The organism is Saccharothrix sp. ALI-22-I (assembly GCF_001984175.1).
Classification (GTDB): Bacteria; Actinomycetota; Actinomycetes; order Mycobacteriales; family Pseudonocardiaceae; genus Actinosynnema.
On sequence record NZ_MTQP01000062.1, the window covers coordinates 56,696 to 112,745 of the forward strand.

Sequence of the window (56,050 nt, forward strand, 5' to 3'; positions counted from 1 at the left end):
TCAGCACTTTCTGCCGGTACTCGTGTGGTACCGCGAACCTGCCCATGATCAGCACGAACACGAACAGGTTGTCCACGCTGAGCGAGTACTCGGTGATCCACCCGGCGAAGAACTCGCCGCCGTAGCGAGGACCGGCGAACACGAGCACGCCGAGGCCGAACAGGATGGCGAGCCCGACGTACACCGACACCGACACCAGCGATTCCCGGAACGACGGGTCACGCGGGTTGCGCGCCACGAGGTAGAAGTCGAACGCGATCACCGCGGCGATCCCGCTCATCGTGGCGATCCAGACCCAGGTGGGGATGGCCATGTGTGGGAGCCCCCTTCGCTAGCCGGTCACTTCGTCGTGGCCGCACGCCTCCGTCGCGCGCGGGCCGACGCTTCCCGCACCACGCGGGCGTGCGTCACGTAGCGCTCGTACCAGTGCTGCGCCAACACGTTCCCCGAACGCACTTTGTCGAGCCAGTGTGGCGCGATCCGCTCGTGCAGCCACAGGAAGCCGATGGACCACCCGAAGCTGACGATCCCCTGGTAGGCCAGGAAACCCGGCATATCGGCGGGTGGCGTGAACCCGCCGCCGAGCAGGAACCCCGTCGACGTCTCGGCCACCAGCCGGGCTGACGGGAAACCCACCAGCCAGTACAGGGCCGCCGGCGCGAACACGCCGAGCCGGAACCGCCCGGTGCCGACCAGCAGGCCGAAACCGCCGCCGAGCAGACCCAGCGGCACCGCCATGGCGAGCGCCGTCGCCGCCGCCCACCCGTAGGGCTGGCCGACGAACGCCGCCAGCACGCCCGCGACCAACCCGCCGACCGCGCCGACCACCGCGCCGGGCACGGTGAGCTGCAACCGATCCTTCATCAGCCCACCACCACACCGAAGCGGAGCAGGCTGTAGAGCAGCATGCCGAGGTAGAACACCGCGCCGAAACCGATGATCAGGTTGGTGAGCAGCTTGGGCCGGATGGGTCTGGGCAGCATCCGGTTGTTCACCAGCAGCAGGACCACGCAGTAGGCGCCCATGGCGAACGTGGACAGGAACGCGAGGATGTCGAGGATCGCGCCGGGTCCTTCGGCGGGTCCGAACAGCAGGATGACGATGCCGAACGCGATGACGCCCCACAGGAACCCGGCGTAGAGGTGGGACATGCGGAACCGCTTCGCACCGGGCACGAAGTGGTAGGTCATGTCCGCCTGGCCGCGGGAGAACGAGTCGAACAGGCCGAGCGTGGCGTTGAGGCCGATGAGCGCGATGAACCCGAGGAACAGCCCTCCGAGCACGGGACCGCCGGCCGCGGCGAACGACTCGGACATGGCGTTGAGCGCGGCTTCCCGTTCCCCCGCCTGCAACAGCGCCTTGACGTCCGGGCTGGTCCGGCTGGCCGCCTGCGCCAGCACGGTGAACGACACGGTGACGAGCATCGTGACTCCCCAGAACAGCAGCAGCGCGTCGAACGTGACCCACCGCCGCCAGCCGCGCCACTTGGCCATCTCGTCCGGGTCCTGGGTGTCGAACATGAACCCGCGGGAGGGCATCGCCTCCTCCTCCCCCGCGTGCCGCAGACCGCGGATGCGGGGGATGTGGGCGCCCATGCCGGCGCCGCTGTCGCGCAGGTGCAGCGTGTACCACATCTGCTGCATGCCGGACGGTCCGGCGAACGCGATGGAGCCGACGATGATCGGGAACCAGGCGGCGCTGAGCGCTTCGGCCGGCAGGTAGCCGAAGTGGAACATGCCGGTGATGGTGGACACGACGTCGGTCCAGGTGCCCACCATCGACGCGACCACCGCCGTGCCGACCACGAGCAGTCCGATGAGGAGGGACAGCACGTTCTCCAGCAGGTTGTAGATCACCTTGGCGAGGCTGAACACGACGCCGACGAGGATCAGGCCGACGCACGCCGACACCGTCCACGGTATGCCGGTCAGCTCCTCCAGCGCGGCCGCGCCCGCGGAGAGGTGTCCGGGCCAGATGTAGACCAGGATCGCGACGGTGAAGAAGAACCACATGATCGGTTTGAACACGCGGGCCGCGCCGAAGAAGATGCTCTCACCGGTGGCCATCGCGTAGCGGGCCATCTCCAGCATGACGACGGCCTGCAGCGTCACGCCGATGAGGAACAGCCATCGGATCTCCGGGCCGAACAGCAGCACCAGCCGCGGCCACATGTAGGACTCGCCCATGCCCACACCGAGGGCGACGAGGAACACCGTCGGGCCCAGGATGTGGATGGACGGCGGGGCGTCGGGCAGTTTCCTGATGGGCATCGCTTCCAGCCGCCCCGCCCGCCACACGCGTTCCTCCGGCGGAGGCGTGGTGACGTCCGCGCCCGACCGCGGTTCGGCGGGTGAGTTGGGTATATCCACAACGGACCTCCCGGTGAGTTACTGCTTCTTCGGGCGTTACTCCCCCTTCACAGCAGCCCGGCGGACCGGGCCCAGCGGTACTTGGCGCCCAGCACGTCGACCGGCTTCTCCGTGGTGTACGGGTAGGCCACGATGCCGTGCCGGTACAGGTGTTCACTGGCTTCTTCGACTTCGACGTCGCCGGAGAGCGAGGCGACGACGGGCTTGTGGATGCCCTTGTCCCGGTAGTGCTGCACGACTTCGACGACGAGTTCGGCGAACACCATGGGCGGTGTGACGATGGTGTGCCAGTAACCGAGGATCAGCGCGTGCACGCGCTCGTCCTGCAGGCCGAGGGCGATGGTGTTGCGGTAGGTGGACGGCGGTTCGCCGCCGGTGATGTCGACCGGGTTGCCCGCCGCGCCGAACGGCGGGATGAACTCGCGGAACGCCGCGTCGAGGTCGGCCGGGATCTCCATCAGGGTGAGGTCGTTGTCCACGCAGGCGTCGGACAGCAGCACGCCGGAGCCGCCCGCGCCGGTGATGATGACGACGTTCTCGCCCTGGGGTGCGGGCAGCAGGGGCACGCCGCGCGCGTACTCCAGCATGTCGTTGAGACCGGGCGCCCGGATGACGCCGCTCTGCCGCAGGATGTCGTCGTAGACCTTGTCGTTGCCGGCGAGCGCGCCGGTGTGGGAGCTCGCGGCTTTCGCGCCTTGGGCGGTGCGGCCAGCTTTGAGCACCACGACCGGCTTCTGCCGGGACACCCGTTTGGCGGTTTCTGCGAACGCGCGACCGTCCTTGAGGTCTTCCAGGTGCATGGCGATGAGTTGGGTGTTGTCGTCCTGTTCGAAGAACGTGAGCAGGTCGTCCTCGTCGATATCGGCCTTGTTGCCCACGCCGACGATGGCGGACACGCCCATCCGGGCGGAGCGGCTGAACCCGAGGATCGCCATGCCGATGCCCCCGCTCTGCGAGGACAGGGCGACCCCGCCCTTCACGTCGTACGGGGTGCAGAACGTAGCCGAAAGGTTTTCAGGTGTGTAGTAGTAGCCGTAGATGTTCGGCCCCAGGATGCGCACGCCGTGCTTGCGAGCGATGGCCACGACCTCGTCCTGCAACTCGTGGTTGCCGGTCTCGCCGAAACCGGACGGGATGAGGATCGCGCCCGCCACGCCTTTCGCGCCGACCTCCTCCAACGCGGCCGGCACGAACTTGGCCGGGATGGCGAACACCGCCACGTCCACATCGCCGGGCACGTCGGCGATGCTGCGGAACGCCTTGCGGTCCATGATCTCGTCCGCTTTGGGGTTGATCGGGTGGATCTCGCCCCGGTAGCCGCCGTTGACCAGGTTGCGCATCACCGAGTTGCCGATCTTGCCGGTCTCGTTGGACGCCCCGATCACCGCCACCGCGGCCGGTTTCATGATCCGGTTCATCGAGGCCAGGATCTCCTCCTGGCTGAACCGGACCGGCTCGCGCGCGGCCTCCTGGTCGACCAGGATGCGCACGTCGACGGCGGTCGCGCCGTCCGGTGTGGCCAGCACCGGGTTGAGGTCCACCTCGGCGAGTTCCGGGAAGTCCGTGACCAGGTCGCCGACCCGCCGGATCAAGTCGGCGAGGGCGTCCCGGTCGGCCGGTGGGGCGCCGCGCACCCCGCGCAGCACCTCGGCCGCGGCGATGCCGTCCACCATGGACATCGCCTCGTCCGCGGTGGTCGGCGCGAGGCGGAACGTGACGTCCTTGAGCACCTCGACCAGGATGCCGCCCAACCCGAACGCGACGATCTTGCCGAACGTCTCGTCCGTGGTCGCGCCGATGATCACCTCCTGGCCGGAGGTCATCAGCTGCTGCACCTGGACGCCCACGATGTCCGCGTCGGCGTTGTAGGCCACGGCGTTGGCGATGATCGTGTCGAAACCCGCCGCCACCTCCTCGGCGGTGCGCAGGCCGACCAGCACACCGCCCGCCTCGGTCTTGTGCAGGATGTCCGGCGAGACGATCTTGAGCACCACCGGCAGGCCGATGTCCCCGGCCAGCGCGACCGCCTCGTCCCGTGACGCGGCCAGGCCCTCGGCCGGGGTCGCGATCCCGTAGGCCTGGCAGACCAGCCTGCCCTCGGGCGCGGTCAGCGAGTCGCGCCCCTCGGCGGTGACCGCCGCGATGATCCGTTCGACCGCTGCCCGGTCGTAGTCCGGCATGACGTCTCCTTGAAGATTCGAGGGGTGTCAGATGGCGCCGATGGCTTTGAGTCGCTCCAACTGCTCGGGCGGGTAGCCGAGTTCGGCCAGCACCTCGCCGTTGTGCTCGCCCAGCAACGGCGACCGCCGCACGTCCACCGGGGAGTCGGAGAGCTTCAACGGGCTGCCCACGGTCTTGTAGGCGCCGCGCTCGGGGTGCTCGACCTCGACGACCGTGCCGAGTTCGGCCAGCGTCTCGTCCTCGATCAGCTCCCGGGTGGACAGGATCGGCCCGCACGGGATGTCGTGGGCGTTGAGCGCGTCCAGGACCTCCCACTTGGTGTGCCGCTCGGTCCACTCCTCGATCAGCGCGAACGCCTTGTCCAGCTTGTCCAGCCGGGCTTCGGGTGTGGCCCACGCCGGGTCGTCGGCCAGCTCCGGCTTGCCGATCAGGTCCGTGATCGGCTTCCAGCCGACCGGCTGGATGATCACGTAGATGTAGTCGTTGGGTCCGCCGGGCGCGCAGCGCACCGCCCAGCCGGGCTGCCCGCCGCCGGACGCGTTGCCCGAGCGCGGCACCTCGTTGCCGAAGTTCTCGTTCGGGTACTCGACCAGCGGGCCGTGCGCCAGCCGCTGCTGGTCGCGCAGCTTCACCCGGCACAGGTTGAGCACCGCGTCCTGCATGGCCACCTGCACGCGCTGGCCGCGGCCGGTGGACGTGCGCTGGAACAACGCCGCGAGGATGCCCGCCACCAGGTGGATGCCGGTGCCCGAGTCGCCGATCTGGGCGCCGGTCGCCAGCGGCGGGCCCTCCTCGAAACCGGTGGTGCTCATCGAGCCGCCCATGGCCTGCGCGATGACCTCGTAGGCCTTGAAATCGGCGTACCGGCCGGGGCCGAAGCCCTTGATGGACGCGTACACCAGGCCGGGGTTGAGCTCCTGGAGCCGCTCCCAGGTGAAGCCGAACCGGTCCACCACGCCCGGCCCGAAGTTCTCCACCAGCACGTCGGCCGACGTGACGAGCCGGCCGAAGACCGCCTTGCCCTCGTCGCTCTTCATGTTGAGCGTGATGCTGCGCTTGTTCGCGTTCAGCATGGTGAAGTAGAGGCTGTCCACCCCGGGCAGGTCGCGCAGCTGCCCGCGGGTGATGTCGCCCCGGCCCGGCGCCTCCACCTTGATCACGTCGGCGCCCAGCCACGCCAGGATCTGCGTCGCCGACGGTCCGGATTGGACATGCGTCAGGTCCAGGACCCGGACGCCATCGAGAGCCTTGCCCATTGCACGTCCTCCTTCTTGCTCGCTGGGATCGAGGAAACTCCTTGTCGCATAACCAGAGCGTTACTTGTACATGGTCTGGTTCATGGTTCCCGGCGCGTACGCGTCGGGGTCCACCCAGACGTTGATCAACGACGGCAGACCGGATTCGCGCGCACGCCGGAGAGCGGGCGCGATGTCCTTGGGGTCGCGCACCTCTTCGCCGTAGCCGCCGAGCATCCGGGCGAACTCGTCGTAGCGGACGTCGCCCAGCGTGTTGCCGACTCGTTCCCGCGCCACGCCGTACTTCTGCGCCTGGCCGTAGCGGATCTGGTTCATCGACGAGTTGTTGCCGACGATGCCGACGAACGGCAGGTTGTAGCGCACCAGGGTCTCGAAGTCCCAGCCGGTGAGGCTGAACGCGCCGTCGCCGAACAGGGCCACGACCTCCTTGTCCGGCCGGGCCAGCTTGGTCGCCAGCACGAACGGCACGCCGACGCCGAGCGTGCCCAGCGGACCGGGGTCCATCCAGTGGCCGGGCGACTTCGGCTGCACCACCTGGCCGGAGAAGGTGACGATGTCGCCGCCGTCGCCGATGTAGATCGAGTCCTCGGTCAGGAACTCGTTGATCTCGTGCACCAGCCGGTACGGGTGGATCGGGGTGGCGTCGGAGTGCAGCTGCGGCAACCGCTTGGCGCGCGCCTTCTCCTCCACCCCTTGCAGTTCCTCCAGCCACGGCTTGCGCGCCACCGCGCCGGTGTCCGTGCGGCCCGACGCCGCCTGGGTCACCGCGCTCAACACCAGGTCGGCGTCACCGACGATGCCCAGGTCGACGTCCCGGTTCTTGCCGACGGTGCGGTAGTCCAGGTCGATCTGCACCACCGTGGCCTGCGCGGAAAGCCTGCGGCCGTAGCCCATCCGGAAGTCGAACGGGGTGCCGACGATGACGATCACGTCGGCGTTGTCGAACGCGTAGCGCCGGGACAGCTGGAAGTGGTGCGGGTCGCCGGGCGGCAGCGTGCCGCGGCCCGCGCCGTTCATGTACGCGGGGATGTTCAGCGCCCGCACGAGTTCGACCGCCGAGTCGGTGGCGCGCGTGGTCCACACCTGGCTGCCGAACAGCACGACCGGCTTCTTCGCGTGCACCAACAGGTCGGCGAGCCGTTCGACCGCGTTGGGGTCGCCCGCGTTGCGGGTGGAGGCGCGGTAGCGGCCGGCCTCCGGGATGCGCGCCTGGTCCAGTCGCACCGACGCGTCGAGCACGTCACGCGGGATCTCCAGGAACGACGGGCCGGGCGCGCCGTTGTAGGCCTCGCGGAACGCCATGGACACCAGGTCGGCGATCCGCGCGGTGGACGGCACGGTCGCGGCGAACTTGGTGATCGGGGTCATCATGTCCACGTGCGGCAGGTCCTGCAGTGAACCCATCTTGTGCTGGCTCAGCGCTCCCTGGCCGCCGATCAGGAGCATCGGGCTCTCCGCCCGGAACGCGTTGGCCACGCCGGTGACCGCGTCGGTGGTGCCCGGCCCGGCGGTCACCACGGCGCAGCCCGGTTTGCCGGTGACGCGGGCGTAGGCGTCCGCCGCGTGCGCGGCCACCTGCTCGTGCCGCACGTCGATCACGGCGATGCCCTCGTCCACGCAGCCGTCGTAGATGTCGATGATGTGGCCGCCGCAGAGGGTGAAGATCGTGTCGATGCCCTCGGCCTTGAGTGCCTTGGCCACCAGGTGCCCGCCGGAGATCAGTTCCGGGCCCGCATCGGGAACGCCTGCCGGCCCCGCGCTGTCGCCCGTCGCCGGCCTGGTCGTCGCAGCCTCGGTCGTCGCAGCCTCGGTCGCTGTCCGCGCCATGTGCTGGTCAACTCCTTCGATCGCGGCCGGCTCCGCTCCTGAGGAGTCGGTTCCGACCCTGGAACTGGCCCGGTTGTAGATTGCATACCGTATGGGGTAGCCATATAGTTACGCCTTGTTCGCGCCGATGTCCAGAGCCTGGAACCCCGGAAGTTCCGCGGGACTCCCCGCCGCTCGCCGTCGGCGCCCCACCGCGCGGAGAGGACCTTCTGCCGTGGATCTGCACGAACACCAGGCCAGGGATCTGTTCGCGGCGCACGCCGTCCCGGTGCCCCACGGCGTGCTCGCCGTGACACCGGACGAGGCGCGCGCCGCGGCGACGTCGATCGGCGGGACCGTTGTGGTGAAGGCGCAGGTGAAGACCGGCGGCCGGGGCAAGGCGGGCGGTGTGAAACTCGCGCACACGCCGGCGGGGGCACGGGAGGCCGCCTCCGACATCCTCGGGTTGGACATCAAGGGCCACGTGGTCCGCAAGGTGCTCGTGGTCGAGGCCAGCGAGATCGTTTCGGAATACTACTTCTCGTTCCTGCTGGACCGGGCGAACCGGACGTTCCTCGCGATGGCGTCCGTCGAGGGCGGCATGGACATCGAGGAGGTGGCGGCTCATCGGCCTCACGCGCTGGCCCGCGTGCCGGTGTCGTCGGTGGATCTCGCTCGGGCGCACGAGATCGTCACGGCGGCGAAGTTCCCGCCCGCGGTGGCCGACCGGGTGGCGGACGTGATCGTCCGACTGTGGGAGACGTTCGTGGCGGAGGACGCCACGCTGGTCGAGGTGAACCCGTTGGCGCTCACGCGGTCCGGCGACGTGATCGCGTTGGACGGCAAGATCACGCTGGACGGGAACGCGGCGTTCCGGCACCCGTCGCACGCCGCGCTGGCGGACGAGTCGGCCGAGGACCCGCTGGAGGCGGCGGCTCGTGCCCGCGGTCTCAACTACGTGAAGCTGGACGGCCAGGTCGGCGTGATCGGCAACGGCGCCGGGCTGGTGATGTCCACGTTGGACGTGGTCGCGTACGCGGGTGAGCGGCACGGCGGCGTGCGGCCCGCGAACTTCCTCGACATCGGCGGCGGCGCGTCCGCCCGGGTGATGGCCGACGGACTGGACATCATCCTCAACGACCCGGACGTGCGGTCGGTGTTCGTCAACGTCTTCGGCGGCATCACCACGTGCGACGCGGTGGCCGACGGGATCGTGGCGGCGCTGACCCTGCTCGGCGACGCGGCCACCAAACCGCTGGTGGTGCGGTTGGACGGCAACAACGTGGAGGAGGGCCGCCGCATCCTGCACGAGGCGGCGCACCCGTTGGTGACCGTGGTCGACACGATGGACAACGCGGCCGACAAGGCCGCCGAACTCGCAGCCGTGGGGGTTTGAGATGGCCGTCTTCATCACTTCGCACAGCCGGGTGATCGTCCAGGGCATGACCGGCGCGGAGGGCGCCAAGCACACCAAGCGGATGCTCAAATCCGGGACCCGGATCGTCGGCGGCGTGAACCCGCGCAAGGCCGGGGAGATGGTCGACTTCGACGGTCACGTGCTGCCGGTGTTCGGGAGTGTCTCGGACGCCATGGCGGCCACGAGCGCCGACGTGACCGTGGTCTTCGTGCCGCCCGCGTTCACGAAGGACGCCGTGGTCGAGGCGATCGACGCGGGGATCGGGTTGGCCGTGGTGATCACCGAGGGCGTGCCCGTGCACGACACGGCGGCGTTCTGGGCGCACGCGGTCGCCGCCGGTGGGCGGACGCGGATCATCGGCCCCAACTGCCCCGGCGTGATCAGTCCTGGTCGGTCGAATGCGGGGATCATCCCGGACGACATCTGCGGGCCGGGCCCGATCGGGTTGGTGTCGAAATCGGGGACGTTGACCTATCAGCTGATGTACGAGCTTCGGGACATCGGTTTCACGACCGCGATCGGGATCGGTGGCGATCCGATCATCGGCACGACGCACATCGACGCGCTGGCCGCGTTCGAGGCCGATCCGGAAACCGAGGCGATCGTGATGATCGGTGAGATCGGCGGTGACGCGGAGGAACGCGCGGCATCGTATATTCGCTCGCACGTGACCAAACCGGTCGTCGGATATGTCGCGGGTTTCACCGCGCCCGAGGGCAAGACCATGGGGCACGCGGGTGCGATCGTATCCGGTTCGACGGGGACGGCGCAGGCGAAAAAGGAAGCTTTGGAAGCGGCGGGCGTGCGAGTCGGGAAAACGCCCAGTGAGACGGCGCGATTGCTCCGCGAAATACACCTGACCGAGTGATGCTCCACGAATGCCCGTTCTAATAGAATAAGAGGCATGGAATCCGTGCCCGCCCTGTTGTCCGACGACGGCTTGTTCGCCGCCGTCGTCGGACATCGAGGCGTCCGTGCGCGAATTCCACCTGCGCCGCCTCCAGGTATTGGCGGAAGTGTTGCGGCGCGGCCTGGACATGGACACCTACCAGCGGTTGACGAGGGCGAACCCGGCGGACGCGAAGCAGTGGACCGCGCAGGTCAGCCTGTTCATGCCGTCATCACCCCGACCGGACAACCGCTGGGACCGCTGCACTCGGCGACCGGCTCGGCGCTGGCCGAGCACGACCTGTCGGACGGTCACCTGCGTGAACTGACGCGAGCGATCACGAAGTTGCGCCTCCCCGACGACTCGGAACCGATCCTGGTCGACGCGGCGCTCTCACTGGAGCCGAAATCGGTCAGGCAATCGGCCGACCGCATCCGCGACCGAATCGACCAGGACGGGATCGACGAGCTGGACGAGCCGGCCGCCGAACCCGCGGACGTGTTGTACGTCCGCGACCTGCCCGGCGGCCGGGTCGAATTCTGGGGCGAATTGTCGGCGGAAACCGGAGCGCGGTTCACGGCGATGCTTGAGCCGTTGTCACAACCGCGTCCCGACGGTCCGAAAGATCGCGCGCACCGGTTGAGGGAGGCCTTCGGCGATCTCGTCGGCTTGGCCTCGCGGTATGAACGCCTGCCGTCGGAGGCGGGGGAACGGCCGCACATCAGTGTGACGGTGGATTTCGAGACGTTGCGGCGGGGCGTGGGGCACGCGGTGCTCGACGGCGACCACTACCTGAGCGAGGCACAGGCCCGGCGGATCGCCTGCAACGCCAAAATCATCCCCGTGGTGATGGGCGGGGACTCCGAAGTCCTGGATCCGGGGCGGACCAAACGGACCGTGAATGTGGCGCAACGCAAGGCGTTGCACGCCCGGGACCGGGGTTGTGCCTTTCCGGGGTGTTCTCGGCCGCCGAAATGGACTGACGCGCATCACGTGCGGCATTGGGCCGACGGGGGCGATACCGACCTGGGCAACCTCGTGTTGCTGTGCCGCGCGCATCACAGCCTGGTCCACCACTCGCAATGGTCGATCACGATGACCGGCGGAGTGCCGGTGTTCATTCCACCTCGCCACGTCGACCCGGCCCAGTTGCCCCGGCAGAACCTCCTCCACCGGCCACCGGTAGCCATCGCGGCCTGACGGGCTCAGCGTTCGATCAGGCGGTGGCGGCCTGCGTAGACGTTCATCGTGGTGCCGCGCAGGAAGCCGACCAGGGTCATGCCGACCTCGGCGGCCAGGTCGACCGCCAAGGATGACGGCGCGGATACCGCCGCAAGGAACGGGATTCCGGCCATCGCCGCCTTCTGCACCAACTCGAACGACGCCCGCCCGCTCACCATCAGCACGGTGGAGGTGAGCGGCAGGCCGCGTTCCCGCATGCCCCAGCCGACGACCTTGTCCACGGCGTTGTGCCTGCCGACGTCCTCCCTCAGGCACAGCAGACGGCCTTCCGCGTCGAACAGGCCGGCCGCGTGCAGGCCGCCCGTGCGGTCGAAGACGCGTTGCGCGGCACGGAGTTCGTCCGGCAGCAAGGCCAGCGTGTCGGCGTCGATGGTGAGCGGGTCGTCGGCTACCGGCCACGTCGCGCTCGTGCGCACCGCGTCGAGGCTCGCCTTGCCGCACAACCCGCACGACGACGTCATGTAGAAATTCCGCTCGATCGACGGATCGGGCAGCGGCACGCCTTCCGCCAAGCCGACGTCCAGCACGTTGAACGTGTTGCCGCCGTCGGCGGTCGCGCCCGCGCAGTACCGGATCGTGCTGACGTGGTCGGCATCGCGCACCACGCCCTCGCTCACCAGGAACCCCGCCGCCAGGTCGAAATCGTCACCCGGCGTGCGCATGGTCACGGACAACGCCTTGCCGGCGACCCGGATCTCCAGCGGCTCTTCGACGGTGAGCGTGTCCGCGCGGGCGTCGGCGACGCCGTCCACGACCCGCACGACCCGCCGCCTGCTCGTCACCCGTCCCATGTGGACACTCCTTCGTCTCGCACAACGCGATGCACTCGGCCAGGAGCCGGCGCAGTCCCTCGTCCCCCGCTCGATCCGCCACCGTCCTGGTCGCCCGGTGGACCGCCGACGTCGGCCACCACGGCGTCCGCCACGTCGGTTCCCGGCCGGCTGCTTTCAGACAGTGCTGGACGATCGCCTGGGTACAGCGCGCTCCGGAGGTTCCTAACAGCGGCACGGCGAACGGGAGCAGCGCGCGTCGGCCTGCGGCGGTGCACGAGTCGTTCACACACCGGGCCACCGCCGCCAGCACCGGGTGCACGGTCGCGGGTCGGTCCGTCCACTCCTCGTCCGCCAACGTGGACACCAACTCCAGCAGGCAGCAGCCGTGCGCGGGCGTGACGTGCCGTCCCGGTGCCAACCGGGGCAGCCGGGTGGTCACGACGCCTCACGTGGGAGCGGCAGCAGTCGGCGGGGACGTCCGGGGTGGCCGAACCGCCCGCCCAACGCCGCGCCCGCCACACCGAGGACGGCGGCGGCGAGGAACGCGCCCGGGTAGCCGTGCGCCACGACGACCAGTGACGCCAGGCCGACGCCCACGACGCCGCCGAGTGCCTTGGCGCTGTAGATGATCGCGAAGTTCAGCGGCGCGGTGTCCTCGCCGAAGTACTCGCGCACCAGGCCGACCAGCAGCGAGTAGCAGCAGCTCGTGCCCAGACCGGCGACGCCCGCGCCGATCAGCAACGCCACGGCGTCCTGCCGTTGCCCGCCGAACAGCAGCACCAGTTGGGCCAGGCCGCCGGTCGCCATCGCCAGCCGCAGCGTGAGCCGGCGGCCGATGGCCTCGGAGATCCGCCCGGCGAGCAGCCGACCCGCGCCCGCCGACGCGGCCGGCACCGCCAACGCCACCGCCGCGAACACCGTGCCGTCCGGCACTGTGTCGACTACCAGGGCGGCGAGGAACACCAGGTCGAACAACGACACGGCCGCCGCGAACGCCACCGTCACGTACATCGGCACGAGAACACCGCTGCGCAGCGCCTCCCCCGGCTTGAAGTGGCGGATCGCGGGCCGGTTGCTGCGGTGCGTGCGGGTTTCGCGCCGACGCGGGTCGATGTCGGCGGGCCACCAGTTGCGGGGCGGATCGCGCAACGGCAGCCCGCACGCGGTCACGACCACCAGCACCACCAGCGCCGCCACCGAAAGGAACACGGCCCGGTTGCCCAGGTCGAACCACACGCCGGCGGCCAGCGCGAACGGCACGCCGCCGAGCGCGAACACACCGGTGATCAGGGATATCCGGCCGGTGACCCGGTCCGGGAACCAGCGGATGACGGTGCCGACGCACGTCGCGTAGACCAGGCCCGTGCCGACGCCGCCGATCAGCGAGTAGCCGAGGTGGACGACGAGCAGGTGGTCGGCGAACCCGAGGGTGAGCAGTCCGATCGCGCTGAGCGCCGCGCCGAGCACGACGGCGGTGCGCGGTGGCAGCAGACCGCGTTCGCGCAGCCACGCGGCGGGGAAGGCGATCCCGGCCTGGCACGCCGTCCAGAGCGCGAACGCCCAGCACAGCTCGACCAGGCTCCACCGCTGTTCGAGGGTGGGCACCAGGGCGCCGAACCCGTACTGGCCGGTGCCGGTGACGAGCATGGCGATACCGCTCAGCCAGGCGATCCGGCCTCGTGGACGGCCCAGCAGCTCGTGGTCCGACTCGCCGATGCGGTAGCGGCGGCCGTAGACGTCGAGGACTTCACGCACCTGCATGAGGGCTACCTCCTTGCAGATTGTATACAGTATTGAGTAGCCTACTACCTTGTATGCATTCCTGAACACCCTTCAGGCGGGCGGAGGCCACATGACCGTGGTGGAACGGGTACTCGCCGTGATCGAGGCGCACCGCGGCGACCGGGGCGCGTTGCTCCCGATCCTGCACGGCATCCAGGCCGAATTCGGCTACGTCGACCAGTCGGTGATCCCGCTGGTGGCCAAGGAGCTGAACCTGTCCCGGGCCGACGTGCACGGCGTCGTCACCTTCTACAGCGACTTCCGCAGCGAGCCCGCGGGCCGCGTCACCGTGCAGCTGTGCCGCGCGGAGGCGTGCCAGGCGGTCGGGTCGGAGCGCCTGGTCGAGCACGCCGAGGCCGCGTACGGCGTGAAAGTGGGACAGACCAGCGCGGACGGCGCGGTCACCCTGGCGCAGGTGTTCTGCCTGGGCAACTGCGCCCTCGGACCCGCCGCCCAGGTCAACGGGCGGCTGCACGGACGGCTCGACCCGGCCCGGCTGGACGGCGTGATCAACGCGGAATTCACAGTGTCATCCCCCTCTGGAAGGACGTCATGACCACCACCGTGTACGTCCCACGTGACGCCGCCGCCCTCTCGGTCGGCGCGGACGCCGTGGCCGCCGCGATCACCCGGGAAGCCGCGCTCACGGGTCGGGCCGTCCGGGTCGTCCGCAACGGTTCGCGCGGCATGTTGTGGCTGGAGACGCTGGTCGAGGTGGTCACCGAGGCCGGGCGGATCGGGTACGGGCCGGTGACCTCCGACGCGGTGCCCGCGTTGATCGCGGACGGGATGCTGGACGGCGCACCGCATGAGCTGCGGGTCGGCGTGGTCGAGGAGCTGCCGTGGTTCCGGGCGCAGAACCGGCTGTGCTTCGCGCGCGTCGGCGTCACCGATCCGTTGTCACCCGAGGACTACCTCGCGCACGGCGGGTTGACGGGACTGCGCCGGGCGTTGGAGATCGGGTCGGCCGCGACCGTGGCCGAGGTGACCGATTCCGGGTTGCGCGGGCGGGGTGGAGCCGGGTTCCCGGCCGGCATCAAGTGGAAGACCGTCGCGGACACACCAGGTGAGCTGAAGTTCGTGTGCTGCAACGCCGACGAGGGCGACAGCGGCACGTTCGCGGACCGGATGCTCATCGAAGGTGATCCGTTCTGCCTGATCGAGGGAATGACCATCGCGGGTTTCGCGGTGGGCGCCACCGAGGGCTACATCTACATACGGTCGGAGTACCCCGAAGCGGTGCGGACGTTCCGCCGGGCGATCGACATCGCCTACGCGCAGGGTTGGCTCGGGGACGACGTGCTCGGGTCCGGGCTGAAGTTCGACCTGATGGTGCGAGTCGGCGCGGGCGCGTACATCTGCGGTGAGGAAACCTCCATGCTGGAGAGCCTGGAGGGCAAGCGGGGCGTGGTGCGGGCGAAGCCGCCGATCCCCGCGATCACCGGCCTGTTCGGCAAGCCGACCGTGGTGAACAACGTGCTGACGTTGGCCTCGGTGCCCGCGATCCTGGCCGACGGCGGCGCGGCCTACCAGGCGCTGGGCGTGCAGCGCTCGCGTGGCACGCAGGTGTTCCAGCTCGCGGGCAACATCGCGCGCGGCGGGGTGTTCGAGACCGCGTTCGGCATCTCGCTGCGGGACCTGGTCGAGGAGCACGGCGGTGGCACGTTGTCCGGCCGGCCGGTGCGGGCGGTGCAGGTCGGCGGGCCGCTGGGGGCGTACCTGCCGGCGTCCGGGCTGGACCTGGCGATGGACTACGAGGCGTTCGCCGAGGCGGGCGCGATGCTCGGCCACGGCGGGATCGTGGTGTTCGACGACACCGTGAACATGGCTTCGATGGCGCGGTTCGCGTTCTCGTTCTGCGCGGAGGAGTCCTGCGGCAAGTGCACGCCGTGCCGGGTCGGGGCGGTGCGCGGGGTCGAGGTGATCGATCGGATCGTCGGCGGCGAGGACGTGGACGACAACCTGGCCCTGTTGGGCGATCTCTGCGAACTGATGACCGACGGGTCGTTGTGCGCGATGGGCGGGCTGACGCCCAACCCGGTGCGGAGCGCGCTCCAGCACTTCGCCGACGACTTCACGCCAAGGAGGGTCACCCCGTGACGATCTTGAAGGAACCGGACTTCGGCACACCGGCGTCGACGTCCTCGACTTCGGTGACCGTGGAGGTCGACGGCATCCCCGTGACCGTGCCGGAGGGCACGTCGGTCATGCGCGCCGCCGCGACCAGCGGGATCGACATCCCCAAGCTGTGCGCGACGGACAGCCTGGAGCCGTTCGGGTCGTGCCGGCTGTGCCTGGTGGAAATCGACGGCCGGCGCGGTACGCCCGCGTCGTGCACCACGCCGGTGGCCGACGGGATGAAGGTGCGCACGCAGACGCCGAGGCTGGAGAAGCTGCGGCAGGGCGTGATGGAGCTCTACATCTCCGACCACCCGTTGGACTGCCTGACCTGTTCGGCCAACGGCGACTGCGAGTTGCAGGACATGTCCGGCGCGGTCGGGCTGCGGCAGGTGCGGTACGGGTACGAGGGCGAGAACCACCTGTCGTTGGAGAAGGACACCAGCAACCCGTACTTCGACTTCGAGCCGTCCAAGTGCATCTCGTGCTCGCGGTGCGTGCGGGCGTGCGGGGAGACGCAGGGGACGTTCGCGTTGACCATCGAGGGGCGCGGGTTCGAGTCGAAGGTGTCCCCCGGCGGGCTGTCGTTCATGGCGTCCGAGTGCGTGTCGTGCGGCGCGTGCGTGCAGGCGTGCCCGACGGCGACGTTGCAGGAGAAGTCCGTGGTGCAGCTGGGGATGCCCAGCCGGACGGTGCTGACCACGTGCGCGTACTGCGGTGTCGGTTGCTCCTTCAAGGCCGAGCTGCGCGGTGACGAACTGGTGCGGATGGTGCCGTACAAGGACGGTGGGGCGAACGAGGGCCACTCGTGCGTGAAGGGGCGGTTCGCGTTCGGTTACGCCACGCACCCGGATCGGGTGTTGGGCCCGATGATCCGGGAGAAGATCACCGATCCGTGGCGTGAAGTGTCGTGGGAGGAGGCGATCACCTACACGGCGTCACGGATGCGGGAGATCCAGTCTTCGTACGGGATCGGCTCGATCGGCGGGATCACGTCGTCGCGGTGCACCAACGAAGAGGTGTACGTGGTGCAGAAGTTGGTGCGGGCGGCGTTCGGGAACAACAACGTCGACACGTGCGCGCGGGTGTGCCACTCCCCCACCGGGTACGGGCTGAAGCAGACGTTCGGCGAGTCGGCGGGCACGCAGGACTTCCGTTCGGTGGCGGCAGCCGACGTGATCGTGGTGATCGGGGCGAACCCGACCGACGGCCACCCGGTGTTCGCGTCGCGGATGAAGCGGCGGCTGCGGGAGGGCGCGAAGCTCGTCGTGATCGACCCGCGCCGGATCGACCTGGTGCGCTCGCCGCACATCGAGGCCACCCACCACCTCCAGTTGCAGCCCGGCACGAACGTGGCCGTGGTGAACGCGTTCGCGCACGTCGTGGTGACCGAAGGGCTGGTGGACGCGGAGTTCGTGGCGGCGCGCTGCGAGGGGTACGAGGAGTGGGCGTCGTTCATCGCGCAGCCGGAGAACAGCCCCGAGGTGGTCGAGTCGATCACCGGGGTGCCGGCGGCGGAGATCCGTGCGGCGGCCCGGCTCTACGCCTCCGCCGGCAACGCCGCGATCTACTACGGGCTGGGCGTGACCGAGCACAGCCAGGGTTCGACGATGGTGATGGGCATGGCGAACCTGGCCATGGCCACCGGCAACGTCGGCCGTGACGGTGTCGGGGTGAACCCGCTGCGCGGGCAGAACAACGTGCAGGGGTCGTGCGACATGGGCTCGTTCCCGCACGAACTGCCGGGCTACCGGCACGTGTCGGACGACGCGGTGCGCACGGTGTTCGAAGGGGTGTGGGGGCGGAGCATCCTGCCGACGCCCGGCCTGCGCATCCCGAACATGTTCGACTCGGCGATCGCGGGCACGTTCCGCGGCCTGTTCGTGCAGGGTGAGGACATCGCCCAGTCCGACCCGAACACCGCGCACGTGACGGCGGCGTTGACGGCGATGGACCTGGTGGTGGTGCAGGACCTGTTCCTGAACGAGACGTCGAAGTTCGCGCACGTGTTCCTGCCGGGCACGTCGTTCCTGGAGAAGGACGGCACGTTCACCAACGCCGAGCGCCGGATCAACCGGGTGCGGCCGGTGATGGCGCCGAAGACGGGCAAGCACGAGTGGAAGATCGTGTGCGAGCTGGCGGCGGCGCTGGGCTACGACATGCCGTACAAGCACCCGCGCGAGATCATGGACGAGATCGCGGCGTTGACGCCGACGTTCGCGGGGGTGTCGTTCGCCGCGCTCGACCGGTTGGGCAGCATCCAGTGGCCGTGCAACGAGAACGCGCCGACCGGCACGCCGACCATGCACGTGGACTCGTTCGTGCGCGGCAAGGGCAAGTTCGTGCCGACGTCGTTCGTGCCGACCAGCGAGCGCACAACCCGCAAATTCCCGCTCATCCTGACCACCGGGCGGATTCTGAGCCAGTACAACGTGGGCGCGCAGACCCGGCGGACGGCCAACATCGCCTGGCACCCGGAGGACGTGCTGGAGATCCACCCGCACGACGCGGACGTGCGCGGAATCGGCGACGGCGATTCGGTGACGTTGGCCAGCCGGGTCGGCGCCACCTCACTGCGCGCGGTCCTGTCGGACCGGATGCCGGTCGGTGTCGTCTACACGACCTTCCACCACCCGGTGACCGGCGCGAACGTGGTGACCACGGAAAACTCCGACTGGGCGACCAACTGCCCGGAGTACAAGGTGACAGCGGTCCAGGTAGCCCTCCGCTCCCAGCCGCCCGATCCAGCGGAGGCCGCCGACGAACTCACCGCAGCCCGCGAACGGGCGGTGATCGACTGACCATGAGCGGCACAACCCCACCCACCGTCCGACTGGCCAACGAAATCGCCCGCCAGTTCCACCACCAACCCCCCGACACCGCCGCAACCGCCATCGCCACCCACATCGAACGCTTCTGGGACCCCAGAATGCGAACCGACCTCCAACACCACGCCACCACCGCCCCCGAGTCCCTGGACCCGGTAGCCCTGGCCGCAGCCAAACTGGTCGGCTCCTGACCGTTATCCGGGGTGACCGGCTTGGTGCACCGGTCACCCCATCAGCGCGGCCAGCTTCTGCCGGGTCTTGACGGTGTTCGGATGCTCCTCACCGAGCGTGCGCGTCTCCGCCTCCAACACCACCCGGTACTCCGCCTCGGCCTCGTCCCGCCGGCCGAGGTCGGCCAGCACGCCCGCGAGGTGGTAGTGGGTGACCAGGGTGGTCGAGTGCTCGGGACCGTAGACCTGGACCTCCAGCGCCAGCGCCGACCGGAACGCGACCTCCGCGTCCGCCAGCCGCCCCTGCTCGCGGATCAGGTCGGCCAGGCGGTAACGGCTCATCACGGTGTCCGGGTGCAGCGGCCCCAACACCCGTTCCTTCCGCTCGACCACCTCCAGGTGGTCGCGTTCCGCCGCGACCAGATCCCCGCTCTCGCCCCGAACGTGGCCCAACTTGTGCCGGACGCTCAGTACGATGTGGTGGTCGGCGCCGTACATGCGTTCCTGCACGTCGAGCACCGCCAGGTACTCCGCTTCCGCCTCCTGGTAGCGCTTCTGACCACGGTACAGCCACGCCAGGCAATTCCTAGTGCGAAGCGTGTCGGGATGGGTCGGCCCGAGAACGCGTTTCTGTGCCTCCACCACGCGATGGTGCTCGGCCTCCGCAGTGGCCAGGTCGCCCCGGACCTCCCACAGGTGACCGAAGTCGTGCCTGACATTCAGGGTGTCGGGGTGGTCTGCGCCGTACCGACGGGTGCTCTGGTCGAGCAGCCGGCGGTACTCGACCTCCGCGTCGTCCAGTCGCCCCTGCTTGCGCAGCACTAGCGCGAGGATGGATCGCACGCCCAACAACGGTCGCGGTATCTCGTCGGAGTCCGGGTCGAGCACCGCGAGCACGCCGCGCAGTTCCGCTTCGGCCTCCGCATACCGACTGTGCGTTTCGAGTACCTGGGCAAAGCACTTCCGCATCTCCAGCACGTCGGTGTGCTGCGGCCCGAGCTGGTCGAACATGACCGCGAGCACGTCGCGGTGTTCCGCCTCGGCCTCGGCGAACCTGCCCACTGCCGCCAGCAGGTGGCCAAGGTGGTGCCTGCTATTCAGGGTGGGGAGCGCGGTGTCGCCGAGTGTCCGGCTCCGCTCCGCCAGCACCGCGCGGAACTCGGTCTCCGCCTCCGTCCACCGGCTCTGGTGCCGCAATATCCAGGCCAGGCGGTTGCGGGTGGTCAAGGTGACCGGTGAGTCCGGGCCGAGCACTCGCACCTGGTCGTCGACCAACGACCGGCATTCGGCCTCGGCACCGGCGAGGTCACCCTTGTCGCTCAGCAGGTACCCCAAGGCATGCCGGGCGCGGAATGTCTCCATGTGGTCTTCGCCGACCGCCACCCGGCTGAGCGCGATGGCCCGGCGGTAGAGCGCTTCGGACGATTCGTCGGCGTTGTCGAAGACCAGCAGCCACGGCTCGGCCTGGTGGTCGAGGTTGCGCCACAGCAGTTCGATCGCCGAACCGCCACGGCCCGCCCACGCCTCCTGCACCTCGTGCGAGTCGGCACCGGCCTGCAACGCCACCTCGGCCAAGCCCGCCACGAGGCTGCCCTGCGACGAGGCGTCCACCCACCACACCCTCGGCAGGCTCCGGGCCGCCTCCAGGGCGACGGTGGTCTTGCCGAAGCCACCCCCGGCCGCCAGCACCGCGATCGAGCCGCCCAGGTCGTCGGTCACCGCGGCGACCAGCTCGGACCGGCCGCACACCTTGTGGTTCAGACGGCCCAGCGGAGGCGCGACCGAGGTGCCCGAGGTGATCGGGGCGCGCCGGGCGGCGTAGTAGTGGTTGGTCGTGTGGTTGATGTCGCGCAGGGCCTGTTCCGCGGTACCGCCGAACATCGCCTCCGCCCGCTGGGTGCCTTCCACGGTCGAGCTATATCACCTCCTTTCTCGGGTGGGACCCGTTTTGTGCGGAGTGCCCAGCTGTGGGTCGCTAAGGCGTTGCGAGGGCCTCGGTGGGTGAGAGGCGGCCGGCTCTGATTGCGGGGTAGAGGCCGGCTAGGGCGCCGATGGCCATGGTTGCGGCTATGCCTCCGGTTGTGGCCCAGGCCGGTACTACTGAGGGCCAGTCTTGGTAGGTGGCGTAGGACGTGGTCACGAGAATGCCCAGGAGGGTGCCGGCGGCGCCGCCCAGGGCGGATAGGAGTAGTGATTCGGCCAGGAATTGGGTGCGGATCTGGGCTTGGGTGGCGCCCAGTGATCTTCGGAGGCCGATTTCGGCTCGGCGTTCCAGGACCGAGATGACCATGGTGTTGGCCACTCCTACGCCGCCTACCAGGAGGGCTACCGCGCCCAGGCCCAGGAGGAGGGCGTTCAGGGTTTCGTCGGTGGCCTGTTTGGCCGCCAGGGCGTCCGAGGGGCGGGACACCTCCACTTCGTCGGGGTGTTCGGGGTTGGCGGTCGCGGCCAGATTGGCTTGGACGCTGTGCACGGCGTCGTCCCTGGATCTGGCGTAGACCGTGGTCGGGTAGCCGTCGAAGCCCAGTTGCTGTTGGGCCACCGGCCAGCCGACCAGGGCGGCGGTGTCGAGTTCGGGTGCCAGGGGCGTCGGGTGCAGGACTCCCACGACGGTGAACCACTCGCCGCCGAGGTGGACGGGTTCGTTCGGGGCGGCGACGCCGAGGCGTTCGGCGGCTTTGTGGCCCAGGACGACGGCCGGGTGGCGGGCGGTGGCCTCGTTGAGGAAGACGCCCTTGGCGACCATGGCGCCTACGGTGTCCAGGAGGTCGGTTCTGGTGGCCAGGACGCCGATGCCGCCGGACTGGGTCTCTGGGACGTGGTCGTTGCGGTAGACCTTCGCGTCGACCACCTGGCCGGTCGCGGTGGTGGACGTGACCGGGTCCATCCGGCCGATCATGCCCACCGACTCGGTCGGCAGGTGGGTCTGCTCGCCGAACAGCGTCTGACCGGGGCCGACGGTCAGCAGGTTCGTGCCCAGCGCGGCGAGGCGGCGGTTGAGGTCTTCGCGACTGGATGTCGAGATGCCCACCACCGAGATCATCGCCGCGATGCCGATCGCGATGCCCAACGCGGACAGCACCACCCGCGTCGGTCTGGCGCGCAGGCCCGCGCCGCCCACGCGCAGCACGTCGGCCGGTGAGAGGCGGGCCGGTCGCAGGTCAGCCATCACCCACCACCCGCCCGTCGCGCACGTCCACCCGGCGAGGCAGGGTCGCGGCCACTTCCTGGTCGTGGGTGATGACCAGGATCGTGGTACCCGCATCGTTGAGGGAGCGCAGCAGCCTCAACACCCCTTCGCCCGACGTCGAGTCGAGGTTGCCGGTCGGCTCGTCGGCGAGCAGCAGCGCGGGCCGGCCCACCACCGCACGGGCGATCGCCACCCGCTGCCGCTCACCGCCGGACAGTTCGTGCGGCCGGTGCGTGAGCCGGTGCCCGAGCCCGACGGTCTCCAACGCCTCCACCGCGCGTTGGCGGCGCCGCTTCAGGCCCACGCCCGTGTAGAGCAGACCGTCGGCCACGTTGTCCACTGTGGATACGCCGGCGGCGAGGTGGAACTGTTGGAACACGAACCCGATCGTGTTCGCCCGCAACGCGGACAGGGCCCGGTCCGACAGTTCGCGGACGGCGTGCCCGTCGATGCGCACCTCGCCGTGCGAGGGTCGGTCCAGGGTGCCGATGAGGTTGAGCATCGTGGACTTGCCGGACCCGGACGGACCGACGATGCCCACCAGCTCACCGCGCTCCACGGTGAGCGACACGTCCCGCAAGGCGACCACCCCCTGGTACTCGCGGCCGACATCGCGCAACTCGACCACCGGTGTCATCGCGGAACACCCACTTCGACGCCTTCGGCGATGCCCTCGCCGGTGACCTCCACCTGACCGGCGGCGAACAGCCCCGTCTCCACCGGCGCGTACCGCGTCGCGCCGCCCTCGACGACCTGGACGCCGTACTTGCCCTCACCGAGGGACACCAGCGCACCCACCGGCACCGCGAGGACGTTCTCCTTGCGCTCCGACACCAGCAGGACGTCCACCGGTGCCGAGTCGAGGCGGCCCAACGCCGCCTGGTCGGCCACCGACACCACCACGTCCACCGTGGTCGTCGCGGTCGCGCCCTGCTGGGCGGGGCTGGTGGTGGTGGCTACGGTGCCCACCGACTCGACCTTGCCCTCGACCGACTTGCCGTCCGGCAGGGCGACTGTCGCCGCCACGCCCTCGGCCACCAGGTGCTGCTTGCCCACCTCCAGCGGCACGACCACGACGCGCGTGGTGCCGGTGTAGGTGAGGACCGGCCCGGTGGCCCGGCCGCCCGGTTGGACCTTCAACTCGGCCACCCGCACGTCACCGCCGGTGACCACGATGTCCGTCGGCTGCACCGCCCCCGTCTCCGGCACACCCAGCGCCTTCTGCCACGCGCGCACCGCCGCGGCCGTGCCGGAGGTGTACGACTCGTCCACGGTGAAGCCGCCGTAGCCGAGCACCTGGAGGTTCTCCTCCAACTGGCGGACGTCCCGGCCGGTGACCCCGGAGGACAGCGACCGGTACGCCGGTGTCGCGCCGAACAGCAGCGGGACCGGCCGGCCGTCCACCTCGTACACCGCCTGACCGCGCCCGATGACCGCGCCGGGCTCGGGCAACCAGGTGACGGTGCCCTGCGCGCCGACCGGCACGGGCGTGGCCGTGCCGTGGCCGAGCGTGCCGGTGACCCGTTCGGTGCGGGTCAACGTCGTCGCCGCCACCTTCGCCGTGGCGGGTGGCGGGTCCGCCGCACTGGCGGGGGTCGGATCGGCGCCGCCGAACCCGACGGCGGCGACACCTCCCGCGCCGAGCACGACCAGGGCACCGGCTCCCAGAGCGATCCGCACGCGTCTGCTCATCGGCCCAGCACCGGCAACTTGTCCTGGCAGGCCTTCATCGCCGTCTGGAACGCGGGGCTGTCGCGGTCGACGTTGCCCAGGCCGCCCAGCTTGCCCCCGTTCGGGTCCGGGTCCGGCATGTCGATCCCGTTGTCGCGCATGCACTGCGTGAACTCGCGCAGCTGGTCCAGCATCTCCGGGTCCAACTTGGACAGATCGCCGCCGCCCGGCAGGAACTCCCGGCACGCGTCGCGGGCCTCCTCGAAGTCCGGGTCGGTGCGGTCCGCCTTGCCCAGACCGCCCAGCTTGCCGCCGCCCGGATCCGGATCCGGCATGTCCACGCCGTTGTCGCGCATGCACCCCGCGAACCTGCGCGACCGGTCCTCCTGGCTCATCTCCGCGCTCGACGACGGCGCCGCCACCTCGGCACCGCCCGTGCCGCACGCGGTGAGCGCCAGCGCCAAAGCGGCCAGCGCGATGCTGCATCGCATGTCCCCTCCTTCGTCCGTGGGGACAGTCGACCAGCGCCGCCATAACCTCCGCATAACCAGAACTGCTTATGCGGAGGTTATGGACATCGGCGGACGATGGACCGCATGCGCATTCTCGTGGTCGAAGACGAAACGACGCTCGCGGCGACCATCGCCGAGTGGCTGCGGCGCGAGGCGTTCGCCGTCGACGTGGTGCACGACGGCGACTCCGCGCTGGAGCGCCTGTCGGTCAACGCCTACGACGTGCTCGTGCTCGACCGCGACATACCCCGCGTGCACGGCGACGTCGTGTGCCGCCAGGTGGCCGACTCGGGCGCCGAGACCCGGATACTCATGCTCACCGCCGCCGCCGCGGTGCGCGACCGGGTGGAGGGGCTGGCCCTCGGCGCGGACGACTACCTGCCCAAGCCGTTCGCGTTCGTGGAGCTGTCCGCGCGCGTGCACGCGCTGCTGCGCAGAGTCCGGCCGCCGAACCCGCCGGTGCTCGAACGGGCGGATCTGCGGGTCGATCCGGCCCGCCGGCAAGTCACCCGTGCGGGTGAGTTCATTCCCTTGGCCAACAGGGAATTCGCCCTGCTGACCGAACTGGTCCGCGCGGCGGGGGCCGTGGTGACCTCCGAACACCTGCTGGAGAAGGTGTGGGACGAGCACATCGACCCGTTCACCAACGCGCTGCGGGTGACCATGATGAAACTGCGCCGCAAGCTCGGTGAGCCGTCGGTGATCGAGACCGTGCCCGGTGTGGGATACCGGATCCCGTGATCGCCCGGTGGAGCATCCGCGGCCGGCTGACCGCGTTCTACGGCGGGCTGTTCGTGCTCGCCGGCGCCGCCCTGCTCGCCGTCACCTACCTGCTGGCGTGGCAGAGCCTCAACGTCCGGCTCCAGCCGTTCACCGACGCGGTCAGCCTGCGCGACCTGCGCGGCGCGCCCCCCGACCAGGTGATCGCGGCCATCCGCGAGGCCCAGGTCCGCTACCGCGACGAGGTGCTGGAGTCGCTGGTCACCCGAGGAGGCCTCGCATTGCTGTGCGTGGCGCTGGTCGCGGTGGCGTTCGGGTGGCTGCTGGCGCGCAGCGCGTTGCAGCCACTGCACCGCATCACCGAAGCCGCGCGGCGGATCGCGGCGGGCCACGGCCTGCACGAGCGCATCCCGCCGACCGGCCCGCGCGACGAGGTCGCCGAACTCGCTGAAACGTTCAACGCCATGCTGGACCGGCTCGACCGCGCGTTCGACGGCCAACGCCGGTTCGTCGCCGACGCGTCGCACGAGATGCGCACCCCGCTGGCCGTGAAACGAGCGCTCATCGAGGTTTCCGTCACCCGTCCGGGCGCATCGGCGGACGCCAAGCAGCTGGGCGCGGAACTGCTGGAGGTCAACGCCCGCCACGAACGGCTCATCGACGGCCTGCTCACGTTGGCCGACAGCGAGAACGAGCTGACCGAGCGCAGCCGCACCTCCGTGTCCGACATAGCCGAGCACGTGCTGCGGCAGTCCAAGCACATCGCCGACCGGGCGGGCGTGGACCTGCACCACGAGATGGCGCCGTGCGAGGTCGTCGGCGACCCGGTGCTGTTGGAGCGCCTGGTGCGCAACCTGGTCGAGAACGCGATCAGGCACAACCACCGGGACGGCTGGGTGGACGTGGACGCCGGACCAGGGGTCCTGGTCGTGGCCAACACCGGCCCGAAGATCGAGCCGTACGAGGTGGAGGGGCTGTTCCGACCGTTCCGCAGGCTCGACCGGATGGCCACCACGACGGGTGAACGCGGTCTGGGCCTGGGTCTGTCGATGGTCCGGGCCATCGCCGCCGCCCACGGTGCGACGGTGACCGCGACACCGGGGGCGGACGGCGGGTTGGCGGTGACGGTCAGGTTTTCCGGAGAGACGTGAGGAACGCCCGGAATGGACGGTCGGCAAAGGTCAATCCGGGTCCTGGTCGTTTGCTGTCCCTGACGCTGGTCGTGCTCGGTCCGACGGCCAGCTCGACGCAGTTGTTCCCCGCGCCGGAGTACGTGCTCTTGCGCCACGTCTTGTCGATGTTCATGTGTCCCTTAGTGCGGTTGCCAGTTTTCTGATCAACGAAGCCGAGTCCTTGGGCGACAGGGCGACCTCGCTCACCATTTCCTCGAAGTGCAGCAGGTACTTCTGCACGTCGGCGCGATTGTCCACCCACTTGCCGCCGCCGGCGTACTCCAGGTACACGGCGGAAGGATCACTGTCCTCGAAGCGGAGAGCGGTCGCGCCACCACCGGACATGGTCCCGTGCGCACCGGCGCCGAACGGAACCACTTGGATAGTGATGTTGTCCGCTTTCCCCTTCTCGAGCAAATGCGACAATTGCTCACGCATGACCCCGGCGCCGCCGACGACCCGGTGCAGGGCCGCTTCGTCGATCACCGCGTGCAGGCGTAAACCGGGCAGCCGGCGCTGCCGGTTCGCCAGTGCCGCGGCCACCTGTTCCACGGACACCGACGCGTCCATGAACCGCCGGCCCGCGTGCCTGATCGCCGCCGCGTAGGCGGGGGTCTGGAGCAGTCCGGGGATGACGATCATCTCGATGGTGCGAACCTCAGTGGCGTCCGCCTCCTGTCGTGCGTAGGTGCGTGCTTCCGGTGTGTACGCCGCGGCGTAGACCAGGCGGGTGCCGTCCTGCTTCGCGTCCTCCCACAACGCTTCCGCCTCGCGCCGCTCGGCGTCGGTGGCCCCGTAGAGCCCGAGCAGCGCGCCCAGTTCGGTCCAACTCGGACTGATGTACCCGTTCTCCATCCGCGACAGCGTCGACTGGGTCTTCCGTGTCAGCGCGTGGTAGTCGATCTCGGTCTTGCCCGCGCGTTTGCGCAAAGCGTTGAGGAACTGACCAAGCTTGCGCTTGCGTCGGGTTTGGACGGCTGCCATGCGGATCGCTCCTCGCTGGAAAAGAACTGCGAACACCCTAGTGCGGTTCCGCATCCCGCCCGGTTTCACTCGATCGAGTGCACAAAGGGTGCATATACCCCACAATGACATGAGCCCGCCGACCCGTGGGGGACGAAGATCGGCAGGCTTGCCCCGCCGGCCGCCGTCCGGTGGTGCCGTGGGCGGTGCCGGGGCACGCTGTGCGACGTGCCCCGGCGGACTCCGACGAGTCGGTGATCAGCGCGGACTAAAGTCTGGCCACATGTACATCTCGCAGGTCCGACTCCGGAACGTCAAGGGGTTCCACGGCGCCCGCGAAGTGGATCTCAAGCTCACCGCCCCCGGCTGGACGGTGATCGCGGGCCGCAACGGGTCGGGCAAGACGTCGCTGCTGCGGGCGATCGCGCTGGCCGTCAGCGGTCCCGCGGTGGCCCGCAACCTGGTCCCCGACTTCGAGAACTGGGTCACCGCAGGCCAGCGCGAGGGCGTCGTCCAGGTCCAGTTCACCCACGACCGGCGGGTCGAGCGGTTCGGCAAGGGCCGCCCGCCGGAGGGCAGGCTGTGGGCCGGCCTCGGCTGGACCATGCCGGACGAGGAGAGCCGCCCCACGCACCGCGGCCTGCAGCCCTCGCTCAAGGAGAAGCTGGAGGGCAGCAAGACCGCCGCCGCCCGCGGCCCGTGGCAGGACAACCCGACCGGCTGGTTCTGCGCGGCCTACGGCCCGTTCCGCCGGCTCGTCGGCGGCGCGGGCGACGCCCAGCGGCTCATGCTCAGCCCCGGCCCGGTGTCGCGGCTGGCCAGCCTGTTCCACGAGGACGCGTCGCTGGCCGAGGGCGTCGGCTGGCTGATCGAGCAGCACCTGAGGTCGCTGGAGGGCAGGCCCGGCGCGGAGGACCTGAAGACGGTGGCGCTGGGCGTGCTGTCGGACGGCCTGCTGCCCGACGACTACCGGATCGAGGGCGTGGACTCCGACGGCCTGTGGGTGGTCAGCGGCGGGCACCGGTTCCCGCTGCGCGAGATGAGCGACGGCTACCGGACGGTCGCGGCGCTCGTGGTGGACCTGATCAAGCAGATCCAGGAGTCGTACGGCACCCTCGAGAACACCCCCACCGAGCACGGCACGGCGTTGACCGCGCCCGGCGTGGTGATCATCGACGAGGTGGACGCGCACCTGCACGTGTCGTGGCAGAAGCGGATCGGCGGCTGGCTCAAGGAGCACTTCCCGAACATCCAGTTCATCGTCACCACCCACAGCCCCTACCTCTGCCAGGCCGCCGACCCCGGCGGGCTGATCCGGCTGCCCGGCCCCGACCAGCAGGAGCCGCCGCGGGTGGTCGACCAGGGCCTCTACGAGCGGATCGTCTACGGCAGCGGTGACGACGCGGTGCTGTCGGAGCTGTTCGGCCTGGACACGCCCTACTCGGAGCGGGCGCAGCGGCTGCGCGCCGAGCTGGTCGAGCTGGAGGTGGCGGTGATCGGCGGCACGGCGGACGAGCGGGCGGTGCGCCGGTACGAGAAGCTGCGGTCGCTGCTGACCAGCTCACCGGTGGCCCGCACGCGTGAGGTGACCGCCCGACTGGAACGCGACCAGACGTGATCCGCCTCGTCCGGCCCGCGCTGCCCGCCGAGATCGCGGACCGGCTGCCCGAGCTGACCGCGGAGATCGAGGGTGCGGGACAGCGGACGCGCACCGCCCGTGCGTTGTGGAAGCGCGCTGCGGTGCGGCGGAACGTGCACGCGCCGTTGAGGCGGCTCCTGGAAGGCATGGCGCCGGGCTACCAGCGGTGCATGTACTGCGGCGACAGCCAGGGCACGGACATCGACCACTTCGAGCCGCTGTCGCTCAACCCGCTGCGCACGTTCGACTGGCTCAACCACCTGCTGGCCTGCTCGACGTGCAACAGCAACCTCAAGCGGGACCGGTTCCCGCTGGCCGAGGACGGCACGCCGCTGCTGGTCGATCCCACCACCGAGGACCCGTTCGACCACCTGCTGCTCACGCTGTCATTGGGCGTGTACGTGGCGCGCACGGAGAAGGGCGCCGCCACCATCGACGTGTGCGGGCTCAACCGGCCGGTGCTGACCCAGGGGCGGGTGCACGCCCGGCGGGTGGTGCTGATGTGCCTCACGCGGTGGACGGCAGCACGGGCGCGGGACGGGCGGGACGAGATGCGCGAGGCCGTGCTGACCGTGCGGGGCCAGCCGTTCGCCGACGTGTGCCAGGCGATGCTGCGGCTGGCGCTGTCCCCCGGCGCGGAGCGGGTGTTCGAGGAGACGCCGTGGGCACTGGCCGTGCTGCGGGACGACGACCTGCGGGCCCAACTGCTTGCTTGACCTCGGAGTGCGGCCGGAGAGGCGCCGCCGACACGCTCCCGGCCCGCGAGTCCGGCCCGCACAGTCCACAGTGGCTACGCAGCGATTCCTCGCGTTAACCCAGTGTTTCGCGGAGTTCACCTCGGGAACCTTCGGATGCGGCCCCGGTGATGTCGGCTTCGAGGTGAGTCCGGGAAAACCGCCTGAAATTGTCGGACCCCAGGTCCATCATGGCCCGCATGGCAGACGCAATCGTGGCCGAAGGACTGGTCAAGCGCTACGGGTCGGTGGTCGCTCTGGACGGCCTCGACCTCGTGGTGCCGGAAGGGACCGTCATGGGCCTGCTCGGGCCGAACGGCGCGGGCAAGACCACGACGGTGCGCGTGCTCACCACACTGCTGGAGCACGACGAGGGCAAGGCGACCGTCACGGGGTTGGACGTCGTCGCCGACGCGAAACAACTGCGCCGCCGGATCGGGCTGTCCGGTCAGTACGCGGCCGTGGACGAGAACCTGACCGGCTTCGAGAACCTGGACATGGTGGGCCGGCTCTACCACCTGGGCAAGAAGAACAGCCGCGAACGGGCGCGCGAACTGCTGGAGCGGTTCGACCTGGTGGAGGCCGCCGACCGGCCGGTGAAGGGCTACTCGGGCGGTATGCGCCGCCGGCTGGACCTGGCGGGTGCGCTGGTGGCCAAACCGGCGGTGCTGTTCCTCGACGAGCCGACCACGGGGCTCGACCCGCGCAGTCGACTGGGGATGTGGGACGTGATCTCGGAACTGGTGGCCGGCGGCACCACGCTGCTGCTCACCACGCAGTACCTGGAGGAGGCCGACCGACTGGCCGACAAGATCGCCGTGATCGACCACGGCAAGGTCATCGCGCTGGGCACCGCGAACGAGCTGAAGGACCAGGTCGGCGGTGAACGGCTGGAGCTGACCGTCGGCTCCGCGCAGGACGCGGCGTCGGCGAAGGCCGTGCTGACCCCGTTGGCGATCGGCGACATCACGCTGGACGAGCGCAGCCATCGGCTGACCGTGCCGGTGACCGGCGGCGCCGACGTGCTGGTGGACGGTATCCGCCGGCTGGACGCCGAGTCGATCAAGGTGCTCGACATCGGTCTGCGCAGGCCGACGCTGGACGACGTGTTCCTCACGCTGACCGGCCACGCGGCCGGGGGAAACGGCGCCGAGGAGAAACAGGGGGAACAGGAAGCATGAGCGCGTTCGTAGAGGCGTTGGGCGACGGTGCGGTCGTCGCCAAGCGCAATCTCATCAAGATCAAGCGGGTCCCGGACCTGATCGTGTTCTCGACGTTGTCGCCGATCATGTTCGTGCTGTTGTTCGCGTACGTGTTCGGCGGCTCGATCGCCATCCCGGGCATGGACTACCGCGAGTTCCTGATGGCGGGCATCTTCGCCCAGACCGTGGTGTTCGGCTCGACCATCACCGGCGCCGGGCTGGCCGAGGACATCCAGAAGGGTGTGATCGACCGGTTCCGGTCGTTGCCGATGGCGCGGTCGGCGGTGCTGATCGGGCGGACCACCAGCGACCTGGCGAACAACGTCATCGTCATCGTGGTGATGTCGGTGACGGGTCTGATCGTCGGGTGGCGGATCCACTCCTCGCCGCTGGAGGCGCTGGCCGGGTTCGCGCTGCTGCTGCTGTTCGCCTACGCGGTGTCGTGGGGCATGGCGATCGTCGGGTTGATGGTGCGCAGCCCCGAGGTGTTCAACAACGCCTCGTTCATCGCCATCTTCCCGTTGACGTTCATCGCGAACACGTTCGTGCAGGAGAGCACGCTGCCCGGACCGCTGAAGACGTTCGCGGAGTGGAACCCGGTGTCGGCGGTGACGGCCGCGGCCCGTGATCTGTTCGGCAACACCAACCCGCTGGCGCCGCCGGCGGACGTGTGGCCGCTGCAGCACCCGGTGCTGATGACCCTGATCTGGGTGGTGGTGTTCCTGCTGGTCTTCGTGCCGCTGGCCATCCGGCAGTACCGGAAGGCCGTGGCGCGGTAGCCGGTCGACGGGAATCCGGTTGTCCACAAGGGTCTTCGGCGATGTGATCGCGCGCCGGAGCGATCGGGTCGAGGTGGTCGAGAAGCGCAAGCAGGCGTGTGTCAAGAGGTGAGCAGGTTTCGAGTCCGTCTCATGATGGGTAGCCCGGTGACATCACAGCCCAGGGAAATCCAGCCAAGGAGATCCAGCCAAGGAGGCCGAGATGTCCACCGGCACCACCATCGGCGTGATCGTCGTCGTGCTGGTCGTACTGGTCGTGGCCGCGGTGTTGCTCAAGGTTGCCTTGCAGCGCAAGAGGTTGCGCTCCAAGTTCGGCCCTGAGTACGAGCGCGTCGTCGAGCGCAGCGACAACCGGATGGCCGCGGAACGCGAACTCGTCGCCCGGGAGCGCGAGCACTCGAAGCTCGAACTGCGGCCGCTGAGCCCTGTCTCGCGCGAGAGCTACGCGCGGAACTGGACACGGGTGCAGGAGCAGTTCGTCGACGCGCCGACCACTGCGGTGGGCCAAGCGGACCGCTTGGTCACCGACCTGATGGCGGAACGCGGTTACCCCACCGGGGGGTACGAGCGGCAGGCTTCGATGCTGTCGGTCGACCACGCCCGCACGCTCGACCACTACCGCGAGGCGCACGCGATCACCCAACGCCAGGATCGCGGCGAGGCGTCCACCGAGGATCTTCGCGTCGCGATGGTCCACTACCGCAGCCTGTTCGAGGACCTGCTGGGCGATCCCCGTGAGGGCGAACGCCGGGAAGGAGCACGGTGATGGTCAGCCACCAGGGCACTACCGCCGACGATCAGCTCGCCACTCAGGACCAACCCGACACCCGGGACCGGACCACCGCGCAAGACGAACCGACGACTCAAGAGCAACTCGCCACCGAAGAACACCCCACCGCCGAAGAAAGAATCGGCGCCTCCACCGACCAGGAAATCGGCACCGCGGACCAGGGGTTCGCCTCCGCCGACCAGGAGCCGGTCGAGCTGTCCCCCGTCTCCACCACGGCGGGCGACTCCCCGCTGTTCTCCCCGGACGACTCGGAGAACTTCCAGGTCGAGTGGCGCGCGTTGCAGTCCGAGTTCGTGGACGACCCGCGTGAGGCGGTGCAGCGGGCCGACGAGCTGGTGGCCCAGGTGATGCAGAGCCTCACCGACACGTTCGCCGCGCACAAGCGCTCCCTGGAAGAACAGTGGCACCAGGGTGAGCAGGTGCAGACCGAGGAGTTGCGGCAGTCCCTGAAGCGCTACCGCGCGTTCTTCGACCGGCTGCTCTCCGTGTGAGCGCTCCCCGTTGTGCGTCTGGCGACCCAGGTGCACAACGGGTGTTCACCACGTCATCCCGGCAGTTCCCGGATCTCCATCTCCAGGACGTCGATCTCGTCGCTGATCGCCTCGTCCAGCATCCGGTCCAGCAGCTCGGAGCAGTCCGACGACCCGACGCCGAACCGGGGCACCTGCTCCCACCACACCGCCGGGTTGTTCCAGAACGACCCGGAGCCCTGGTCGACGCCTTCGAGGCAGCGCAGCCGGGAGTCGTCGTCCGGCATCCGGCGGACGTAGTCGATGAACCGGGCCAGCGCGTCCGGGTTGCTCACCGGCACCGCGCCGTACCCGCGCAGGCAGTCTTCGAGCTCCGTCAGGAACTCCTCTTTGAACGTCACGGCGCACCCCCGCTTCCCCCGCACCGTTGCGAGTGAGGAGGACTCACGTCCTATGGCACCAACGGTACCTCCGCGAGGGCACGCGGAACTTACTGCCAATGGGCGGTTCGAGGGCAAGATTCGCTAACGTTGGGCAGCCGGGGAGCCCAAGCACTCACAAACTCACCCGATGCGGTCGAACACATAACGCAACAGGTTCACCCAACGCGCACGGGCCGAAACCGAAACCTCACGGGCCGAGCGACGCCAACGGTCCCCACCGCCGACATTTCCGACATTCCGTCCACAGTGGCCCGACACGTCCAGCGTGGCGGCAAAGGCCGCCGTCACTCCGAACGGAGGCTGGCCAGGAAGCTGAACCGGTCCCCCCGGTAGAGCGAACGGACGCGTTCGATCGGTTCGCCATCGTTGTCATGGGACACGCGGTGCAGCAGCAGCATCGGCAGCGCCGGATTCGTACCGATCAGCAACGCCTCGCGCGGCGTGGCCAGCACCGTCTCCACGCGCTCCTCGGCCTCGGTGAACACCACGCCCAGCCGGTCCCGCAGGCACGCGTACAACGACGTGGTCGGGTCGAAGACCTCCAGCAGCGTCGGGAACCGCGCCGCGGACAGGTAGGTCGACTCCAGCCCGACCCGTTCGTCGTCGGCCAGCAGCACCCGCTCCAGGTGGATGACCTGGCCGCCCCGCTCGATCCGCAGGTCGCGCGACAGCACCTCGTCCGCGGGCAGGTGTTCGACGGTGATCACGCTGCGCGCCGGGTCGACACCCTGGCGCCGCATGCCCTCGGTGTAGCTCACGAGCGACAGCGGCCGCACCAGCTTGGGCGGCGCGACGTAGGTGCCGCTGCCCTGGCGGCGTTGCAGCTTGCCTTCGAGCACCAGTTCGCCGACGGCCTGCCGCAGCGTCACCCGCGACACCGAGAACCGCTCGGCCAACTCCCGCTCCGACGGGAGCGCCGTGCCCTCGCCGAGCGCGTCGACCAGCCACAGCAGTTCGGTCTTCACCGCGTAGTAGCGGGGGATGCGACCGTGTTCGGGGATACCGGCGCGGACCGGCCCGTCCGCGCGGTACTGGGGCACGTAACGCGAAGCATGCACAACCCGAGCCTACGGGCCGGTCCGCGCCGGTCGGACCGCTATCGGAGTGGGTCGCAGATCACGAAGCGACCTTGGGCGGCTCCGGGATGGCGTAACCGGAATCACCCACGTTGGCCTCCAGCGACCTGCGCCACTCGCCCGAGTCGATCATCTTCCGAACGGCCGCGGTGACCTTCGCCTTGCTGGCGGGATCGCCCTTGCGCATACCGATGCCGTACTCCTCCTTGCTGAACGGCTTGTTGACGACCCGCAGCAGCTCGGGGTTCTGCGCGGCGTAGCCGGCCAGGATCACGTCGTCGGTCGTCATGGCGTCCACCTGCTCGGCCAGCAGCGCGGTGACGCAGTCGCTGAAGTTGGGATATTCCTCAAGCTCCACGAACTGCGCGAACTGGTCCTTCACGTACTGCGCCGAGGTCGTGTTCGCCACCGAGCACAGCTTCACGCCGGGGGTGTTGAGCGAATCCGGACCGGTGATCCGCTCCTCGCTGTACCGGACCAACAGGTCCTGGCCGGCCACGAAGTACGGGCCGACGAAGTCGATCACTTCCTTGCGCTTGTCGGTGATCGAGTAACTGGACACGACGAGGTCCGCGCCGCCTTCGATGAGCAGCTTTTCGCGTTCCGACGGAGTCGCTTCGGTGAATTTGGCACCGGATTCATCGACACCCAGTTCTTTGGCCACATAACGCGCCACGTCGATGTCGAAGCCGCGGTACGAACCGTCCAACCGGCGCAAACCGAGTCCCGGCTGGTCGTAGGCCACCGCGATGGTCAGCTCGTCGGCGCTGTCCGCCTTGCCGACGACGGTGGTGTCGTCACCGCTGGAGCAGGACGCGAGGACAAGCGCGGCGGAACACGCCACAACAAGGGCGCGTAGCGGTGCCAGAGCCATTCTCCCCCTTTTCGGAAGCTTCCTCGGGACGGCCGGAAACCTAAGCGGCTTAACGGATTACGTCTATAGCCACGAGGAAGATAGGGGACACCTGATCGGTCAAGGATGACGGCCGTGTATCGAGACCGTGACCGGGACCGTGATGTAGCTAACGTGAACCGCCGGGAGAACGCAGTCTCCTGGGACCGGTGTCATGCCGGGAAGGCGGCGGGCCGAGGGTCACCCTGGCACTGCTGACATACGCGCCGGCCGCGCTGGCCAGCACGGGTTCCAGCGCCAGCTCCCGCACTTCGGGCAGATCCTCGGCCAGTGCGGCCAGCCGCAACACCAAGTCCTGCAACGCGCGCAAGTCCGCGGGTTCGTCACCCCGGTAACCCGCCAGCAACGGCGCCGCCTTGGGCGCGCGCACCAGCGCCGCCGCGTCCGCGTCGGTCAGCGGGACCGCGCGGTAGGCCCGGTCCCCCAGCAGGTCGCTGACCAGTCCGGACAACCCGAACGACACCAGCGTGCCGAACGACGGGTCGTCCTGGAGACCCAGGACACAGGAGATCCCCTTGGGGGCCATGCGTTGCACGTACACGTCGGCCCGGTCGGACACCTCGGCGAGCATCTCGTACGCCGTGCGCACGGACTCCTCGGCGGACAGGTCGAGCCGCACGCCGACCAGGTCGGTGCGGTGCCGCAGCCGGTCGTCGGTGGATTTCATCGCCACCGGGTAGCCCAACTCCCCCGCCGCGCGCACCGCCTCGTCCGCCGACGACACGACCCGGAACGGCACGACCTCCACGCCGTAACACGCGAGCAGCCGCACGGCGGTGTCGTCGTCCAGCCGCAGTTCGCCGGTCTCGTCCAGCTTCAGGGTGTCGCAGATCGCGTGCGCGGCGTCCGGGTCGATGCCGTCGGGCCGGATGAACGTGCCCTGCGGCGCGGACCGCCACCGTGCGTAACGGGTCGCACGCGCCAACGCGAGCACAGCGCGCTCCGGGCTCGGGTACGACGGCACGGAACCGCGTCCGGGCGCGCCACCGGGACCGGGCACGGCCAGCTCGACCGGCACACCCTCCACCGCGAGGAACGTCGACGCGATCGGCTTGGTCCGCCCGCCCTGCTCCACGACCTCGCGCAACGCGCGGGCGAACGACGCGCCGGGCACCGCCAGCGGCGGCACGAACACGACCACGAGCGCGTCCGCGTCGGGGTTGTCCAACGCGTCCTTCACCGCCGCCGCGAACGCCTCCGGCCCGGCCTGCGCGCCCACGTCCACCGGCTCTCCCGCCAGCTCCAGGCCCTGGTCCAGCGCGGTATCGGCGGCCAGCAGCCCGATCGCGGTCGAGTTGCCGACCACGGCGACGCGCGGCCCTGCGGGCAGCGGCTGGTGCGCCAGCAGCAGCGCGGTGTCGAACAGCTGCGCCAGCGACTCCACCCGGATCACGCCGGCCTGCTCGAACAACGCCTGCACGCTCGACTCGTCCACCGGCACCGAGGTGGCCGCCAAAGCCGGCGTGACCGCGTGCCGACCGGATTTCACCGCCACGATCGGCTTGGTGCGGCCGAGCCTGCGGGCGAGCCGGGCGAACTTGCGCGGGTTGCCGAACGACTCCAGGTACAGCAGCACCACGTCGGTGGCCGGGTCGGTCTCCCAGTACTGGAGCAGGTCGTTGCCGGACACGTCCGAGCGGTTGCCGGCGGAGACGAACGTGGACAGGCCCAGGCCGCGTTCGGCGGCGGTGGCCAGGATCGCGGTGCCCAGCGCGCCGGACTGGCAGAAGAAGCCGGTGCGGCCCCGGGCCGGGAGCTTCGGCGCGAGGGTGGCGTTGAGGCGCACGCCCGCGTCGGTGTTCAGCACGCCCAGCGCGTTCGGGCCGACCACGCGCATGCCGTGCGCGCGGGCCTCGGCGGCGAGCCTGCGTTCCGCGCTCAACCCGCCGGGGCCGGTCTCGCCGAACCCGGACGTGACCACTACCAGGGTTTTCACACCCTTGGCCAGGCAGGCGTCCATGACCTCGTCCACCCCGGCGGCGGGCACCGCGACCACGGCGAGGTCCACGTCGTCCGGGATCTCCAGCACCGACGGGTACGCGCGCACCCCGCGCACGGACCGGTGCTCGGCGTTCACCGGGTACACCGGACCCGCGAAATCGGCCGCGAGCAGGTGCGTCAGCACCGCGTGACCGATCTTGGTCTGGTCGGTGGACGCGCCGATGACCGCGATCGACTTCGGGTGCAGCAGGTTGTGCACGCTGCGCGCCTCGGCGGCCTGCTCACGGGCACGGGCCACCTCCACCGACTCCTCGGTGGGGTCGATGTCGAACTCCAGGTGCACCACGCCCTCCTCGAACGCGCGGCTCACGCCGTACCCGGCGTCCCGGAAGATCCGCACCATCTGGCCGTTCTCGGCGAGCACTTCGGCGGTGAACCGGCTCAGCCCGCGTTCCCGGGCGGCGGCGGCGAGGTGTTCCAGCAGGATCGAGCCGAGGCCCCGGCCCTGGTGGCCGTCCTCGACCACGAACGCGACCTCGGCGGAGCCGCTGTCCCCGAGGCGGTCGTAGCGGCCGACGGCCACGATGTCGTCGCCGAGCAGCGCGGTGAACGCGACCCGGTCTGCGTGGTCGACGGTGCTGAAGCGTTCGAGGTCCCGCTTGGGCATCCGCGGGTAGGGGCCGAAGTAGCGGAAGTAACGGGTGCGCTCGGACAGCCGGCCGTGGAACGCGAGCAGCTTCTCCGCGTCGTCCGGCGTGATCGGGCGCAGGTGGACCGTGCCGCCGTCGCTGAGCACGACGTCGGCCTCCCAGTGTCTCGGGTAGTCGAACGGGTCCACGTTTCAGTCCCTCGGATCGTCGGGGTCCAGGCCGTGCAGCGGGAACAGCGCGCGTCGGGTCTCCCGGATCGCCAGGTCGACCGGGGTGTCCACCTGGCCGCCCCACGGTTCGAACGTCGTGTCGGCGCCGTCGGTCATGGCGATCGGCAACGGCCAGTTCGGCGCCAGGGTGGAGGCGTGTGCCATCCAGTCCGCGGGCAGCGGGGTGTTCGGGTCCACGTCCCGGTCGAGGACGGTGGCCAGCAGGTGCGTCCAACTCCGCGGGACGACGCGCAGCAACTCGTACCCGCCGCCGCCGAGGGCCAGCCACCGGCCGTTCGCGGTCTCCTCGGCCAGTTCACGCAGGCGTCGGTAGATGGCGCGGTGGCCGTCCACGGTGAGCGCGAGGTCGGCCAGCGGGTCCTCGCGGTGCGTGTCCACGCCGCACTGCGTGACCAACAACTGCGGCCGGAACGCCCTGAGCAGGGACGGGACGGTCGCCTCGAACGCGCGCAGCCAGGCCTGGTCGCCGGTGCCGGGCGGCAGGGCCAGGTTCACGCTGGTGCCCTCCGCGCCCGCGCCGCCCAGTTCGGCCGCCCGCCCGGTGCCCGGCCACAGGCTCAGCGGGCTCTGGTGCACCGACACCGTGAGCACGCGCGGGTCGTCGTAGAAGGCGTCCTGCACGCCGTCGCCGTGGTGCACGTCGGTGTCGAGGTAGGCGATCCGGTCGAAGCCGTTGTCCAGCAGCCACGAGATGGCCACCGCGCAGTCGTTGTAGACGCAGAACCCGGCCGCGTGGTCGCGCATGGCGTGGTGCAGCCCGCCCGCGATGTTCACCGCCCGGTCCGCGTCACCGGACGCGAGCCGCCGCGCGGCGGCCAGCGAACCGCCCACGACCAGCGCCGATGCCTCGTGCATCCGGGCGAACACCGGGTTGTCCGCGGTGCCCAGACCGTGGCCGACGTCCCAGCCCGCCATCGGCGCGGCCTGCACGGCGTTGAGGTACGACGGCTCGTGGACGCGTTCGATCTCGGCGTCCGTCGCGGGGTCGGGCGCGATGAGGTCCACACCGTCCAGCACGCCCAGCGCGGTCGCCAGCCGGACGGTCAGGTCCAGTCGGACGGGGTTGAGGGGATGATCCCCGCCCAGGTCGTAACCGAGGAAGGACTCGTCCCAGACGACAGCGGCTCCCTTGCCCATGTGCGAAACCTAACTCACCCGGCCGCGCGCGGTGTGATCACAGCTTGGTCGCCCCGCGCCTGCGAAGCTCCCGAGGGGACTTACAGTCTGCCGAGACGGCGCGGGCCAGGATTGCGGCCATCGAGGATGGAACCCCGCACGTCGGAACGAGGTCATAGAACACATGCACCTGCGACGAGTCTCCGCCCTGACCACTGTGCTGGCCTTGGCGCTCACGCTCGGCCTCACGGCCTGCGCCACCAAGGTCGTCGGCAGCCCGGTCGCCGCGGCGGGTGGGTCGAGCAGTGAGAAGACCACCTCCGGCAAGCCGTCCTCGACCAAGACGTCCCGCAAGAGCAGCGCGGCCGAGGCGCCCGCGACGACCGGAACAGCCGGAACGCAGAAGCCCACCGGCGACGTCAAGATCACGACGAAGAAGAAGACCGAGGGCTACGAGGACTGCGACCTGCTCACCCCCGAGGAGGTCGCCACGGCCATCGGCGCGTCGAAGAGCGGCGAGAAGGGCTGCGTGCAGAGCACGGAGGACCCGTTCGCGGTCGTGCTGTTCATGGTCACGTTCGCCGAGTACGAGGGTGAGGCGCGCACCATCGAGGTCGGCGGCAACACCGCGTACGAGGTGAAGGAGAAGAGCGGTGACTGCACCGTCCTCGTCATGCTGACCGACGACCCGGACGAGATCACCCCCGCGTTCCAGGCCACCGTGACGCCGATCGACGAGTTCGAACCGTGCGCGATCGCCCTCAAGCTCGCCACCAAGGGCTTCGAAAAAATCCCCAACGCCTGACCACACTCTGTGATGTCGCGTTGGTCGTTCGCACTCAGGGCGACCACCGCGCGAGGTCGCGTCGGTCGTTCGCGCCTCATTTTCCGACGATCACGCTCTTCGATCGTCGGAAAATGAGGCGCGAACGACCGACTTCCAGGCGACCGAGCCCGCCGTCTGCGGAGCAGCGGCCATCAAACACAGTCGGCGGGGCGGGTGGGGTCGGAGGACCACTGTGACCACGAGCCGGCGTAGAGGGGTGCGGGGGCGTCCGGGGTGGTGATTCCGGCCACTTCCAGGGCCAGGACCACGGAAGACGCCGTGACGCCGGACCCGCAGTAGGCCGCGACCGGGCGTTCGGGCGAGACGCCGATGGACTGGAAGCGCTCGGCGAGAGCGGTGGCGGGCAGCCAGCGGCCGTCGGAGGTGTGGCCCGAGGTCGGGGCGTTGAGGGCGCCGGGGATGTGGCCGGCCCGAGGGTCGATCGGCTCGGTCTCGCCGCGGTAGCGCTCGGGGGCGCGGGCGTCGAGCAGCGTGCCTTCGCGGGCGAACGCGGCGGCCTCGTCGGCGTCCAGCACGGGCATGGCGCCGGGGCGCACCACGATGTCCCCGGGAATAGGCGTCGGCGTTTCGGCATTAACAGGACGACCCTCGGCGGTCCACGCCGCGAAGCCACCGTCCAGAACCGACACTTCCGAGTGACCGGACCACCGCAACAGCCACCATGCACGGGCCGCGACCGAGCCGTCACCGCCGTCGTACGCCACGACCGGGTGGCCTTCTCGGACCCCGGCGGCCCGCAGCACGGCTTGGAGCGCGGCCGGTTCCGGCAGGGGGTGGCGGCCGCCGGCGCCGGGCGCCGAGGACAGCTCCGTGTCCAGGTCGACGTAGACGGCACCGGGAACGTGGCCGACCTCGTAGTCTTGACGTCCCGGCGGTCCGCCCAGTCGCCAACGGACGTCCAACACGACCGGGGGTTCGGCGCCGTTCAGCGCGGAGGCCAGGGCTTCGGTGCTGATGAGTGGATGCACGGCACCATCCTGCACCCGTGACCGGCCTACTAGCATTGACGCCATACGAAGGGGAGCGGGTGTGAACGAGCTCATCGACACTACCGAGATGTACCTCCGCACGATCTACGAGCTCGAAGAAGAGGGCGTAGTTCCGCTGCGCGCGCGCATCGCCGAGCGCTTGGCGCAGAGCGGCCCGACGGTCAGCCAGACCGTCGGCCGGATGGAGCGTGACGGTCTCGTGATCGTGGCGGACGACCGCCACCTGGAGCTGACCGAGCAGGGCCGGAACCTGGCCATCGCGGTCATGCGCAAGCACCGGCTCGCCGAGCGCCTCCTGGTCGACATCATCGGCCTGGAGTGGGAACAGGTGCACAGCGAGGCGTGCCGCTGGGAGCACGTGATGAGCGAGGCCGTCGAGCGCAAGCTGGTCAAGCTCCTCGGCAACCCCACCACCTCGCCCTACGGCAACCCCATCCCCGGTCTGGACAAGTTGGGCGACGGCGAGCCCGCGCCGCCCGCCGAGTCGGACCTGGTGCGCATCGACGAGGTGGCCCGGCGCGGCGGCGGTCGCGTCGAGGTGCGCCGCATCGCCGAGCACGTGCAGCTCGACCCGGACCTGATGGCCGAGTTGAAGGCCGCCGGCGTGGTGCCGGGCGGCACGGTCGAGGTCGACACGATGGGCGGCGCGAAGGTCGTGCAGGTGCGCGGCAACGGCACGGTCGCCGAACTGGACCCCGCGGTGGCGCACGCCGTGCTGGTGCAGGCGCGGTGAGCCCGACGCGGCGTGCGGTCGCCGCGTTCACCCGGCTGCACGGCACCGCGCCGCAAGGCGTCTGGTCCGCGCCCGGCCGGGTGAACTTGATCGGGGAACACACCGACTACAACGACGGCTTCGTGCTCCCGTTCGCGTTGCCGCACCGGACCGCGGTGGCCGCGTCACCGCGCGACGACGGCCGGTTGCACGTGGCCACCGTCGGTGACGACGGCACCGTGCAGCACACCTCGCCGGTCGCCGTCGCGGACCTGGAACCCGGCATCGTCCGGGGCTGGGCCGCGTACCCGATGGGCGTGGCGTGGGTGCTGCGCGACCAGGGCCTGACCGGCGGGGCGAACCTGGTGATCGCCGGCGACGTGCCGGCGGGCGCGGGCCTGTCCTCGTCGCACGCGTTGGAGTGCGCGGTGGCGCTCGCCCTGCTCGGGCTCGCCGACCGCCCGGCGGACGACCTGCCGCAGATCGCGCGCTGGGTGCAGCGGTCGGAGAACGACTTCGTCGGCGCGCCCACCGGCCTGCTCGACCAGACCGCGTCGCTGTGCTGCACCGAGGCGCACGTGCTGTTCCTCGACGTGCGCTCGTTCAAGGCCGAGCAGGTGCCGTTCGACTCCGCCGAGCACGGTCTCGAAGTGCTGGTCATCGACACGCGGGCGAGCCACTCGCACACCGACGGCGGCTACGGCGCGCGTCGGGCGGGCTGTGAGCGGGCGGCCTCGATCCTGGGGGTTCCCGCGCTGCGGGACGTGGACGTGGACGAGTTGGACGGCGCGCTGGCCCGGCTGCCCGAGGAGCTGCGCCCGCTGGCGCGGCACGTGGTGACGGAGAACGAGCGGGTGCTGGCGTCGGTCGAGCTGCTGCGCACCGGCCGGTTGGCCGAGCTGGGTCCGCTGCTGGACGCGTCGCACGCGAGTCTGCGCGACGACTACCGGGTGTCCGCGCCGGAGCTGGACGTGGCCGTGGACGCGGCGAAGGCGGCGGGCGCGCTGGGCGCCCGGATGATCGGCGGCGGCTTCGGCGGGTCGGCGATCGCGCTGGTGCCGGTGGAGCGGCACGAAGACGTTGTGCGGCAGGTACTCGCGGCGTTCGCGGAGCACGGCTGGACGACGCCGAGGACTTTCACGGCGGTGCCCTCGGCGGGCGCCGGCCAGGACAACTGATGGTCAGAGTCGAAAGCGGGGATCCACGGTGAAGTTGCTCGTCACGGGCGGTGCCGGGTACGTGGGCAGCGTCTGCGCGGCCAGGCTGGTCGAGTCCGGGCACGACGTGGTCGTGCTGGACGACCTGTCCACCGGGCACGCGGACGCCGTGCCCGACGGCGTCCGGCTGGTCGAGGCGGGTATCGACGAGGCGATCGACGGCGTGCTCGCCGAGGGAGTGGGCGGCGAGAGCTTCGACGGCGTGCTGCACTTCGCGGCCAAGTCGCTGGTCGGCGAGTCCATGCAGGACCCGGCGAAGTACTGGCACGGCAACGTGGTGACGTCGCTGCGGCTGCTGGACGCGATGCGCGAGCACGGCACGCCCCGGCTGGTGTTCTCCTCCACCGCCGCGACCTACGGCGAGCCGGAGCAGGTGCCGATCGCGGAGACCGCGCCGACCCGACCCACCAACACCTACGGCGCGACGAAACTCGCGATCGACCACGCCATCAGCTCGTACGCCGCCGCGCACGGCCTGGCCGCCGTGTCGCTGCGCTACTTCAACGTCGCGGGCGCGTACCGGCGGTTCGGCGAGCGGCACGGTGTGGAGACGCACCTGATCCCGATCGTGTTGCAGGTCGCGCTGGGCAAGCGCGCTCAGGTGCAGGTGTACGGCGACGACTGGCCGACCGACGACGGCACGTGCGTCCGCGACTACATCCACGTGGTGGACCTGGCCGACGCGCACCTGCGGGCGTTGGAGCACGCGGCGGCGGGCGAGCACCGCATCTACAACCTGGGCAACGGGCTGGGTTTCTCGGTCAAGCAGGTCATCGACGCGTGCCGCGAGGTGACCGGGCACCCGATCCCGGCCGACGTGGCGCCGCGCCGGGCGGGTGACCCGGCGGTGCTGGTGGCCTCCAGCGAGCGGGCGCGCACCGAGTTGGGTTGGAAGCCCGAGCGGGTGGACCTGGTCGGCATCGTGCGCGACGCGTGGGACTTCACCCGGTCAGTACAGGGGGCGTGATGGAAGGCAAGATCACCGAGGCCGGGTTCGGGGACCTGGCCTCGTACAACGAGATGCCGCGGATCTCGTCGCTGGCGTTGTCGCCGGACGGCACGCGGCTGGTCACCGTGGTGGCGGCACTCGCGCCGGACGGCAAGACGTGGCAGGGGTCCCTGTGGGAACTCGACCCCGCCGGTGAACGCCCCGCGAGACGGTTGACGCGGGGCGCGAAGGGCGAGTCGGCGCCCGCGTTCACGCCGGACGGCGCGGTGCTGTTCGTCTCGGCGCGGCCGGACCCGGAAGCCAAGCCGTCGGACGGCAAGGCGGGCAAGGACAAGTCGGCGCTGTGGCTGTTGCCACCCGTCGGTGAGGCGCGCGAGTTGTACCGGCCCGCCGGTGGCGTGTCGGAGTTCACGGTGGCGCGGCAGGCGGGCACGGTGCTGCTCGCGGCCGGCGCGCACCCGACGGTGGAGTTCGGCGAACAGGACGAGGAGCACCGCAAGGCCCGCGAGGACGCCGGGGTGACCGCGATCCTGCACGAGTCGTACCCGGTGCGGTACTGGGACTCCGACCTAGGTCCGAGCTTCCCCCGGCTGCTGGCGACCACGTCGCCGCTCGACGTGGACAGCGCGCGCATCGACCAGGCCGAGGGTCTGGTGGACCTCACGCCCAACGCCGCCGGGCGGCTGGAGGACTCCCCCGCGATCAGCCCGGACGGGCGGTGGGTGGTGCACGCCGAGAGCGTCGCGGTGAGCGCGTCGTACGGCCCGCGCATCCGGTTGCGGCTGAAGTCGACGGACGGCGCCACGGACCGGGTGCTGGCCGACCTGGAGGGGCATTCGTTCCTGCAACCGGCGTTCCTGCCCGACTCGTCGGGGGTGATCGCGGTGCGGGCGTTCGACTCGACGGCGGACAGCCCGTGGACGAACACGTTGGTGCGCATCGAGTTGGAGTCGGGCGCGGTCCAGGAGCTGGCGGCGGACTTCGCCGAGGAGCCCGACCGCCCGGTGGTGAGCCCGACCGGTGACGCGGTGTACTTCACCAGCAGCCACCGGGGGCACCAGCCGATCTGGAAGCTCGACCTGGCGTCCGGTGCCGTGGTGAAGCTGACCGCGTCGGGTGCCTACACCGACGTCCGGGTCAGCCCCGACGGTGCTTCGGTGTACGCCCTGCGCAGCGCTTGGGACCACCCGCCGCAGCCGGTGCGGCTGTCGGCGTCGGGCGTGGACCAGCAGGCCGTGCCGCTGCCCGCGCCCGGTGCGGTCGAGTCGGTGCCGGGGACGTTGACCGAGATCGACACGGTGGTCGAGGACGGCCGGACCGTGCGGGCGTGGCTGGTGCTGCCCGCCGGGGCGTCGGCCGAGCAGCCCGCGCCGTTGCTGCTGTGGGTGCACGGCGGTCCGGTGATGAGCTGGAGCGGGTGGAGCTGGCGCTGGAACCCGTGGCTGATGGCCGCGCGGGGGTACGCGGTGCTGCTGCCGGACCCGGCGCTGTCCACCGGGTACGGGTACGACTTCGTGCGCGCCGGGTGGGCTTCGTGGGGCGCGAAGCCGTACACGGACCTGATGTCGATCACCGATGTGGCGGTGCGGCGGGACGATATCGACGACTCGCGCACGGCGGCGATGGGCGGGTCGTTCGGCGGGTACATGTCGAACTGGATCGCCACCCAGACCGACCGGTTCAAGGCGATCGTGACGCACGCGTCGTTGTGGCACCTGGACGCGTTCACCGGGACCACGGACGACTCGTACTACTGGATTCGCGAGATGGGCGACCCCCTGCGGCAAGAGGAGCAGGTGAAGGCGAACTCGCCGCACCTGCGGGTGGCGGACATCAAGACTCCGATGCTGGTGATCCACGGCGACAAGGACTACCGGGTCCCGATCGGCGAGGGGCAGCGGCTGTACTTCGACCTCGTGCGGCACGGCGTGCCGGCGAAGTTCCTGTACTTCCCGAGCGAGAACCACTGGATCCTGACGCCCGGAAACGCCAAGGTCTGGTACGAGACGGTCTTCGCGTTCCTGGCGGAGCACGTGCTCGGCGAGCCCTGGCAGCGGCCGGAACTCGTCTAGCGGCCGGAACTCGTCCAGCACCGCAACTCGCCCCGTCTCGCACCGGGGTTGGTCGGGATTCCAGCCCCCGGTCGGCAAGGACTCGCACGTGCACGGCGTCGAGCCCTTGCCGACGGTGGGGCTGAGATCAGTCGAGGTCGGCGGGTGGGTTGGTCCAGTCCGTTTCTCCGGCGCGTTCGGCCAGGTCTCGTAGGAGGTCCGGGGACAGGCCGGTGTCCAGAGCCGCCCTGAGCAGCTCGGTCAGCCGGTGGCCCGGGTGGGCTTGTTCGGCTCGGTCCAAGGCCAGTGAGGCCAGGGTGCCCAAGCCCTTGATGTAGGCCGAGAAGGCCAACAACGTGGCTGGCTCGGCTCGTTCCGGTGTCGGGCAGGCTCGGGTCAGTTCGGCCCACAGGGCCTCGGCGCTGTGGGCGTGTTCGCCCACGCAGTAAGCCAGGCTGGCGTCGCGGGCCCACGGGTTCGACAGGGCGTGAGCCAGGTCGGCTACTTCCTCATCGGTCAAAGGGCGTTTTCGGGTCGCGGCTCGGATCACCTCGGCGTGGATCAACTCCTGGTCCCCGGGCGGAACGGTGCCGTCCGGGGGAGGCGGCGAGTCGACTGCCCGTCGGTTGAGCAGGGTGGCTCGGCGGGACAGGGCTTCGGGTGGGTCGGGCGTCAGGAGTTCGGCCATCGCCTCACGGCTGGCGTAGGTGATGTGGCCTTCCGCCGCGGTCGCGGCGGCCAGCGCCGTGCTCATCGGGTCCGGGACGGTGCCGGAGGTTCCTACGTCGTGGTAGTCGAACCACGACTCGCCCTTGGCCGTCGCACGCGTCCACACCGCCAGCAGGAGCGGTACGCGGGCGTCGTGCAGGGCGTCGTCCACCTCATCCACCAGAGCGTCGTGCGGCAGGTCTTCGGGTGGGTCGCCGGAACCGCCGCCGACCACGATGACCACCGCGTTGGCTGCACGGCACCGGGACAGCGGGCCCGCCAACCGGTCGGTCACGCGGTGCGGCACGCCGGGAGGTGGCAGGTCGATGCGCATGGTCAGGGCTATGTCGTCGTCCTGCACCACCAGCACGACCAGCGAATCGGTCGGGTGGAAGCCGATGAGGTGCGGCACGGCGGCGATCAGGTCGCCCGGGTCGTGGAGCCTGGTGCCGGTAAGCAGTTTCGTCATGGGCTCGACTCTGGCGGAAGTCGGCGGCCGGTCCCACCGGCGAGGCGCAATCTGTGGACAACTCGAAAAGGGCCGCTCCCACCGAACTGGGAGCGGCCCCGTCACCTGCGAAAACTCAACAGTCCGGTGCGACCTGACCGTCCGAACCTGTGTATACGAACGCATCGGAGATGTAACCCGACCCGATCTTGTCCCACAGGTTGGTGGTGCCGTACTTGCCGGTGATCGTCTCGCCCTTGGCCTGGCAGGAGATCGTCACGGTCGCGCCGCTCGCGACCGAACCCACGGCCGAGTACGACGTCCCGGGACCCGAGCGGATGGTCACCGCGGCACCGCTGTCGGTCCCGACCGTCCCGGCCACGGTGGTACTGCACGAGTTGCGGCTGGTGTAGCTGCGAGTGCCCCAGTAGAAGATCAACGACCCGTTGAACGTGATCTTCTGGTCGGCCCCGTTGAGCCTCTGCTCGTAGTGCAGGTGCGGCCCGGTGGACCCGCCGGTGGTCCCGACGCTGCCGATCCGCTGGCCGATCCGCACGGCCTGCCCGACCGACACCGACTGCGCGGACAGGTGCGCGTACCTGGTCCGCCAACCCGAACCGTGGTCGATCTCGACCCACCGCCCGTAGCTGGTGCTGCCCTCGTTGGCCACCCGCGTGACGGTCCCCGCGGCCGACGCGACCACCGGGTCGCCGTCGTCGTTCGCGCGGTTGAAGTCGACCGAGTTCGGGGGACTGTGCCCGGTGCGGGTCTGTCCTTCCCACACCTGGTTGCACGGGAACGGCATCTGGAAATTCGGCGCCGCTGAGGCCTCGCCCTGTGTGAGGACAAGACCGATCAGCGGTGCCATCAAGGCCATGACGAACACGCGTCGGCTCATCTGCCACCTCCTTGACGACTGGGTGTGGTGATCGGACCACGCCCAGCCGCCTTAGTGGAAGACTTACCAAGTACCCGACTTCGTGAATTACTTCCTAACCAACCGAACGGCGCAGCGCCGCTACGCCACCCACCACGGGCAGTTCCACCACCGTGTCGTTCAGGTTGACCGACAGGCCGGCCCCCGGCTGCGGGCGCAACGTGTAGTCGTAGTCGCTGGAGATCACCACGAACTCCACCGAGTGCCCGGCCGGCACGACGTAGTCGTTCGGCTCCAGCTCGACCTCCACCCGGTACTGCCTGCCGGGCTCGATCGGCTTGGTCCACGACGGCGACACCCGGTTCTGCGGGTCCGTCCAGCCCCGCGTGATCACGTGCGACGTGCCGTCCGGCGCCCGGTCCACCAGCAACGCCGTCACGTTGGCCGCCGGCCGGTCGAACGAGACCGCCAGCTGCACCCGCGCGACACCGGAGAACCGCAGCGGCGACGCGGTCGGTCGGGTCGCGTAGGACAGGCGGTTGCCCGAGGCGGGCAGGTCGATCAGGTCCTCGGCGAGCTTGGACGAGTCGTCGCGCAACGACTCCACCACCGACCGGCCGGGCACCGACTCGAACAGCAGCGCGCCCTTGGCCGAACCGCCCGCCCACGGGTAGACGCGGGCCGTCGACGTGCCGGGGGCGGGCCAATCGGCCTCGTCCACCCACGTCGTCTTGTCCTCACGCTGGATCGTCGCCTTCGGCTCGCGCTCGATGCCGTTGTCGATCCCGTACAGGTAGTGGCTGAACCACCGGTTGATCGTGCGCCGCCACTCGACCGACCGCAGCGTGTCGGGGTCGGTGTGCCCGGACTGGTGCAGCCAGATCTTGTGCTCCACCCCGTACTTCCGCAGCGCCGCGTACCACTGCGAGACGTGCTTGACCTTGACGTTCCAGTCGCTCAACCCGTGCACGGCCAGCACCGCGGCCCGCACCTTCGAAGCGTCCTTGACGTAGTTGCGCTCGTCCCAGAACGGGCTGTAGTCACCGGTCACCCGGTCTTGCTTGGCCACGATGTCCGCGATCACCGGCTTGCAGATCTCCCGGTCCGCCCGCGTGTAGACGTACTCCGCCAACACGTCCAGGTCCTCGCCCTGGAACGTGCCGGGAGCCACCACCGCGCCGTCGGCCCGGTAGTAGTCGTACCAGCTGGAGATGGCCGCGATGGGCACGATGGCCTCCAGTCCCTCGACCCCGGTCGCCGCGACGGCGTTGGGCAGGGTGCCGTTGTACGACACGCCCATCATGCCGACCTTGCCGGTGGTCCAGCGGGCTTCGACGGAAGCGCCCGCGGCGTCGCGCGCGGTGGTGCGGCCGTTGAGCCAGTCGACCACGGACTTCGAGCCGATGGTCTCGTTGCGCCCGCCCGAGGTGGGGCAGCCGGACGACTTGCCGGTGCCCAACGACTCGGCGTACACCATGGCGAAGCCGCGCGAGATGAAGTAGTCCTCGTAACGCCCGGACCGGATCGGCGTCGGGTTGGGCCCGACGGCTGCGGCGATCCGCTCGTCCGCCTCGGCCTTGAGCACCGAGCCGTCGCGCTTGTCGTACCCACCACGGCGGTTGGGCACGTACAGCTCCACGTCCACGTCGTGGTTGGCCACGTCGTTGCCGCCGGAGAAGTACGGGCTGTTGAAGAACACGACCGGGACCTTCAGCCCGCGGTCGGTGGCCGTCTGGCGCACCACCTCGGCGTAGACCTCGTCGTCCTGCCCGTCACGGTCGCTGTCGACCGGCGCGCGCACCCACACGCTCTCGCGCACCACGTCCTTCGGGTCGAAGACGGGTTGCGCCTCGCCGCCGACGAACACCGGGCCTTCCGCCGCGGCGCCGGCCACCGCGGGCGCCAGTCCCAGCGGCAGCGTGACCAGAGCGGCGAGCACCGCTGCTCTCCGTGCACCCTTCACGACCGAACCCCCATCAATCCGTCGGACAGGTTTCGGCTGACCTTCCCCGGCTGGCACAACACCTGTCAAGGGCACCGGAAGTCCACAATGGACATACCGGTGAAGACCCGACGAACGGCCCCTTGACCAGCGGCGAAGACATGTGCAGACTCGCCCCGGCCATGCGTGAATTCATCGCCGCGCTGCCCAAGGTGGAGTTGCACGTCCACCTCGTCGGGTCAGCCTCCCTCGCCACCGTCCTCGACCTCGCCCGCCGACGCCCGCAACCACACGTCCCGACGGACGAAGCGGAGCTGCGCCGGTTCTACGAGTTCACCGATTTCGGCCACTTCATCGACGTCTACGCCGCGGTCAACGACCTGGTCACCACGGGCGACGACGTCGCCGCGCTGGTGCTGGGCCTGGCCGGGGAGCAGGCGCGGCGCAACGTCCGCTACGCCGAGGTGACGGTCAGCGCGACCAGTCACCTGAGGGCGGGCATCGCGCCGGAGGAGCTGGACGAAGCCCTCGCCACCAGCCGTGAGCAGGCCAAGCGGGCGCACGGCGTCGAACTGGCCTGGGTGTTCGACATCCCCGGCCTGTGGGACGGGGACTTCGGCGTCACCAGCGCGAAGTACGCCACCACGCACCGCCCGGCGGGCACGGTCGGCTTCGGTCTCGGCGGGTTCGAGGCGGACGCGCCGCGCCGGGCGTTCCGCGAGGCGTTCACCATCGCCCGGGACGCGGACCTGCACTGCGTGCCGCACGCGGGCGAGACCACCGGCCCCGACCAGGTCCGGGAAGCACTCGACCACCTGCACGCCGAACGCATCGGCCACGGCATCAACGCGGCGAACGACCCGGAGCTGCTGCGCCGACTGGCCGCCGAAGGCATCACCCTGGAGATCTGCCCCACCTCGAACATCCGCACCGGAGCCGTCCAAAACCTGAAAGACCACCCGCTGCCGCGACTGCTCGACGCGGGCGTGCCGATCACCCTGGCCACGGACGACCCCGGCATGTTCCACACCGACCTGGACCGCGAGTACCTGCTGTGCCACGAGGTGTTCGGCCTCGGCCGGACCGAGCTCGCCGAACTGGCCCGCACCGGGGTACGGGCCAGCTTCGCCGCACCGGAGCTCAAACGGTCACTGCTGGCCGAGATCGACGCGCTCGGCCACTGAGGCCACTGAGGCCACTGACCAGCGCCACCCCGAGCCCGGCGAACGCGAGCGCCGCGCCCACCCAGTTGGGCGCGGTGTAGCCGAACCCGGCGTCGATCGCCACACCGCCCAGCCACGCGCCCGCCGCGTTGCCGAGGTTGAACGCGGCGATGTTCGGCGTCGACGTCAACCACACGCCGGGCCGCTCGACCGACTCCCCCGCGCCGTCCGCCTCACGCCCGCCGGCCGTGCCTGGCTCCCCCACGCACGTGCCGCTCTAGCGGACGCCGAGCGCGCGCTCATCGCCGCCCGACGTGCCGGAGGCCTGGAGTGCGGCGAACTCCGCGTGGCCACGGTCTACTCGCTCACCCTCGGCGCGGTCCTCCGCACGGACCCGCCGGTCAGAAGAACCCTCGTCGCCTACGCGCACAAGACCCCCGATCCGCTCACCTCGGCGTTCGTGGCCTTGCTCGCGGAGTGGGCCTACTTGAGCTGAGCCCGCCCCAACGCGTCCGAACGCCGGGTCGTCTCCGGAATCCGCGTCACGCACACCCGCAGCACCTCGGCGCACGCCCGGTCCAGGTCGATGCGGTGCCCCACGGACACGAACACCGGCTTCACCCCTTCCCGCGTCCGCAACGCCCGCCCCACGACCTCGCCGTTGTCCACGAGATCGGTGTAGGCCCCACGAACGTCGTCGGGCATGGAAAACGGCCCCATGGGCGTCTTGGCCACGCCGACGCTCGGCATATCGGTCAGCACGCCCAGGTGGCAGGCCAACCCGAACCGCCGCGGATGCGCCAGCCCCTGCCCGTCGCACACCAGCAGATCCGGCGTCACGGTCAGCTTCTCCATCGCCTCCAGCAGCGACGGCAGCTCCCGGAACGCGAACAGCCCCGGCACGTAAGGGAAATCGGCCTTGCCCGTCACCACGGCCGAGTCCACCGTCCGCAACGACTCCGCGTCCAGCACCACGATCGCCGCCGCCAACCGGTCGTCGTCGGCGTACGACACGTCGAGCCCGGCAACGTGCCGCACCACCAGCCCGGGATCGGTCCGCGTCGACACCGACGGCCGCAGTCGTTCCTGCTCCGCGATCGCCTCTTCCGGGGTCATTTCCTTGGGGGTCACTCGTGCCTCACCGAGGCGCGGTGGGCGGCGAGCAGGTCGTCACCGAAGTCACCGGACCGCCGCCGCCACACCGAGTGCGCGTGGTTGGCGTCGTTGTCGGTGTTGTCGTACTCGATCAGCAATTCCGGCCCCTGTATCCGGTAGTAGTGCCCTTCACCGCGCTTGGCCGACCCCTCCCACGCGAAGTGCAGCCGTTCCGGGTCCAGGGCGTCGAACTCCTCGTCGGCCAGGTCGCTGTGCAGCCGGTCCAGGTAGTACCGCACCAGCCCGACCAGCAGCCCGCGGGATGCCCGGTCCAGCTGCGCGGGCGTCACCCCGACGGGTTCCAGATCGCCGACGCGAGGGGAGTTGCCGGTCTTGAGGTCCGGCGGCGGGGTGTCGGCGACGACGGCCAGCCCGCGCGCCGTGCGCCCCATCCGGTCCAGCAGCTCGCGGGCCAGTTCCTCTTCCAACCGCAAGGGCTGCAACACCGTCTGCCCCTGGTACGTCGTCCGGGCCGGGTTCGCGCCGAGGAAGAACGGGGTGGCCGACACGCGTCCGTCGGCCACCACCACGCTCACCGACAGGTGATGCCCCTCGACCCGCCAGCCCCACGGCTGGTCACCGGGCTCGCCGAGCAGCACGGTCCAGTAGTCGCCCTGGTGCCGGTCCCGGCTGCCGCCTTCGCGGTCGTCCAGCACGTCCTCCAACGCCATCACCGCGGCCGTCTGCGCGTAGGCGCGTGGGCTGAGCACGCACGACAGCAGCCGGTGCACGGCTTTGCGCTGGTCACGGGCGAGATCGCCGTAGACGACGCCCGGCCGTTCACCGGGGGTGTACGCCCACCGTTTGCGCAGGTCGTCGTCGGACATGCTCCGCACCGCCACCGCGCGCTGCCCGTCGTCCAACAGGTCGAGGAAGCCCCGCGTGGCTTCGGCGATCTCGTGCAGCATTACTCGAACTTATATGCCTTCAGGTTGCGCAGCAGCAGGTAGCAGTTCTGGAGTGAACCCGAGGTGTCGCCCAACGACCGGTAGATGCCCCACTTGGGCCGCAACCGGTCGCCGAGCCACGTGTCCACGCCTGAACGGGTCGTGTCGATCACGGTGGACGAGCCGTCGCGCACGACCCACCGCACCCGGCCGGCCGTGCCGTCGCCGACCTTGATCTCGACCTCGGTGTCGATCCACCGGTTGCGCAGCGGCGCGAGGTCCACCGCGCCGACCCGGACGTTGCCCTGGATGACCACGAACTCGATCTTCTCCACGCCGCCGATCCGCCGCAGCGACATCACGGTGACCGGTGACGTCCCGGTGCCGGGTTTCTTGGTCTGCATGATGTGGGTGAAGGTCGTGGTGGCCTTCAGGGAGCCGGGGATGAACATCGAGTAGGTGAACCGCCAGGTCTCACCGGCGTACAGGTTCACGTTCTGCCCGCCCGACCGCATGCCCGCCACTTCGTTGCGCTGCCGGTCGGTGGACGTGTCGCGGTCGCGGGTGTGCATGTCGAACCGGTAGTCCGACCCGCTCGGGTAGATGTGGGTGACGCCGGGGTGCGAGTCGGCCCGGTCGTCCTCGATGCCCTCGAACGCGCCCAGGCCGGTCGAGGACGCTTGAGGGCTCCACTTGAGCTGCCAGGCGGCGGCCCGCGCCACGCCACCTCCCGTGAGCAGCAACGGCACCGCCGCCGCACCCGCCAACACCGAACGACGGGACAGTTCCACGTCGCACTCCTTCCACCGCAGGGACGATCACGGTCACAGCGGCGGTTCGGCAAGTTTGTTTACTAACGGCGGCTCTTGTCAACCACGTCCGCGACAGTCCGCGATATTCACGAGTGGGGCAGCCGGTCGTCGGCTGACATGCTGGTCTGGTGTGGAATGGCGAACTGCTCGACTTGGACGCGTACCTCGACCGCGTCGCCTTCACCCTCGACCCGGCCGCCGACCGGGCCACCACGCTGCGCGGCCTGCACCGCGCCCACCTGGCGGCCATCTGCTTCGAGAACGCCGACGTGCGCGACGGCGTGCCGCTCGGTCTGGACGTGCCGTCGTTGCAGGACAAGCTGGTGGCACGGCGGCGCGGCGGGTACTGCTTCGAGCAGAACCTGCTGTTCGCCGCCGTGCTCGACCGGCTCGGCCACGAGGTGACCGGCCTCGGCGCCCGCGTCCTGCTCAGCCGCTCCGGCCCCGAGGTCCCGCGCACGCACGCCCTGCTGCTGGTGGACCGCCGCTGGGTGGTGGACGTCGGCTTCGGCGGCGGCGGGCTGCTGGAACCGCTGCCGTTCGCGGTCGGCGCGTTCGCGCAGCAGGGCGACTGGACGTTCCGGCTGGACCACCTCGACGGCGTGTGGACGCTCCGGTCGTTCCAGGGTGGTGAGTGGAAGGCGTTGTACGACTTCACCGAGACCCCGAACGCGCCCGCCGACTACGCGATCGTCAGCCACTACCTGTGCACGCACCCGTCGTCGCCGTTCCGGGGCAGGCTGCTGGTGCAACGCACCGACGAACGTGCCCGCTACAACGTCACCGACCTGGAGCTGACCGAGACGCGACCGAACGGCGAGGTGGTCAAGCGCAGCCTGACCCCCGACGAACGGGTCGCGGTGCTGCGCGAGGACTTCGGGCTGGAACTGCCGGATCGCCCTACGGCCACGGGTTGAGTTCGGGCTTGTCGCCGTCGATCCGCCCGTCCGGCTCCCGGCCGGCGAGCCACGCGGTGAGGTCGGTGCGCGAGCCCGTCAGCGTTACGTCGTCACCTTCGCCGATCACCCACTGACGATCTGCGGCTTGCAACGTCAGCCGGACACCGTCAGGCACACGCGCCGACAGGAAGTCGACGACGTGGTCGCAGAACTCGGGCGACCACGTGACCGGGCCGAGGTCGAGGTCGCGGGTGTGGATCTCGACCTCGCGCCAGGTGGCGTAGGCGGTGTCGGTCAGCGTGCCGTCGCGGTAGAAGGCGGGGGTGTTCCAGTCGCGGACGTCGTCCCAGGCCTTGGTGAGCCGGGCGACGGCGTCGGCGATCGCGGCCCGGTGCTCCTGTGCGGAACGTCCCGCGCCGGCTTCGATCGCGGCGTCTCGGGCGGGGCGTCCGCCGGGGTAGGGCTCGACCTTCGTGCCCTCGTGCTCGGCCTGACCCGCCATGGCGATGGTGACGCCGGCCAGGTGGGCCAGCACGTGGCCGCGCGTCCAGCCGGGCAGTGCCGAGGGTTCGGCCACCTGCTCGTCGGTGAGGCCTTCGATCAGGGTGGCCAGTCTGCGGTGGGCGTCCAGCGCGTTCGCCTGGATCGTCACGAGTCCCCCTAATGGTTTGTCGACTCAAGTGCGTTAGGGAAACTACACTAGACTTGCCCGGATGGCACTGGTGTTGGAGTTCGCGAGCACGGTCCGGCACGGCGGACACGGCGGGCTCGTGGACGACCTGGCCACGCCGGAGGGCTTCGCTGCGTGGACCGGCGCCGAGGCTGACGAGGCGTTGCGACAGCGGGTGGTCGAACTGCGCTGGGCCGTGCGATCGCTGTTGGCGCACGCGACTCAGGCGAACGAGCGTCTGGACACGCCGCACCTGATGGACTTCGAGCGCGCGCTGAAGACGGTCAACGAGGCTGCCGCGCGGGTGCCCAGGGCGGCGCAGTTGGAGTGGACCGAGCAGCCCCGGTTGCGTTACGAGGACTCGGCGGACGCCGGCGATCGCCTGCTGGCGACGTTGGCGACCGCGGCGATCGAGTTCCTGGCGAGCGGGACGCGCGAGGACCTGCGGGCGTGCCCCGCGCCCCGGTGCATCCGGTACTTCGTCAAGGCCCACCCCCGACAGGAGTGGTGCAAGCCGTCGTGCGGCAACCGAGCCAGGGTCAGCCGGCACTACCACCGTGCACACGACTGACGATGAGGGCGGCGGCTCGGCGAGTGAGCAGGGCCGACGAAGGCCGCGCGAGCACCCGGAGGTACTCGCGCGGCCGGTCGCTGTTCCCGGACGTCAGCCCTGGACTATGTA

The 56,050-nt window shown here is 70.1% G+C and carries 53 protein-coding genes and 1 pseudogene (2 of these 54 cut by a window edge); 24 read left to right on the forward strand and 30 right to left on the reverse strand.

The features are described 5' to 3' along the window. The 6 genes in view from ALI22I_RS21980 to ALI22I_RS22005 are tightly spaced (at most 60 nt apart) and all read right to left on the reverse strand, a layout consistent with a single transcriptional unit that may run on beyond the window. On the reverse strand, positions 1-313 hold the start of the coding sequence (locus ALI22I_RS21980) for a TerC family protein (RefSeq protein ID WP_077007420.1). 668 nt of this gene lie to the left of the window's left edge; the window shows 313 of its 981 coding nt (coding positions 1-313); it begins with the start codon at positions 311-313; the stop codon falls past the left edge of the window. 26 nt (positions 314-339) lie between these two features. Continuing rightward, positions 340-864, reverse strand: coding sequence for a hypothetical protein (locus tag ALI22I_RS21985; protein WP_077007421.1), 525 nt, complete (start codon positions 862-864; stop codon positions 340-342). Beyond that, entirely contained in the window at positions 864-2,369 is a 1,506-nt protein-coding gene (locus ALI22I_RS21990; RefSeq protein ID WP_077007422.1) for an Nramp family divalent metal transporter, read from the reverse strand. Before ALI22I_RS21990 ends, ALI22I_RS21985 begins: the two co-directional genes overlap by 1 nt. Before the next feature lie 47 nt (positions 2,370-2,416). Then, entirely contained in the window at positions 2,417-4,549 is a 2,133-nt protein-coding gene (locus tag ALI22I_RS21995) for an acetate--CoA ligase family protein (RefSeq protein ID WP_077007423.1), read from the reverse strand. A gap of 27 nt (positions 4,550-4,576) precedes the next feature. Further along, positions 4,577-5,806 (reverse strand): formyl-CoA transferase, encoded by a 1,230-nt coding sequence (gene frc / locus ALI22I_RS22000; RefSeq protein WP_077007424.1) that lies wholly within the window; start codon positions 5,804-5,806, stop codon positions 4,577-4,579. A 60-nt stretch (positions 5,807-5,866) separates the two neighbouring features. Then, positions 5,867-7,633: a thiamine pyrophosphate-binding protein gene (locus tag ALI22I_RS22005; RefSeq protein WP_083751923.1), complete on the reverse strand. Its 1,767-nt coding sequence runs from the start codon at positions 7,631-7,633 to the stop codon at positions 5,867-5,869. Positions 7,634-7,847: 214 nt separating this feature from the next. On the opposite strand from ALI22I_RS22005, the gene sucC reads away from it, so the two are divergent. From sucC to ALI22I_RS22020, 3 genes are read left to right on the forward strand one after another with little or no spacing between them, the layout of a single operon-like run. Further along, positions 7,848-9,008, forward strand: coding sequence for an ADP-forming succinate--CoA ligase subunit beta (gene sucC, locus ALI22I_RS22010; protein ID WP_077007425.1), 1,161 nt, complete (start codon positions 7,848-7,850; stop codon positions 9,006-9,008). A gap of 1 nt (position 9,009) precedes the next feature. After that, positions 9,010-9,897 carry a succinate--CoA ligase subunit alpha gene (gene sucD, locus ALI22I_RS22015; protein WP_077007426.1) on the forward strand — a complete coding sequence of 296 codons (888 nt, stop codon included), beginning with the start codon at positions 9,010-9,012 and terminating at the stop codon, positions 9,895-9,897. Between the two features lie 45 nt (positions 9,898-9,942). Continuing rightward, on the forward strand, positions 9,943-11,118 hold the full coding sequence (locus tag ALI22I_RS22020) for an HNH endonuclease signature motif containing protein (RefSeq protein WP_179118308.1): 1,176 nt from the start codon (positions 9,943-9,945) through the stop codon (positions 11,116-11,118). 5 nt (positions 11,119-11,123) lie between these two features. Here the strand turns inward: ALI22I_RS22020 and fdhD are convergent, their stop codons facing one another. After that, positions 11,124-11,951, reverse strand: a complete 828-nt coding sequence (gene fdhD / locus ALI22I_RS22025) for a formate dehydrogenase accessory sulfurtransferase FdhD (protein WP_077007428.1) — start codon at positions 11,949-11,951, stop codon at positions 11,124-11,126. Positions 11,952-12,368: 417 nt separating this feature from the next. Then, entirely contained in the window at positions 12,369-13,694 is a 1,326-nt protein-coding gene (locus ALI22I_RS22030) for an MFS transporter (RefSeq protein WP_077007429.1), read from the reverse strand. Positions 13,695-13,785: 91 nt separating this feature from the next. Between ALI22I_RS22030 and ALI22I_RS22035 the strand changes: the two genes are divergently transcribed. Genes ALI22I_RS22035 through ALI22I_RS22050 form a run of 4 tightly spaced genes read left to right on the forward strand, consistent with a single transcriptional unit; the run spans position 13,786 to position 18,852 of the window. After that, the gene (locus tag ALI22I_RS22035; protein ID WP_077007430.1) at positions 13,786-14,271 is read left to right on the forward strand and encodes a formate dehydrogenase subunit gamma; all 486 of its coding nucleotides are present in this window, start codon (positions 13,786-13,788) and stop codon (positions 14,269-14,271) included. Next, positions 14,268-15,815 (forward strand): formate dehydrogenase beta subunit, encoded by a 1,548-nt coding sequence (locus ALI22I_RS22040; protein ID WP_077007431.1) that lies wholly within the window; start codon positions 14,268-14,270, stop codon positions 15,813-15,815. Before ALI22I_RS22035 ends, ALI22I_RS22040 begins: the two co-directional genes overlap by 4 nt. Beyond that, positions 15,812-18,634, forward strand: a complete 2,823-nt coding sequence (gene fdhF / locus ALI22I_RS22045; protein ID WP_077007432.1) for a formate dehydrogenase subunit alpha — start codon at positions 15,812-15,814, stop codon at positions 18,632-18,634. The genes ALI22I_RS22040 and fdhF overlap by 4 nt, the downstream gene beginning before the upstream one ends. 2 nt (positions 18,635-18,636) lie before the next feature. Further along, positions 18,637-18,852 (forward strand): formate dehydrogenase subunit delta, encoded by a 216-nt coding sequence (locus ALI22I_RS22050; protein WP_077007433.1) that lies wholly within the window; start codon positions 18,637-18,639, stop codon positions 18,850-18,852. Positions 18,853-18,885: 33 nt separating this feature from the next. Here ALI22I_RS22050 and ALI22I_RS22055 read toward each other — a convergent pair whose 3' ends face one another. The 5 genes from ALI22I_RS22055 to ALI22I_RS51050 all read right to left on the reverse strand — a co-directional run bounded on the left by ALI22I_RS22055 (position 18,886) and on the right by ALI22I_RS51050 (position 24,183). Next, on the reverse strand, positions 18,886-20,739 hold the full coding sequence (locus ALI22I_RS22055) for a tetratricopeptide repeat protein (RefSeq protein WP_077007434.1): 1,854 nt from the start codon (positions 20,737-20,739) through the stop codon (positions 18,886-18,888). Positions 20,740-20,806: 67 nt separating this feature from the next. Continuing rightward, positions 20,807-22,000, reverse strand: a complete 1,194-nt coding sequence (locus ALI22I_RS22060; protein ID WP_077007435.1) for an ABC transporter permease — start codon at positions 21,998-22,000, stop codon at positions 20,807-20,809. Further along, on the reverse strand, positions 21,993-22,658 hold the full coding sequence (locus tag ALI22I_RS22065) for an ABC transporter ATP-binding protein (protein ID WP_077007436.1): 666 nt from the start codon (positions 22,656-22,658) through the stop codon (positions 21,993-21,995). Before ALI22I_RS22065 ends, ALI22I_RS22060 begins: the two co-directional genes overlap by 8 nt. Beyond that, positions 22,655-23,713 carry a peptidoglycan-binding domain-containing protein gene (locus ALI22I_RS22070; protein WP_077007437.1) on the reverse strand — a complete coding sequence of 353 codons (1,059 nt, stop codon included), beginning with the start codon at positions 23,711-23,713 and terminating at the stop codon, positions 22,655-22,657. Before ALI22I_RS22070 ends, ALI22I_RS22065 begins: the two co-directional genes overlap by 4 nt. Continuing rightward, positions 23,710-24,183: a hypothetical protein gene (locus ALI22I_RS51050; protein WP_077007438.1), complete on the reverse strand. Its 474-nt coding sequence runs from the start codon at positions 24,181-24,183 to the stop codon at positions 23,710-23,712. Before ALI22I_RS51050 ends, ALI22I_RS22070 begins: the two co-directional genes overlap by 4 nt. A 105-nt stretch (positions 24,184-24,288) precedes the next feature. Here ALI22I_RS51050 and ALI22I_RS22080 point away from each other — a divergent pair, with 105 nt between their 5' ends. Both ALI22I_RS22080 and ALI22I_RS22085 read left to right on the forward strand, forming a co-directional pair. Continuing rightward, the gene (locus ALI22I_RS22080) at positions 24,289-24,945 is read left to right on the forward strand and encodes a response regulator transcription factor (RefSeq protein ID WP_143532357.1); all 657 of its coding nucleotides are present in this window, start codon (positions 24,289-24,291) and stop codon (positions 24,943-24,945) included. Next, positions 24,942-26,075, forward strand: a complete 1,134-nt coding sequence (locus ALI22I_RS22085) for a sensor histidine kinase (RefSeq protein WP_143532358.1) — start codon at positions 24,942-24,944, stop codon at positions 26,073-26,075. The genes ALI22I_RS22080 and ALI22I_RS22085 overlap by 4 nt, the downstream gene beginning before the upstream one ends. On the opposite strand, the gene ALI22I_RS22090 is transcribed toward ALI22I_RS22085, so the two are convergent. Further along, a complete protein-coding gene (locus tag ALI22I_RS22090) occupies positions 26,053-26,229 on the reverse strand; it encodes a DUF397 domain-containing protein (protein WP_077007439.1) in 177 nt (58 codons plus the stop codon). The genes ALI22I_RS22085 and ALI22I_RS22090 overlap by 23 nt on opposite strands. Then, on the reverse strand, positions 26,226-27,149 hold the full coding sequence (locus ALI22I_RS22095) for a helix-turn-helix domain-containing protein (RefSeq protein WP_238598505.1): 924 nt from the start codon (positions 27,147-27,149) through the stop codon (positions 26,226-26,228). The genes ALI22I_RS22090 and ALI22I_RS22095 overlap by 4 nt, the downstream gene beginning before the upstream one ends. A 193-nt stretch (positions 27,150-27,342) precedes the next feature. Between ALI22I_RS22095 and ALI22I_RS22100 the strand changes: the two genes are divergently transcribed. The 6 genes from ALI22I_RS22100 to ALI22I_RS22125 all read left to right on the forward strand — a co-directional run bounded on the left by ALI22I_RS22100 (position 27,343) and on the right by ALI22I_RS22125 (position 32,694). Continuing rightward, positions 27,343-28,677, forward strand: a complete 1,335-nt coding sequence (locus tag ALI22I_RS22100; protein ID WP_077007441.1) for an AAA family ATPase — start codon at positions 27,343-27,345, stop codon at positions 28,675-28,677. Further along, complete coding sequence (locus tag ALI22I_RS22105; RefSeq protein WP_077007442.1) at positions 28,674-29,414, forward strand: HNH endonuclease; 741 nt, start codon at positions 28,674-28,676, stop codon at positions 29,412-29,414. Before ALI22I_RS22100 ends, ALI22I_RS22105 begins: the two co-directional genes overlap by 4 nt. 218 nt (positions 29,415-29,632) lie before the next feature. Continuing rightward, entirely contained in the window at positions 29,633-30,613 is a 981-nt protein-coding gene (locus tag ALI22I_RS22110; protein WP_077007443.1) for an ATP-binding cassette domain-containing protein, read from the forward strand. Continuing rightward, positions 30,610-31,413, forward strand: coding sequence for an ABC transporter permease (locus tag ALI22I_RS22115; RefSeq protein WP_077007444.1), 804 nt, complete (start codon positions 30,610-30,612; stop codon positions 31,411-31,413). Before ALI22I_RS22110 ends, ALI22I_RS22115 begins: the two co-directional genes overlap by 4 nt. Before the next feature lie 202 nt (positions 31,414-31,615). After that, positions 31,616-32,179, forward strand: coding sequence for a hypothetical protein (locus tag ALI22I_RS22120; protein WP_077007445.1), 564 nt, complete (start codon positions 31,616-31,618; stop codon positions 32,177-32,179). Further along, positions 32,179-32,694: a hypothetical protein gene (locus ALI22I_RS22125; protein WP_083751925.1), complete on the forward strand. Its 516-nt coding sequence runs from the start codon at positions 32,179-32,181 to the stop codon at positions 32,692-32,694. The genes ALI22I_RS22120 and ALI22I_RS22125 overlap by 1 nt, the downstream gene beginning before the upstream one ends. A gap of 53 nt (positions 32,695-32,747) precedes the next feature. Here the strand turns inward: ALI22I_RS22125 and ALI22I_RS22130 are convergent, their stop codons facing one another. The 5 genes from ALI22I_RS22130 to ALI22I_RS22150 all read right to left on the reverse strand — a co-directional run bounded on the left by ALI22I_RS22130 (position 32,748) and on the right by ALI22I_RS22150 (position 39,063). Beyond that, complete coding sequence (locus ALI22I_RS22130) at positions 32,748-33,074, reverse strand: hypothetical protein (protein WP_077007446.1); 327 nt, start codon at positions 33,072-33,074, stop codon at positions 32,748-32,750. A gap of 326 nt (positions 33,075-33,400) precedes the next feature. After that, positions 33,401-34,174 carry a GntR family transcriptional regulator gene (locus tag ALI22I_RS22135; RefSeq protein ID WP_077007447.1) on the reverse strand — a complete coding sequence of 258 codons (774 nt, stop codon included), beginning with the start codon at positions 34,172-34,174 and terminating at the stop codon, positions 33,401-33,403. 58 nt (positions 34,175-34,232) lie between these two features. Continuing rightward, complete coding sequence (locus ALI22I_RS22140) at positions 34,233-35,066, reverse strand: glutamate ABC transporter substrate-binding protein (RefSeq protein WP_077007448.1); 834 nt, start codon at positions 35,064-35,066, stop codon at positions 34,233-34,235. A gap of 148 nt (positions 35,067-35,214) precedes the next feature. Continuing rightward, on the reverse strand, positions 35,215-37,884 hold the full coding sequence (locus ALI22I_RS22145; RefSeq protein ID WP_077007449.1) for a bifunctional acetate--CoA ligase family protein/GNAT family N-acetyltransferase: 2,670 nt from the start codon (positions 37,882-37,884) through the stop codon (positions 35,215-35,217). Positions 37,885-37,887: 3 nt separating this feature from the next. Next, complete coding sequence (locus tag ALI22I_RS22150; RefSeq protein ID WP_077007450.1) at positions 37,888-39,063, reverse strand: acetoin utilization protein AcuC; 1,176 nt, start codon at positions 39,061-39,063, stop codon at positions 37,888-37,890. Between the two features lie 163 nt (positions 39,064-39,226). Between ALI22I_RS22150 and ALI22I_RS22155 the strand changes: the two genes are divergently transcribed. Beyond that, complete coding sequence (locus tag ALI22I_RS22155) at positions 39,227-39,847, forward strand: hypothetical protein (protein WP_077007451.1); 621 nt, start codon at positions 39,227-39,229, stop codon at positions 39,845-39,847. A gap of 173 nt (positions 39,848-40,020) precedes the next feature. On the opposite strand, the gene ALI22I_RS22160 is transcribed toward ALI22I_RS22155, so the two are convergent. Continuing rightward, positions 40,021-40,857 carry a sulfurtransferase gene (locus tag ALI22I_RS22160; protein ID WP_077007452.1) on the reverse strand — a complete coding sequence of 279 codons (837 nt, stop codon included), beginning with the start codon at positions 40,855-40,857 and terminating at the stop codon, positions 40,021-40,023. A 61-nt stretch (positions 40,858-40,918) separates the two neighbouring features. Here ALI22I_RS22160 and ALI22I_RS22165 point away from each other — a divergent pair, with 61 nt between their 5' ends. Genes ALI22I_RS22165 through ALI22I_RS22180 form a run of 4 tightly spaced genes read left to right on the forward strand, consistent with a single transcriptional unit; the run spans position 40,919 to position 45,828 of the window. Then, positions 40,919-41,611 (forward strand): metal-dependent transcriptional regulator, encoded by a 693-nt coding sequence (locus ALI22I_RS22165; protein ID WP_077007453.1) that lies wholly within the window; start codon positions 40,919-40,921, stop codon positions 41,609-41,611. Continuing rightward, on the forward strand, positions 41,608-42,768 hold the full coding sequence (gene galK, locus ALI22I_RS22170; RefSeq protein WP_077007454.1) for a galactokinase: 1,161 nt from the start codon (positions 41,608-41,610) through the stop codon (positions 42,766-42,768). Before ALI22I_RS22165 ends, galK begins: the two co-directional genes overlap by 4 nt. Positions 42,769-42,796: 28 nt before the next feature. Beyond that, positions 42,797-43,774 (forward strand): UDP-glucose 4-epimerase GalE, encoded by a 978-nt coding sequence (gene galE / locus ALI22I_RS22175; protein ID WP_077007455.1) that lies wholly within the window; start codon positions 42,797-42,799, stop codon positions 43,772-43,774. Further along, positions 43,774-45,828, forward strand: coding sequence for an alpha/beta hydrolase family protein (locus ALI22I_RS22180; protein ID WP_077007456.1), 2,055 nt, complete (start codon positions 43,774-43,776; stop codon positions 45,826-45,828). The genes galE and ALI22I_RS22180 overlap by 1 nt, the downstream gene beginning before the upstream one ends. 127 nt (positions 45,829-45,955) lie before the next feature. Here ALI22I_RS22180 and ALI22I_RS22185 read toward each other — a convergent pair whose 3' ends face one another. The 3 genes from ALI22I_RS22185 to ALI22I_RS22195 all read right to left on the reverse strand — a co-directional run bounded on the left by ALI22I_RS22185 (position 45,956) and on the right by ALI22I_RS22195 (position 49,803). Beyond that, positions 45,956-46,984, reverse strand: coding sequence for a DUF4192 domain-containing protein (locus tag ALI22I_RS22185; RefSeq protein WP_077007457.1), 1,029 nt, complete (start codon positions 46,982-46,984; stop codon positions 45,956-45,958). Positions 46,985-47,099: 115 nt separating this feature from the next. Further along, a complete protein-coding gene (locus ALI22I_RS22190; protein ID WP_077007458.1) occupies positions 47,100-47,861 on the reverse strand; it encodes a M23 family metallopeptidase in 762 nt (253 codons plus the stop codon). A gap of 94 nt (positions 47,862-47,955) precedes the next feature. Then, the gene (locus ALI22I_RS22195; RefSeq protein WP_077007459.1) at positions 47,956-49,803 is read right to left on the reverse strand and encodes a Xaa-Pro dipeptidyl-peptidase; all 1,848 of its coding nucleotides are present in this window, start codon (positions 49,801-49,803) and stop codon (positions 47,956-47,958) included. A gap of 161 nt (positions 49,804-49,964) precedes the next feature. Between ALI22I_RS22195 and add the strand changes: the two genes are divergently transcribed. Next, the gene (gene add, locus ALI22I_RS22200; RefSeq protein ID WP_083751950.1) at positions 49,965-50,966 is read left to right on the forward strand and encodes an adenosine deaminase; all 1,002 of its coding nucleotides are present in this window, start codon (positions 49,965-49,967) and stop codon (positions 50,964-50,966) included. Here add and ALI22I_RS22205 read toward each other — a convergent pair. Further along, positions 50,923-51,210, reverse strand: a complete 288-nt coding sequence (locus ALI22I_RS22205; protein WP_274522989.1) for a hypothetical protein — start codon at positions 51,208-51,210, stop codon at positions 50,923-50,925. The genes add and ALI22I_RS22205 overlap by 44 nt on opposite strands. Here ALI22I_RS22205 and ALI22I_RS22210 point away from each other — a divergent pair. Next, positions 51,145-51,354 (forward strand): annotated as a pseudogene (locus tag ALI22I_RS22210) (LysR family transcriptional regulator); the annotation flags it as partial. The gene ALI22I_RS22205 and the pseudogene ALI22I_RS22210 overlap by 66 nt on opposite strands. A 74-nt stretch (positions 51,355-51,428) precedes the next feature. Here the strand turns inward: ALI22I_RS22210 and ALI22I_RS22215 are convergent. The 3 genes from ALI22I_RS22215 to ALI22I_RS22225 are packed head-to-tail and all read right to left on the reverse strand — an operon-like array spanning position 51,429 to position 53,778. Then, positions 51,429-52,061, reverse strand: a complete 633-nt coding sequence (locus ALI22I_RS22215; protein ID WP_077007460.1) for an endonuclease V — start codon at positions 52,059-52,061, stop codon at positions 51,429-51,431. 11 nt (positions 52,062-52,072) lie between these two features. Further along, positions 52,073-53,008: a DUF3500 domain-containing protein gene (locus ALI22I_RS22220; RefSeq protein WP_077007461.1), complete on the reverse strand. Its 936-nt coding sequence runs from the start codon at positions 53,006-53,008 to the stop codon at positions 52,073-52,075. Then, entirely contained in the window at positions 53,008-53,778 is a 771-nt protein-coding gene (locus tag ALI22I_RS22225; RefSeq protein ID WP_077007462.1) for a heparin lyase I family protein, read from the reverse strand. Before ALI22I_RS22225 ends, ALI22I_RS22220 begins: the two co-directional genes overlap by 1 nt. 149 nt (positions 53,779-53,927) lie before the next feature. On the opposite strand from ALI22I_RS22225, the gene ALI22I_RS22230 reads away from it, so the two are divergent. After that, positions 53,928-54,716: an arylamine N-acetyltransferase family protein gene (locus ALI22I_RS22230; protein WP_202971047.1), complete on the forward strand. Its 789-nt coding sequence runs from the start codon at positions 53,928-53,930 to the stop codon at positions 54,714-54,716. On the opposite strand, the gene ALI22I_RS22235 is transcribed toward ALI22I_RS22230, so the two are convergent. Continuing rightward, entirely contained in the window at positions 54,700-55,350 is a 651-nt protein-coding gene (locus ALI22I_RS22235) for a maleylpyruvate isomerase family mycothiol-dependent enzyme (RefSeq protein WP_077007464.1), read from the reverse strand. The two genes, ALI22I_RS22230 and ALI22I_RS22235, sit on opposite strands and share 17 nt — an antisense overlap. Before the next feature lie 61 nt (positions 55,351-55,411). Between ALI22I_RS22235 and ALI22I_RS22240 the strand changes: the two genes are divergently transcribed. Beyond that, positions 55,412-55,939 (forward strand): CGNR zinc finger domain-containing protein, encoded by a 528-nt coding sequence (locus ALI22I_RS22240; protein ID WP_077007465.1) that lies wholly within the window; start codon positions 55,412-55,414, stop codon positions 55,937-55,939. Positions 55,940-56,032: 93 nt separating this feature from the next. Here the strand turns inward: ALI22I_RS22240 and ALI22I_RS22245 are convergent, their stop codons facing one another. Beyond that, positions 56,033-56,050, reverse strand: partial view of a CBS domain-containing protein gene (locus ALI22I_RS22245; protein ID WP_077007466.1) — the 3' end only. It continues 411 nt past the right edge of the window; 18 of the gene's 429 nt are visible here — the last part of the coding sequence; the start codon falls outside the window, past its right edge; it ends in the stop codon at positions 56,033-56,035.

Bases quoted from the DNA above. Each gene is read 5' to 3' on its own strand.
- ALI22I_RS22005 (WP_083751923.1), bottom strand. From the start codon at position 7,633: ATGGCGCGGACAGCGACCGAGGCTGCGACGACCGAGGCTGCGACGACC.
- ALI22I_RS22060 (WP_077007435.1), bottom strand. From the start codon at position 22,000: ATGGCTGACCTGCGACCGGCCCGCCTCTCACCGGCCGACGTGCTGCGC.
- ALI22I_RS21995 (WP_077007423.1), bottom strand. From the start codon at position 4,549: ATGCCGGACTACGACCGGGCAGCGGTCGAACGGATCATCGCGGCGGTC.
- ALI22I_RS22125 (WP_083751925.1), top strand. From the start codon at position 32,179: ATGGTCAGCCACCAGGGCACTACCGCCGACGATCAGCTCGCCACTCAG.
- ALI22I_RS22190 (WP_077007458.1), bottom strand. From the start codon at position 47,861: ATGAGCCGACGCGTGTTCGTCATGGCCTTGATGGCACCGCTGATCGGT.
- ALI22I_RS22100 (WP_077007441.1), top strand. From the start codon at position 27,343: ATGTACATCTCGCAGGTCCGACTCCGGAACGTCAAGGGGTTCCACGGC.
- ALI22I_RS22240 (WP_077007465.1), top strand. From the start codon at position 55,412: ATGGCACTGGTGTTGGAGTTCGCGAGCACGGTCCGGCACGGCGGACAC.
- ALI22I_RS22065 (WP_077007436.1), bottom strand. From the start codon at position 22,658: ATGACACCGGTGGTCGAGTTGCGCGATGTCGGCCGCGAGTACCAGGGG.
- ALI22I_RS22080 (WP_143532357.1), top strand. From the start codon at position 24,289: ATGCGCATTCTCGTGGTCGAAGACGAAACGACGCTCGCGGCGACCATC.
- ALI22I_RS22180 (WP_077007456.1), top strand. From the start codon at position 43,774: ATGGAAGGCAAGATCACCGAGGCCGGGTTCGGGGACCTGGCCTCGTAC.
- fdhD (WP_077007428.1), bottom strand. From the start codon at position 11,951: ATGGGACGGGTGACGAGCAGGCGGCGGGTCGTGCGGGTCGTGGACGGC.
- ALI22I_RS51050 (WP_077007438.1), bottom strand. From the start codon at position 24,183: ATGCGATGCAGCATCGCGCTGGCCGCTTTGGCGCTGGCGCTCACCGCG.
- ALI22I_RS22030 (WP_077007429.1), bottom strand. From the start codon at position 13,694: ATGCAGGTGCGTGAAGTCCTCGACGTCTACGGCCGCCGCTACCGCATC.
- ALI22I_RS22090 (WP_077007439.1), bottom strand. From the start codon at position 26,229: ATGAACATCGACAAGACGTGGCGCAAGAGCACGTACTCCGGCGCGGGG.
- ALI22I_RS22140 (WP_077007448.1), bottom strand. From the start codon at position 35,066: ATGGCTCTGGCACCGCTACGCGCCCTTGTTGTGGCGTGTTCCGCCGCG.
- add (WP_083751950.1), top strand. From the start codon at position 49,965: ATGCGTGAATTCATCGCCGCGCTGCCCAAGGTGGAGTTGCACGTCCAC.
- ALI22I_RS22035 (WP_077007430.1), top strand. From the start codon at position 13,786: ATGACCGTGGTGGAACGGGTACTCGCCGTGATCGAGGCGCACCGCGGC.
- ALI22I_RS22040 (WP_077007431.1), top strand. From the start codon at position 14,268: ATGACCACCACCGTGTACGTCCCACGTGACGCCGCCGCCCTCTCGGTC.
- frc (WP_077007424.1), bottom strand. From the start codon at position 5,806: ATGGGCAAGGCTCTCGATGGCGTCCGGGTCCTGGACCTGACGCATGTC.
- ALI22I_RS22120 (WP_077007445.1), top strand. From the start codon at position 31,616: ATGTCCACCGGCACCACCATCGGCGTGATCGTCGTCGTGCTGGTCGTA.
- ALI22I_RS22070 (WP_077007437.1), bottom strand. From the start codon at position 23,713: ATGAGCAGACGCGTGCGGATCGCTCTGGGAGCCGGTGCCCTGGTCGTG.
- sucD (WP_077007426.1), top strand. From the start codon at position 9,010: ATGGCCGTCTTCATCACTTCGCACAGCCGGGTGATCGTCCAGGGCATG.
- ALI22I_RS22150 (WP_077007450.1), bottom strand. From the start codon at position 39,063: ATGGGCAAGGGAGCCGCTGTCGTCTGGGACGAGTCCTTCCTCGGTTAC.
- ALI22I_RS21985 (WP_077007421.1), bottom strand. From the start codon at position 864: ATGAAGGATCGGTTGCAGCTCACCGTGCCCGGCGCGGTGGTCGGCGCG.
- ALI22I_RS22110 (WP_077007443.1), top strand. From the start codon at position 29,633: ATGGCAGACGCAATCGTGGCCGAAGGACTGGTCAAGCGCTACGGGTCG.
- ALI22I_RS22155 (WP_077007451.1), top strand. From the start codon at position 39,227: ATGCACCTGCGACGAGTCTCCGCCCTGACCACTGTGCTGGCCTTGGCG.
- ALI22I_RS22215 (WP_077007460.1), bottom strand. From the start codon at position 52,061: ATGACCCCGGAAGAGGCGATCGCGGAGCAGGAACGACTGCGGCCGTCG.
- ALI22I_RS22050 (WP_077007433.1), top strand. From the start codon at position 18,637: ATGAGCGGCACAACCCCACCCACCGTCCGACTGGCCAACGAAATCGCC.
- ALI22I_RS22115 (WP_077007444.1), top strand. From the start codon at position 30,610: ATGAGCGCGTTCGTAGAGGCGTTGGGCGACGGTGCGGTCGTCGCCAAG.
- ALI22I_RS22185 (WP_077007457.1), bottom strand. From the start codon at position 46,984: ATGACGAAACTGCTTACCGGCACCAGGCTCCACGACCCGGGCGACCTG.
- ALI22I_RS22220 (WP_077007461.1), bottom strand. From the start codon at position 53,008: ATGCTGCACGAGATCGCCGAAGCCACGCGGGGCTTCCTCGACCTGTTG.